We start from the raw sequence: 57,671 nt of genomic DNA on the forward strand, positions 1-57,671 counted from the left end.
GCTATATTAATAATCATATTATACTATATTAACGCGGTAATTTATAAAAGTAATCCGAACTAAAAAAAGGTTGCCGATACTTTCTCGACAACCTGAAGAGCCTCATAAAAGAGGCTCTTATTGTATTTTAAGCGAAATCTTCGACAAGCCCCTACTCTATCGAGCTTTACTCCTTGTGCAAAAGCTTGCCGATCTTGAGCGCCAGCTGGATTTGAAGCAGCTCCTCCGAGTTTTTCAAATCCATGTTCAAAATCTCTTTGATCTTCTCGATCCGGTAAATAAACGTATTGCGGTGAATGAACATCGCTTTCGCCGCTTCACTGACGTTTTGATTGTACAGAAAGTAATTGTCCAAGGTCACCATGAGGCTCGTTCCGAACTCTTGATCATGCTCGTACAGCTTCCCCAGACGCTTCAAAAAGAAGTCTTCCAGTTCAATGTCCTTAATGTTGGAATCCAGGAAATGATAGACGGAGTAATCATCGAAATGGGAGACGTCGCCCTTGCTGTTGAACTTCTGCATCAGGCGGATCGCTTCATGGGCTTCGGAAAAACTCTTATGCAGCGAAGCGATGTTTTTATACTGACGACCGACCCCAATAAAGAACAAGGTTTTCTTGATTTTATCCACGAGAGCGCTGTACAGCTCATTGGCGAATTGCTTCGCTTCACTTACAGACACCACAGGGCGATGTTCATTTTGTCCAATGAGAATGATGATTCGATTGTTCCGATAAAAGCAGGTGATTTCTCCAGGGGCTTTGCTCGAATGGTCATAGACGAGATCGACGCATTTTTTTGCGATCCGATCCAGCTCATACTTGCGATCGATTATATCCTCCAAATTTTCCAGCTCAACCGGCTCGATATTAATAACCATACAAAAATACATGTAGCTCGATTGCAGTCCGTGCAGATCACATAAGGTTTGCAGCGAGTCAGCCGAAGTGATTTTACCTGTGAGTAAGTCATCGAAAAAGTCTTGTCTGATCTTCAGCTTCACTTCCTCGATTTCCCTCGCCTTGATCCGCTCCAGCGCCACGATGGTGGACGCCTGTTCCAACACAATGTAGTCAAATTCAGTAAGCTCCCAAATGGTTTGCCAGACGACGATGTATCCGTAGATGTGATTGGCCACAGCAACGGGTAGAATCCTGCATTTAACCTCATAATCTTTCGCATGGTAGATACGCTTGATCGATTTTTTGATCTGGCTAATATTTTTCGGGACGGACTCGGTGAAGTCCCGGGTAAAAACAGGTCTGTTTTTGCTTAAGGTCAGGCAGGAGTCAAGCGGAATCGGATTGTGCCAGATTTCCGTGTAATGAAGCAGATGCCAGTCCTGATCCAGAATAAGGATCGGATTGTTGATCGTCTCAGACAGCTCGGAGGCAATGCGATCCAGTCCGCCACCTTCCAGCGCAATGCGAAACAGTGCGTTATGCATGTCCAAGGTTTTGCGGTTCAACAAATCATAGCGCCCGGAGGCTTTCTCGTTAATAATGGCAATCACTTTAGACAGCGTGTATTCAAAAGGCAGGGCCAAGAGCGGGAGTCCATACTTGTTGGCATGATCAATCATGTTTTGCGGGATTTGATCAAAATAGCGGTGCATCTTGATGCAGAGCCCAGAGCAGTTGATCTCCGCCAATTCCTTGATGATTGTATTTTGCAGCTCGGGGTTATCCTTGAAAATATATCCGGTGGAGAGCAGTAATTCATTGGAAGACAGCCAGTCAAAAGCATCCGGGTTCTCCATGATATTGACGATGGAGATGACGTTATTGATGCCTTGCTCTCCGGCGATGATTTTGATGCCGTCTATGGATTGAATGGTAAGCAAATCTTTGATGGTCAGCACCCTGTTCACTCCTTTGCCACAAAGGGATTCCTCTAATTGTGCAATGTGCACAAGTGAACCTCAATTTTTTTAGTTTCCATACACAATGACGATTCCATTCATCCTGTCTAAAATAATGATGTAAGTACGGGGTGCTTGTCTAATTGTTTTTTAAAAGAGCAAGCGCTCAGCCAATCTTGGCGGGTTGTTCAATCACGAGATCATGGAGGGCTTACTATGACAGACAAAAGCGTAGTACAAGCATTTCTCGAGGCAGCGGCTGAGGGGAATATCGAAGCACTGAAAAAGCATCTGGAGCAGGGCGTAGATATTAACGCAAGAAACAGACAAAAGCGTACAGCGATTCTGACTGCTGCGATGAACGACAAATTGGAAGCGGTATCGTTTTTGGTAGAAGCGGGTGTAGATGTAGATTTGCAGGATGAGACATGCTTCAACCCGTTCTTGTTCGGTTGCATCAACGGCAAGCTGGAGCTTGTCAAAATGATGATCAAGGCAGGAACAAACCTGGAGTTGTTGACTCGTTTTGGTGGCGTAGGGATTACACCAGCTTGCGAAAAAGGTCATGTGGACATCGTACGTGAGCTCGTAACGACGACTGACATCAACGTAAACCATACTAACTTTGTGGGTTGGACACCACTCATCGAAGCGATTATCCTCAATGATGGCGGCGAGAAGCAACAAACGATCATCAAACTGTTGATTGAGCATGGCTGCAATGTGCAGATGGTAGATAAATACGGCGTAACACCGCTTGAGCTTGCGAGAAGAAAAGGCTACACCGAGATTGAAAAAATCTTGCTGGAAGCTGGAGCAAAGTAAAGCGTCCCATGTACATCCAGGCGTTGTCTGGCGATGCTGGTTTCCTTGAGCGTTTGGCACGAGCAAACTTTAGCGGGACCGTACACAGTGTTTTTGAGCGAACGATCAATCTGACATGCAGCGAAAACGGGGAATTGTACACCATTGGCAACCATCAGCTAGACAATGCACCGAACACGCTCATTATTGATGGGAAAGGTTTTTCAGAGCTGGGGCTGTCCGTTAACGCTCCGGTCATTACGGAAGATAGCACGCTCGTTATTGGAGCGGATTTGCGAATATGGACTCAGCAAGCAACAAAGTGGGAAGTCGAGCTTCCTTCCTATCCTTGTGACATAGAAGGTGTAGATGTATTGCGCAGGAATGTGGCGTTCACGAAAAACTACGTGGACGTATACGGCAAGACGGGGGGCATGAAAATGTCCTCCCAACCTGCCAGTCCGTTTGAGAAAGAGATGTCCCGTATGCTGATCCAGCGTGCAGGCATGCTTTCCGACGATCTGGCGAACAACCGCATAGAGTCAGCTACTCAGCATGCGATAAGTCTTATCGGACTGGGGCCGGGGTTAACACCCTCAGGTGACGATTTTTTAGTGGGATTGTGCAGTGTATACAAAATGCAAAACATTTCCTCTTGTTTGTCATGCCCATTTTTCGATGAAATCGTCCGTTCGTCCCAAGCATTAACGAACGAAATCAGTGCGATCACGCTGAAAAAAGCAGCCCATGGACAAGTAAGAGAGTCGCTAAATGACTTACTTTCATGCATGGTGTCCGGCTCCATGGAAGAGCTTGTCCCTGCTTTAGACAAAATCATCGGGATTGGCTCGTCGTCGGGGACGGATATCCTGCTTGGCATCCTATGTGGTTTGGAACGAAATCTAGAAGCTGGAGGTTATGTATGTCTACCAAAGTCGTAATTAAGCAAAGCACGTATTTTGACTCGGTATCCCTGATGTCTCTATCTACAAAAGCGAATCAAATTGAAGGTGTCGAACAAGCGGTTATCGCGATGGGCACCGACATGAACAAAGAGGTATTGAAAAACGTTGGTTTGCTCACACCTGAGCTGGAAGCAGCGAAAACGAGCGACTTGATGATCGTGGTGAAGGCGGCGACAGACGAGCTGTGCGAGAGCGCTCTCATCGCCATCGAAGAACTGTTCAAGAAAAAAGGCGGCAGCAAATCTGCAACAGAGATCAAATACTCCACGATTGATTCAGCGGCAGCCAGCATTCCAGAGGCAAACCTTGCTGTCATCTCGGTAAACGGTGCATTCGCAGCGAGAGAAGCGAGAAAAGCATTGGAAAACGATCTACATGTCATGCTGTTCAGCGACAACGTGAGCATCGAGGAAGAGATCGCCCTCAAGCAATTCGCACATGAAAAAGGTCTGTTGATGATGGGACCTGACTGCGGTACAGCGATTATCGGCAATGTGGCACTGTGCTTCGGAAACGCTGTGAGAAAAGGCAACATCGGGATCGTAGGTGCATCTGGTACAGGTAGCCAAGAGGTGAGCGTACGTATTCACGACTTCGGCGGCGGTATCACGCAGCTGATCGGTACAGGCGGTCGTGACCTCTCCGAGCAAGTCGGCGGCATCATGATGCTCGACGGAATCAAAGCATTGGAAGAGGATGATGCGACAAAGGTCATCGTGCTCATTTCCAAGCCACCAGCACCAAGTGTACAGAAAAAAGTGTTGGCGCAAGTGAAAAGCTGCAAAAAACCTGTGGTTGTGTACTTCATTGGTGGAGAAGAAACGCCAGTTCTGGAAGCAGGCGGACATTTTGCCAAGACGAGCAAGGAAGCAGCCATCAAAGCAGTTGTGCTGGCCGGTGCCAACGAAGACGAGCTTAACAAGCGCGCACTCAACTGGCCGCTGATTGAAGAAGTGCGGGCAAAGCTGACACCTGAACAAAAATACGTTCGCGGGCTGTTCTGCGGCGGTACGCTGTGCGACGAAGCAATGTACCTCGCGATGGACAAGTATGAAGACGTATACAGCAACATTCAAAAGAAAGCGGACTACAAGCTGAAAAACATCCATGAGAGCAAGGCTCACACTTTCCTCGATATGGGTGATGACGACTTTACAAATGGCAAGCCGCACCCGATGATCGATCCTTCCACGCGCATCGCGAGATTTTTGGAAGAAGCAAAAGATCCTTCTGTCGGCGTCATTCTCATGGACTTCATCTTGGGCTTTGGTTCCCACGAAGATCCAGTAGGCGTGATGCTGCCAGCAATCATCGAAGCAAAAGCACGGGCTGCCAAAGAAGGCAGACATTTGGAAATCCTGGGTTACGTGCTGGGTACCGACCTCGATACACCGAACTTCGATGAGCAAGTGAAGAAGCTGATGGATGCAGGCGTAACGATTGCGAGCAGCAGTACGAACGCAGGTCTTCTGGCTAGAGAATTTGTCGCGAAAGGGGAATAATCATGAGCAAAATCAACGAGCTGTTTAACGGAAAAATTCATGCGATCAATGTAGGGATCGAGTTTTTCAAAGACGATATCATCAAGCAAAATGCCAATGCTTCTCATCTGGATTGGAAGCCACCAGGCGGCGGAAAGCCTGAGCTGATCAACGCTCTCGACAGACTGGAAAACGCTGCTGTCGCAGAGAAAATTGCTGCGGCAAACAAGCTAGCGGTAGAGCGCATCATCAATTCCCAGCCGATGCTCGTCGGCTTCGACCAAGCGATCAATGTGGTACCAGGCATGACGAAAACGACGATTCTGCACGCTGGTCCGCCGATCACTTGGGACAAAATGTGCGGCTCAATGAAAGGTGCTGTAACTGGAGCAATCGTATTCGAGGGCTTGGCAAAAGACATCGAGGAAGCTGAGCAAGTAGCTGCTTCCGGCGCAATCACATTCTCTCCATGCCACGAACACAACTGCGTAGGCTCCATGGCAGGTGTGACATCCGCTTCGATGTTCATGCATGTGGTGAAAAACAAGACGTACGGAAACGTCGCTTACACCAACCTCAGTGAGCAAATGGCTAAAATTTTGCGCATGGGTGCCAACGATGAAAGTGTCATCGCCCGCCTGAACTGGATGCGCGATGTATTGGGACCAATGCTGCGTGATGCGATGAAAATTGCTGGCGAAATCGATCTGCGTCTCATGCTGGCGCAAGCGCTGCACATGGGTGATGAATGCCACAACCGCAATAACGCAGGAACGAGCCTGTTGATTCAAGCGCTGACTCCGTACATTTTGGAGACAGATTTCACAAAAGAACAGAAGCGCGAAGTATTCGACTTCGTAGCGAGCAGCGACTACTTCTCCGGCCCGACATGGATGGCTCTGTGCAAATGCGCACTTGACGCAGCGCACGGAATCGAGAACAGCACAATTGTCACCACGATGGCGCGTAATGGCGTTGAGTTCGGTATCCGTGTAAGCGGTATGGCTGGCAACACATGGTTTACTGGACCAGCACAAAAGGTAATCGGTCCGATGTTTGCAGGCTACAAGCCAGAGGATTCCGGTTTGGATATCGGAGACAGTGCGATCACCGAAACATATGGGATCGGTGGCTTCGCGATGGCGGCAGCTCCAGCGATTGTTGCACTCGTAGGTGGAACAGTTGAAGAAGCGATCGGATTCTCCACCACGATGAAGGAAATTACGACAGCAGAAAATCCAAACGTCACGATTCCTCTCCTGGACTTCCAAGGTGTCGCAACAGGAATCGATATTCGTCAGGTGATCCAAACAGGTATTCTGCCGATTATCAACACAGCCATTGCGCATAAAGACGCAGGTATCGGCATGATCGGTGCGGGTATTACGTATCCGCCAATGGAAGCTTTTGAAAAGGCATTGCTCGCAGTGACAGAAACGATTAGCTAATAGCTTTTCATCCTAGGTGACTCAGCTTTCGCAGCAAATGAAGGTTGCGAAAGCTGGGTTGAATGAGGAAGGTGAATGAACATGGGACAGGCAAACGTAAAGGAATCATATGAAGAATTCAAGTCCTATGGATACGCGGACGATATTTTGCCAAAGACTTCCGAAAATCGAGATTGGGGCACCTTTAACTACGTAACTGTGTGGATGGGCGCTGTGCATAATCTCATGTCATACATGACGGTAGCCGGATTCTTTGTCCTTGGATTATCCGTTCCGCAAGTCTTGTGGGCAGTCATGATTGCTGCCTTAATTGTCTCGGCGGGCTATGTGTTGAATGGCTATGCGGGACAGAAGTATGGGATTGGCTATTCGATGCTGTTGCGCAGCTCCTTTGGTGTAAAAGGCTCGATCATTCCTGCTATATGTCGTGGGCTTATCGCTGGGGTTGTGTTTTTTGGGACAAAAACAATTATTGGCGCACAATCCTTCAATGTCATTTTTGAGAAAATCTTCCCTGGCTATATGAATATGGTTCCAGGCTTTGATTTTCTCGGATTAGATTTCCCGACGATGCTTTCTTATGTGATCCTTTGGGTCATTACGGTTGGATTGTTTTTAGGTGGAATGAAAATTCTCAGTCTGTTTAGTAAATGGTCTTCACCGATCATCTATATTTTCATCGTGGGTGCAGCGATTTGGGCGATCAGTGTTGCTGGCGGATTTGGTCCGATTTTTGCCTATACTCCTGCCAAACCGATGGAAAATTGGCTTGTGTTTATCGCATGTGTAAGTGCATTGGTATCGAACTGGGGTGGCCCGATTGTAAATATTGCAGACCTTACGCAACGGGCAAAACACCCGAAGGCTCCGATGATTGGTCTGCCGCTTGGAATGATTGCATCCTACATCCTGTTTGGAATTACGTGTGTAGGATTGTTGGTTGGAACGCAAATCGCGTTTGGCATCACAGACTTTAATGTAGTCGTTGCCATTAATCAAATTGGGAATCCTGTTGCCGTCATTATCTTGTTGCTGGCACTGAATATAGGTTCGACGAGCTATGTTGTGTTTGGGAATTTGCTTCCATCTGGACTGCAAATGACAGCGCTTCTTCCGAAAATGTTTACAGTGAAATCAGCGGCTATCTTAACAGCTGTATTGGGGACTGTCATTTTACCTTGGAAGCTGGTGAATGGCACAGCAGCACTGTATATGTTCTATAGCTTTATCGGCTCCATGTACGGTCCTATCACAGGGATCATGCTGGTTAGCTTCTTCATTGAAAGAAAAAGAAAGCTGGATTTATCTGGCATCTACGTAAAACCAGGTGAAAACGGTGAATACAAAAACGGCTTTAATATGGTGGCATGCGGCGTATTGATCGTCAGCTTCTTGATTACGCTATCCGGCTCTTTCTTGCCAAATGTGCCACTATTGGCAAACATCAGCAAGTCTGCTTTCCTTAGCGGGATGATTATCTCCAGTGTTCTCTATGCATTGAGTTATAAATGGAACAAACCAAGCACGATCACGCAGAGTGAAACAGCTGCAAAAGTATCTTAACAAAGGGAGAAGTGCCCAGTGGAAAAACTCGTTATTGTTGCTATCGGCGGCAACTCATTAGTGAAGGATAATGGTCGTAACACGATTCAAGACCAGTATGAAGCGGTATGTGAAACCGCGGCAAATATAGCAGATATGGTGCAAGAAGGTTACAACGTTGTCGTTACTCATGGCAATGGACCGCAGGTTGGATTTGCTTTGCAAAGATGCGAAATCGCCAATGAAGTGTCCGGGATGCCTACGATCCCGCTGGTCAATTGCGTGGCGGATACGCAGGGCGGAATCGGCTACCAAATCCAGCAGGCACTCACTAACGAATTCGCCAAAAGAGGAATCAACAAAAAGGTTGCGAGTGTCATCACACAGGTAGAAGTCAGCAAGGATGATCCGAACTTCGAAAATCCAACGAAGCCAGTCGGCTCCTTCTTCACGCTGGAGCAGGCGGAAGAGATGCGCAAAGAGCATCCGGACTGGGTATTTATCGAGGATTCTGGTCGCGGCTACAGAAGAGTGGTTCCTTCCCCTAAGCCAATCGACATCGTGGAAAAAGACGCAATCAAATCGTTGATCGAAGCGGGATATGTGGTAGTCGCTGTTGGCGGCGGTGGTATTCCGGTTGTGAAAACGGGCGAAAATACGTACGATGGGATTGATGCTGTCATCGACAAAGATTTTGCCACCAGCTTGCTGGCAGAGCAAATCGATGCACAGACACTGATCATTACGACAGGTGTTCCGCAGGTATGCATTAACTTCGGCAAGCCGAATCAAAAGGCGCTGGAGCGCATCACGGTAGAGGAAACGAAGCAATACGTTCGTGAAGAGCACTTCGCAAAAGGCAGCATGCTGCCAAAAATCGAGGCAAGCCTGAGCTTTTTGGAGAAAAATGGGTCAAGCGTGATCATTACGAACCCGGAGAGCTTAAAGGATGCGATTACGAACAAAGCAGGGACACACATCGTAAAATAAAGGCCTCTTGAGGGAGGATGCAAGTCGATGGATTACATGAAGCTGGCAGTGGAAAAAACAATGGAAGGCATGAACAACAAGCTCGGGGGACCTTTTGGAGCAGCTGTCGTGAAAGGGGACGAAATCATCGCCGTATGCAGCAATCGCATGATGGCAGATATGGACCCGTCCCAGCACGCAGAGATGGTAGCCATTCGCGAAGCGTGCAAGACGCTAGGCACGATGGACCTGACAGGCTGCGAAATTTACGCGACATGCGAGCCTTGCCCGATGTGCGTGGGCGCTATCATCTGGTCCGGCATCAAGGTCGTTCATTACTGCTCGACTGCGGAGGATGCGCATGAGAACGGTTTTTCGGATAAGCATCTTCGCGACTATTTTTCCGGTAAGGATCAGAGTGTTTTGAACATGATCAAGGTCGAGAAGCGTGAGGACTGCGATCAGTTGTTTACGCACTATCACAGGCTGAACAAAGAGTAGTAGGTAACTAAATAGCAGACAAGAAACACGGAAGTTCAGAGCATGAAAAAAGGGCCTTATATGGGCCCTTTTTCTCTTTGTTATTTTCCCTAAATTCAACAGTAGTTGAACAAAGCTACTACCCCGAATCATTTATCTCACAAATGTAATAAAGTCAACATTAACTGGATCAATACCAACTGCTCGAAGTCGTGAGTTAATCTGCCCTCGATGATACTGACCATGCAATGCTACATGAGTTAAAATATCCCGTACAGAATACGTAAACTCTCTTCCTTTACTATTCGTGTAGGATATTATTTTATCTAGGTCAGTATTTGTCAAATTCGTAAAAAAAGCTGAGAAGCTCTCTTCATTTTGTTTAACAAGTTCTGCACAGATCTCTAAATCGGCCTCCGACCATATGGGAAGTTGTGAACTGTCCATTCCACGTAATCTAGATATCCATATTTTCTCAGCATGAAGGATATGGGAAAATAAACGCCATATCTCCTGATTTTCATCTTCCATACTTTGCAGTGTTTTAAAAATACGTTGGTTAGCCCAATCTAAATGTTCATACATTTTTTGGATGGTTTTCAAAGTGAATCACCCTCTACCAATTCTTCTGCCCGTTCGTTGAGCAATGCCGTCAGCCTACCTCTTTATTATTTCAGTCTACAACATTATTATCTAGTCTAAAATTTTTATATTTTCGGACAGATAAAGTCATTTTTCTTGTGAAACAGTCGGCAGTGTGACAATCATTTCCAGATATCGTCTTATTGTGTGAGCTTCAACGTCAAGAAAAGATGGAGGATACACGTATGACCTCTCAAAGGCGTTATCCTGTACTAGCAAGCAGCGTTCTACTAACAGCTACACTGCTCCTGTCACCAGCCTCGGGCACAGTCTTGGCAAATCAAGCAGGCAACCAACACGCAGCAGCTCATCTTCAGGAAAATCAGTTAAGCGAAAAGGCAAAACTGACGGAGCAAAAGCTGCAAATGCTCGTCCCTGCGCTGGATGACACATCAAGACAGATTACCTTGGAAACGAAAGACCAGCCTGTGTACGAAATCCGTTATGAAAAAAATAACGAATTCTTTGCCAGAGCCTATATCCATGCAGAAACCGGGAAACTGCTTACGTATTTATTGAATGACAAGGATCTTGAAAATCCTGATGACAAGCTGGCCTATAAGAGCGCTGATACCTTCATGGAGGGGTGGATCGGTGAAATGCGCAGCTTGTACAAGGTAACGCGGCTTCCTGTAGGCGATGTCATCTATAGCCGCTATGTAAATGGCATTGAGGTAGTTGGTGATGAGTTTCAGCTGGCAGTAAACAGTGCGGGACAGGTAACCAGCGTTTCGGAAGGAGAAAACACGCTGACAAACGTCAATCCCGCTGACTTCCTCCCTCCAGCCCAGGTGATGAAGAAAGATCAACTCAGTCGTTTTATCCCACCTCAACTGCAACTCATGTACATTCTTGATGAAAATAAGACCGATCTCGTCTACTCCACTGTAGACTCCCATTATTTGGACGCAGTAACAGGTGCTGAGTTGATCCGTGATCGGCAATACATAACCTGGAGGTGGAAACCAATCTCCCTCACGCCTGGTGGAAAAGCAGTAAAGGTGAGGAATGAGCAGGAGGCAACGCGGATTTACGAAAGCGAGTTTGGTATCAGCTTGAACGGAAGTACCTTCAACGGCGTCAGAAACGAGAAGGAAAGAGTCTATGTTTCCCCTGATGAAAATGAGGTTTTGTTTACGAAGGATGGCGTTGTGATCGGTTTTATAAGCTATTCGAACGCCAAACCCCAAAAAGGGAAGGCAACATTGTCCGAAGAGCAGGTTCTTGAGAAAGCTGTTCAGTTCATGCAAACCTATCTCAAACAGGAAGAAAAGGAGTTCTACTACAGGGTGAATCCTGATAGGGAGAATCCACATAAGTATGTAGTAGAGTTTGTGCCATCTGTTGAGGGACTTCCGCTGGTATACGGACGAAGCATTGATGTTAGTGTGAAAGGAGTCACAGGGAAAATCACCGAGTACCATCAAAAACTCGACCAAAATCCTGCCAAGCTCCCGGATAAGAGGAAGGCTGTCTCCATAGATGCAGCAGCCAAAGCCTTACTGGCGAAACCCACTAAACTGTTATACATCTACCCATTCATTAATGGAGAAAGGTTGGCCAAACCGGTTCTTGCCTATACCATCGTTGGTAACGATATCAATGCCCTGACAGGTAAGGTCAACGAATAGGTAGAATGAAATTGAGTAGGCAATTAGGGAGCTGATGTTTAATATGAACCGGTGCTTTGTTTGTAATTATAATGAACTTTTGGAGCCTCCATACAATGGAAAGGGAATACCTTCAGACGAAATATGCCCGTGTTGTGGATTTCACTATGGTTATGATGACGATGATGTACCTGGCAAAGAGTTAGTTTACAAAAATTGGAGAGATAATTGGGTTAGGAATGGATGCATCTGGTTTTCAAAAGGGCGACTCCCTCCTGTTGGCTGGAATTCAATCGAACAATTAAACAGAAGGAAATAAATGATACCTAGGGCTGCCCTATTTGTAGAATTATCTACTTTCAGGCAGCCTTCTTGATAGGCCAAAATATTAGAAGCTCACACCAAATATGAGCCTCTTTATCTGAGGGCAGTGACGGTTTCAGCTTACAACGTAACATTATTGGAAAGTTTGGTTGTGTCACGAAATGGTCGAAGGAAACGAATCATCCGATTTATCCTGAGTCATTCAAATTTGTGATAATATAAGAAAAATATGAGACAGAACACGAATGAAGAGACAGCGAGTGAAAAGAAATCTAATTTCTGCTAGCTTCTTTTAAACTAGAGGTGGCAACATGTTAAAACGTTTATTTGTTTCAGGATACAAGGCTCACGAGCTTGGCATTTTCAATGAAAAAAATCCGGGGTTAGCCAACAAGGAGTATCCACACCTAAAACTGGCGGTAATTACTCCGTTTTTGAATCAAGAGGAAAAGTGGAAAGAAGAAACCCAGGATTACTACCGAAATATTGTGATGCAAGCCGACTATATCAATAGTGTCTATCAAACACCTTACCAGGGTGTTTGGCAGCTTGGAGAGAAAGACAAATTCTTGCTATCCAATTCAGACGGTATCTTGTTAGTTTACGATGAAGAAAACGAAGGCTCGCCGAAATTTCTAAGTAAGCTCGCCGCAAAAAAAACGGATATGGGCGATTATCAGTTATTTCGAATTAACGCATATGACTTACAGACCATTGCAGAGGAACAGCAGCAAGAATTATACAATGACAATTTCTAAACAAAGAAACCAGCTATGAAAAGCTGGTTTTTTTCTTGGACAGTCGCTCCCGTTTGTCCAATATCGGTTTATTGCTTTAATCGTCCATTGTCTGGGGCAAACAATCATATTTATGCCACAACCTATCAACAAAAGGGGAGCTGTCGGGTTCCCTTTTGTTATTCCAGACTCGTTTAATCTTTTTCTGCTCGCTTCAGGGGAGCGGTTTTTTCTAGATGCTGCCGCTTTCCCTAAGACTCCGGGAGTTGCCCTGCTGCTTCTTTCATATTAACAGTCACATCATCCAGCATTGAACTCCTTGCCTAAATCTTGCAACATACTACGCATTAAGTGAGCGACTGCGGAAGCATTCGACCTTCAGGAGCTGATCGACTTCACTTTGGCACAATGAATTGGAGATGGCGGAACTGCTTCTATACTAACAAAGGAGTTTTACGAGGGTTCTTCAACGCATCTACAAAAAGCACAGGACCGGGTAAAGCAGTTAAATGATCTAGCGAAATCCGGGAAACTTGGTCTAAATGACTTAGATATACTTGATGCTTTAAGAGATGATTTAGAGGATGCAATAAGACTGTTTAAATAGAGGAGTTGGTGGTTATGAATAAAAAATCGGAAGAATTCTTGAAAATAATGTTAGATTTCTTACCGTCAGCTGATGATGCGTATAGAAAATCAATCGCGGATTACGGTGAGGTGCTAGAAACTGTCTTAATTGAGGACATCTTCATGCCTGAAATAATTAAACTATTAAGTGAGGAAAGGAACATCAATTTGTTAGAAAGTATTTTTAAATATTTTGAAGAAGTATCTAATGACGAAGATGCTCACTTAAAAAACATTTTTTCAATTACGGTGTTGGAAATACTCGGAAATGACAGATCGATTCTAGGGACTGCACAGAAATACATGGGAACTAAAACGATACAACTTCAAATAGAAGCTGATAGAGCATTAGGTAGAATCTAGTCAGCACAGACTCATAAGATATTGACGGTTATCCATAATGGATAACCGTTTTGCTTTATTCCGAGGCAGAGGGGGCCAGTGCCGAATGTACTCATCTTTCAACCAATAACACATATAACCCATGTAATACCCATATAAAGATTTCGTCATTTCGTTAGTACGTATGGTCAGATGCTACCATGATTGACCTGTTTTTTGTTACCTTCGTTTTCTTATGTTTTTTTCAAATTCATTCGCAACTGTAGTTTATTATGCAACGATAGGGACGGTGAGTAGGACATGAATCGCAACTTTTAAGATGGATAGTGCGACAACTATAGTAAGGGCGGTTATACAAAGAATTGCACTTTATCCGCACCATAACTGACTATTGCAACGATGATTACTGTGTCAATAACAAACTGGTAACGTGCCAGTTGACATATACAGGTAAGGCAACGTGAAGGCTAGCCAACTTGCCTTCTAATTATAGTCGGAAATTCGTTCTAAAATTTCAGGTGGGGGCTGAACATGGAAGGTGTGAAGGTATCAATTGACCGTATAGTAGTGGACTTTACGAATGTGTATTGGACGTTCTTCAATCCGCTTCGCCAGTGGCTTTGTGATTACTACAACGCCGCATTTTACGTGAAGGACAAGGGATTCAAGGATAAGAGAGGGTGAGCATTGGGCGTATCTCTCGTATCAACTGGTTTATGCTCGTCTAGCAAGGAAGCATACGCTTCGGCTAGGGTTCCCACCCGAATCCTTACTACATTTCAAATCTTGGATTGCGGAGATTGGGAACAACGCTACAGAAATTCTGCATGTTCGTTCCGAAGTGGCATTTGACATTCCTTTACCATTGTCTGAACTGTTCGTCCTATCGTTGACTGGGCGGAACAGAATACCTTTCTCATGAGAAGGCGAGAAAATTGATATTGGACTTTTTAAAAAATGAGGTATCGATCCCGTTATGTCGCACGTCATGCGAGGACAAATCATCTGTTTGTGCTTGAGCCGCAAGCTTCCGTAGCTACCCGCGTATTTGTTTGTACAGCGAGGCAGCCCCTTTGAATTTTCCGTGCATCCTGACGGCCGTGTTTGGATCCTTCCTCAATTTTAAAACAGAGGCTGACACATGGGTATACACCACCGTTGTCTTCACGTCCTTGTGTCCTAGCAACTCTTGAACTGCCTCGATGTCGTAGCCAGCTTCCAAACAATGGCGAACAACCGACGGAACATTGTGGCAGCTCGTTGGCCCGAAGGCGCATAGAGCCGCAACCTTTTGGAAATAGTAATGCCATGTCCTGAACCACGGTTCTAAGGACGTCATCACATACAGATTTCCTTCAACGATAAAGGATATTTATGCCCAAAGCGTGGAAAATAGCATCGAAATCAGTGCAAATGCTGATCGTTCCGGTAACAAAGATAACTTGACCCTCTTTTTGGAGAACAAGAACGAAGGAGTCAATCTGTTAAAGAGTAAACTAGCAATGGTCCCGATTCCGTCATCCACAGAATTCAACGCTAAACATTTATCAGGGTAACAACTCTGTGGAAGATGTGTTTATCGCTGTGACTTGCGGGAAATGACAGAGGAGGTTTCTGCAAAGCCTGACCCGCAAGCTGCACTGACTTGCGGGTCAGGTTGTTTTCGATACGGAGTGATTAACATAAGTGAAAAGGTGGTAATAGGAGTATGGGAACATCGAGTGGGAACAACAGACGCTGGCAAAAGCCGGCGCTGGCATTTTTGGTGCTTGTCGCTTCCGTCGCTCTGGTTGTGCTTCTGCGCCAGGGGGGCTTGGCGCCGCAAAATCGACTAAGCCTGCCCGAACCAGACCGGAACACTCCCGGAGACGTGACGCTGATGGCGGACACGGTCCGTATTCATGACATCCAGGGTGCGGCTCACCGATCGCCGCTTGAAGGGGCCGCGGTGAGCAACGTGGAAGGTATCGTGACAGCAGTGGTGAAGAACGGCAACAGCGTAACAGGCTTTTACATGCAGGACACCCAGCCGGACAGCGATCCCCGCACGTCGGAAGGGATCTTTGTCTATGAACCAAATGTCCAGGTGAACGAGGGAGACAGGGTAAAGGTATCGGGCACCGTGAAGGAATACGTGAGCAGTAACAGGCAAGCGACGGATCTCACACTGACCGAGATTGTTGCGTCGGCAATCAGCGTCACGGTGAATGGCCAGCCTCTTCCAACACCTCTCGTTCTGGGTGAAGGAGCGTACCGCTACCCCTCGACCGTGATTGATAATGACAGATTTGCCCGTTTTGATCCCGAAGAAGACGGAATCGATTTCTGGGAAAGCGTGGAAGGGATGCTGGTGCAGGTAAAAAACCCGCGAGTGGTGGGGGAATCGAAGAGGTTTGCCAACCCACCCAGTGTGGAGTTTGTCATCATTGACGACCAGGCGAATCCGGGAAAGGTACGTACCCCATCAGGAGGCATCATCATTGCGGAAGACAACTACAATCCAGAGCGCATAACCGTTGCCAACAAACTGACGGGAGAGGCGCCTATCGCAAAAGTTGGCGACAGGCTGGCAGAACCAGTTGTGGGTGTGATCGATTACAGCATTGCCAACTACAAGCTTTACAACACCAAGCCGCTGCAGCTGATCGACGGAGGATACCAACCGTTTGAGACAACGATTGAACCCGCGGCAGATCAATTGACGATCGCGTCCTATAACATCGAGAATTTTTCAAGGGTCTCCGATTTGGAAAAGATAAAGCGAATCGCCGCCTCTTTGGTGCACAACCTGAAGAAGCCCGACATCGTCGGAGTGATTGAGATGCAGGACAATGACGGTCCGGCGGACACAGGCGTGACGGATGCCAGACTGTCCGCGCAAGTGTTGATCGATGAAGTGTCCCGGCAAGGAGGCCCCGCCTACCGCTATGTGGACATCGCTCCCGTGAACAACAACGACGGAGGACAGCTGGGGGGCAACATCCGCGTCGGATTCCTTTACAATCCAGAGCGTGTCCGTCTGGCGGACCGTCCTGCCGGGAATGCAAATACCGCCGTCCATGTAGTAACTGAGCAAGGCGTAGCCCATCTATCCCACAATCCAGGACGAATTGACCCGGGCAACGCGGCGTTCGAAAAAAGCCGCAAGCCGCTCGCCGCTGAGTTTTTGTTCCGCGGCAAACAGGTGATCGTGATTGCCAACCACTTCAATTCCAAAGGAGGAGATAGCGGCCTTTTCGGTTCCCAACAGCCCCCTGTGCTGACCAGCGAGGCGCAACGTGTGAAAATCGCCCAGGAGGTAAATGAATTCGTCAGGGAAATCCACGCTGCCGACCCGGACGCCAACGTGGTGGTACTTGGGGACCTGAACGACTTCTCCTTCTCCAAGCCGATCCTTACACTAAAGGAAGAAGTACTGGTCAACATGGTGGAACAACTGCCTGCAAGGGAGCAATACACCTACGTGTACGATGGCAACTCGCAGGCCCTGGACCACATTCTCGTCAGTCGTCATCTGGTCGACAACACGAAGGTCGATATCGTGAACATCAACTCCGAATTTACGGAAGAGCACGGACGGGCAAGCGACCACGACCCTGTCCTAGTTAAGATCGACCTGCTCCACTGATCGACGAGGAGGGTATTAGATATATTGCCTTTCGTAATGTAAGCAATCTAATATATTCCAGATAAAGGCCGTCTTTGTTCATTGAATGTAAGAATAGAGTAGGCGCATGCACATACATGCGCCTACTACTTGACTTCACTAGCGTAGGGATAATAGTCCGGCAAAGGTTTAAGTAACACGAAGCGCCTTTCCAAGGATGACTGGGAGTCGTTGCTGGACGTTTGGAATTACTTAGAAGTAGTTAGGAGTTAATAAGCATGAGCTGGGAAAACGTAAGGCAGCAAATGATTAGTATTGCAAAGCAGGAATTCGAAGTGACGTGGAATAAAGGGACTAAAAAGGAAAATGATATGCAAGCTCGGATACGTGAATATTGGCAACAAGGCGTTTATAAAAGTGTATCGGTGCCAGAATATATAACAATCCCAGGAAGCGCTTGGAGTGCTGCCTTTATCTCGTGGGTTGTCACTCAGGCAGGTGGAGGCGATCGTTTTGGCAAGGTGCATGACGAACCAAATTATCGGAATGAATTCGACAAGCCGGCCGCTCATTGGCGCTATACTGCGCCCGCCAAGATTAACCGACAAACGAGTAGTGCAATTAATCCCTTCTGGGCTTTCGCTATTGATGAGGTGAGACCGCAAGAAGGTGATATTGTAGTAAAGAGTAGAAATGGCAGCGGTGCGACGTGGAACGACTTTATTTCTAAAGAGACGCATGGTGACATTGTCATTGATGTGAGTCCTACTGATATAACAGTCATCGGCGGAAACGTATCAGATACTGTTAAGCAAAAAACTTTCCCTCCCTAATTCTACATAATGATAATTATGGATAATAAACAATGATTATTTTCTACAGAATATTTACGGTTAACACTATATGGCGTAGTGTTAGTTAGTTTTTACTCTAAATCGTATATTTTATTCAAGATTTTCCTTTATTTCGGTCTAATACTTTAATTTATAGTCTTCAACTTTATTTTCACGGAACAATACGCGCTTGAATTTCGATCAACAACACTTTATCCTTTTCAACAACAAGACGGTGAACGGCGGTGCATAGCATGATTGGCGGAAAGAAAATAGGGATCGGGCTGATGCTCGGAGTGATTCTGCTCATGACTATCGGCATGACGCTCCCCAGCGAGGTACATCAGGAAAAAGTCATTCGCATCGCAGGGGACAATAATTTTCCGCCCTTCGAGTACTTTGCCCAGACTGGCGTTTACAGCGGATTTAATGTAGACATCATGAACGCTATTTCGATTGAGACGGGTATGCGAATTGAATTCGTGCCCTTGCCCTGGAATGTAGCTCTCGATGCCTTGCGAAACGGACATGTCGATGCCGTGCAAGGAATGAAATACAGTCCTGCGCGTGACAAGCTGTACGATTTCTCAGCTCCATACTTTTTAAGCTCCCAGGGGATATTCGTGCGAACAGACAATGTGCACATCTTCGGGATCGGAGAACTGACTGGTCGGAGGGTCGCCATCCAAAAAGCAGACATCGCGGCTGATCTTTTCCTTGAGCTTCAAAATACCAGCTTCATCGAGACAGACAGTCAGGAAGAAGCTGTGCAATTGCTCCTCGATGGAAAGGTAGACGCGTTTGTCGGGAATCGCATCACGGGGCAGTACTTCCTGCAAAAAAACAACCAGCAATCCCAAATCAAAATCGTAGGCGACCCGATCGATCCAACTGATTACGGAGTCGCGGTTCTTCCTAAAAACGTGCAGCTACTGACTGAGATCAACAAGGCTATCACCAAGATCAAACAAAACGGAACATATGACAAAATCGAACGAAAATGGTTCGGACAGTACATCAGACCAAACACGCCTAACTTGGAGCGCCTTCGCCTCTATCTAGAGTGGGGCTCCGGCATTGGCCTACTGATCGTCCTCGGGATTTTATGGTGGAATCGCATGTTGAAAAAGGAAGTGCAGAGAAGAACCTCCCAGATCCACGAAATCAATCGGGAGCTGAAAGAAAAAATGGCGCTGCTCGAGGAGAATCTGCAATTTCAACAGCAGCTGCTCAACAGCACCTACAGCTTTTATGTCACACTCACCCAGCACGGCCGCATTTTTTTGATGAATCGAAAAGCAGTCGACTTTCTCGACGTCGATCACCATTTAACTGGCCTTCCCCTGAGCGAAACGATTCTTGCAGAGTTTATTCCCAATAATCAGGTCGAGGATGTCCTAATGCAGGGCAGTACGTATCTGGAGCAGGAGATCGTTTGGGAAAGGGAACGAGACGGGCAAGGCCAGCGGCTGATTATCCGCTACAATATTTTTCCGATTATTTCTCCTGCAAAGGAAATCACAGGAGCCATCATCAACTTTCATGACGTGACCAAGCAAAAGGACATGGAAAAGAAGCTGGAGAGCGAAAACAGATTGCGTTCGTTAGGGCAATTGATTTTGGGGATTGCACACGAAATCCGCAACCCCCTGACCTCTATTCTCACCTATACCCAGCTTTTGCCGACCAAATTTGACAACCCGAAATTTCGGAATTTCTTCGCGCAGCAGGTGCCTGGCGAAATACTGCGCCTGAATGATCTCGTGAATGATCTGTTGGAGTACGCCCGGCCAAAACCGCCGCATCCAGCCCGTTTCCGTGTCGCTGACCTGATGGAAGCGGTCCTGCAGCTGTGCAGCCAGAAGATCAAAGAGAAAAAGGTTCAGGTGTCACTCAGCCTTCCCCCTCACTTGTGTATCGAGGCTGACGTCAACCAAACCAAGCAGATTTGGATCAATGTCGTGCTCAACGCCATAGAATCGATGGACGCGCAAGGCAAATTGAATATTCGCGGATTTACAGAGGGGCAGATGGTCGTCGTCGAAGTAGAAGACAATGGGCATGGCATGTCACCCGAAGACAAGTACCGTATTTTCGAGCCCTTCTTCAGTACCAAAGCAAATGGGGTCGGTCTCGGACTCTCGATCACCTATCAATTAGTCAAAGAAAATGGAGGGGCCATCGACCTGCACAGTCAGCCTGGTCACGGCACCACCATGATTATTCGTTTGCCGATGCCACAGCAAGAAACAGAAGGGAAGGACTCTTATGCACCATCTGTTAGTCATTGATGATGAACCTGCCATCTGTCAGTCACTTGAATTTGCCTTGGAGGAAAAGTATCTCGTCAATACCTTCACCGACCCAGAAGCGGCGCTGCCTTTCCTACAGCAGGTAGAGATCGCTCTCGTCCTACTCGATTTGAAAATCGGGGCTCATGACGGAACAGAAGTGCTCAAGGAAATCAAACGACTGTCACCGGATACCGTAGTGATCATGATGACTGCCTTCGGAAGCATCTCTTCGTCCGTGGAAGCCATGCGGCACGGTGCCTTCTACTATTTGACCAAACCCTTGATGATGGACGAGCTGGACATTTTGCTATCCAAAGCAGAAGAATTGTACCAGCTGCAAACCCGCGTCAAATGGCTAAGCGAAGAGCTGGATAAGCTGTCCGACAGCTACGGTCTAATCGGAAACAGCAAAGCCATGCAACAAATCCTTGATCTGATCGACAAGGTCAAAGACATTGACTCCAGTGTGTTAATCAACGGCGAAAGCGGAACAGGCAAGGAGCTGGTCGCCCGCGCGATCCACTACCAAGGACAACGCAGAAACAAGCGGTTTCAGGCAGTCAACTGCGCAGCTATTCCCGATAATTTGTTGGAATCCGAGCTGTTTGGCTATGAAAAAGGGGCTTTTACCGGAGCCATGCAGAGCAAGCCTGGGCAGTTCGTGCTAGCTGATGGCGGCACGATCTTTCTCGATGAAATCGGGGAAATGGATATGTCCCTGCAAAGCAAGCTACTGCGGGTCATCCAGGAACGAACCGTGACCCCGCTGGGAGGCCTGGAAGAGAAATCAATCGACGTTCGGATCATCGCGGCGACCAATCGAGACCTTTGGAAGGAAGTCAAAGCAAACCGTTTTCGCGAGGACTTGTACTATCGGCTCAACGTCATCCCGATCCAGCTCGCTCCTCTGCGCGAACGAGAAGGGGACGTGCCGCTGCTCGTGCATTCCTTTATCAAAAAAATTAGTGAACGAATGGGCAAGCCGATCGACGGTATCTCGCAGGAAGCGCTGCAAGTGATGGAAAGCTACGATTTTCCCGGCAACATCAGAGAGCTACAAAACATCGTAGAACGGGCGATTGCCTTGACGAGCTCATCCCTGATCGAAAAGCGAGATTTACCAAAGGAACTACAAGGGACGCAGCCTAAGCAGGTCACGAGCAAGCAAAAGCTGATCCCTGTCTACGTGGGGGATACGCTGGAGCAGATCGAAAAAAGGGTCATCCTGCACACCCTCGCCCATCAGGAAGGAAATCGCCGTAAAACAGCGCAAATGCTGGATATGGGCGAGCGAACCTTGCGGGATAAGCTGAAAAAATACCAAGATGAACAAGTAGAGGAATAGACGAGGCGGCAGAAATGGCCGGCGGCAATTTTCGCAGGGCGGCGGATTTTGCCGCCTTTTTTGTATTTACAAAAGACTCTCGTAACTCATGGCAAACGACCTGAGAATGGCTTTAGACAGCCCCTCGTTTGCTATTGCTTCTACTTTTCCTCTTCGATTTCTCGCTTGGCACGATATTTGAATATAGATAATATTCGAAATTACTAAAAATATATTTGGTAGGGGGTCTACAACATGAAGGGATTTCGTAAGGGACTGTTCTCTCTGTGTGCACTGCTGGTCACCGGGGCTTTGATCGCTGGATGTGGTGCCAAGCCTGCAGAGCAGACAGCTGCGTCGGGCAATGGTAGTCAAGCTGCAGCACCAACAGATGAAGTGCTGCAAAAGATCAAAGACACCAAAACCTTGTTGGTAGGAACGGACGCTACTTTCCAGCCGTTCGAATACAAGAATGCACAGAACGAATATGAAGGCTTTGACATCGAACTTGTGAAAGCGATCGCATCTGAGCTGGGCGCGGAGAAAGTCGAATTCGTAGACACCGACTTCAAAGGCCTGATTCCAGGACTGCAAGGCAAGAAGTTCGATATGATCGTATCCGCGATGTACATCACGGATGAGCGCAAACAAACCATCGACTTCTCCCAGCCGTATTATCCAGGCGGTTTGACTATCATGGTGCAAAACGGAAATGACACGATCAAAGGTGCTGATGATTTGAAAGGCAAAAAAGTAGCCGTCCAAATCGGTACCAAGTCTGCCAAATTCCTGAAAGAGAAATATCCGGAAGTAAAACTCGTGGAAGTCGAGAAAAACGTAGAAATGTTCCTCGAGCTGGAAAGCAATCGCGTAGACGCTGTTGTTACTGGAATGCCTGCTGCCAAGGTGTACGCAAAGCAGAGCCAAAAGGTAAAAGTTCTCGATGTTGAGCTGACGCAAGAATACTACGGTTACGGTGTACGCAAGGAAAACAAAGAATTTGTAGCTGCTCTCGACAAGGCACTGAAAACCTTGAAAGAAAACGGCAAGCAGGAAGAAATCGTTAAAAAATGGTTTGGTGAATAACAACATCAGGAGGTGCACCAATGGCGCTTGATTTTATGGTAATTTTTGAAGACAACAATTTATATGCGCTTCTGGAAGGGCTATGGGTTACGGTTTCGATGACTTTCATGGCACTGATTCTAAGTGCGGTTCTGGGTCTGATCATTGGTCTCGGAAGGATGTCCAAGCAAAAATGGATATCTATACTCTGCTCCTTTTATCTGGCATGGTTTCGCGGAACTCCGCTGTTGGTGCAGCTCATGATTCTCTACTATGGCTTGGCGATCGGCTTGCAAGTGGATTTGAGTGCATCTGTAGCTGGGGTGCTGGGACTCGGGATGTACAGCGCCGCTTACGTATCGGAAATCGTGCGCGGAGCGATTCAATCGATTGATAAAGGACAAATGGAAGCAGGACGCTCTCTCGGGATGAGTCATTTCCACACCATGGTGAAGGTTATTTTGCCGCAAGCTGTACGCCGCATGCTGCCGCCGCTGTGCAATGAATTCATCGCGTTGACCAAGAACTCTTCGCTTCTGTCCGTCATTACGGTGTCTGAATTGATGCGCGCAGGCAATCTGATCGTATCGAACAATTTCCGTTACTTTGAGATCTACATCGGCATCGCTCTTCTGTACTTCCTCGTCAACTACTCCATCTCGGTCGGCATCGGCCGTCTGGAACGCAAATTGAGTGTAGAGGGGGCGCGTGCCTGATGATATCCGTCAAACGAATCCACAAATCGTATGGAAGCCTGCATGTCCTAAAAGATGTGAGCCTCAATGTCAGTCAAGGCGAAGTGGTGGTAATGATCGGGCCAAGCGGTTCCGGAAAAAGCACGTTGCTGCGCTGCATGAATTACCTGGAGCAGATTCAAGAAGGCTCGATTGAGATCGAAGGAAAGCCGATCGGATTGATTCAAAAGGACGGAAAGCTCGTGGAAATGCCCCAGAAAGAGCTGGACAAGGTTCGCGCTGAGGTAGGTATGGTGTTTCAAAACTTCAATTTGTTCCCTCATGTGAACGTGCTTGAGAACGTCATGATGGCCCCGATGACTGTGAAAAAAACAAAGCGGGAGGAAATCGAGAAACAGGCACGCGAGCTGCTGCGCAAGGTCGGACTTGCTGAAAAGGCAGATATGTATCCGGACCAATTGTCAGGCGGACAAAAACAGCGTGTGGCCATCGCTCGCGCCTTGGCAATGAAGCCGAAAGTAATGCTGTTTGACGAGCCTACCTCAGCCCTCGATCCTGAATTGGTAGGGGAAGTGCTGGCCGTCATGAAACAGCTGGCTGCAGAAGGGATGACCATGGTGGTCGTCACTCACGAGATGAGCTTTGCCCGAGAGGTAGCTGATCGCGTAGTCGTGATGGACGGCGGTACGTTGATTGAAGACGGGCCACCGGAGAAGATCTTCTCCTCACCTGACCAACCTCGAACACAGGCATTCCTGAGCAAGGTCTTATCGCACTAGACAAAAGGAGGACTCTACATGCTTTCGTAATTGACCCAACCTCCATTCCGGTTTACCCAGGGAAAAGGAGACCCCTATGTCACCCGTTTGTTTGAATTGGTCGAGCAGACCTTTCAACCGGGCGAAGCCTATGATTTTGCGGTCATTGGAGTACCTCTCTCGAAAAGCTCCATCAGCTTTTCCGGAGCGCATGCCCACCCGCTCCGCTGCAATTCCGGAAGCTGCACAGCTCAATTACCACCTGCATTTTTGATGAGGATATCGATCTATCCAACTCGTGTGCTGTCGAGCTTGGCGATGTCACCATACATGTTACTGACATTGCCTGCTGCCAGAAAAACATCGAATCCGCTCTCGAGGAAATCACCAACGCCTGGTAACACGGGCGTTTTTTATTTGTGCGAGGGGGAAGTGTTGTGTGATAACATGGAAAATATTACTGAGTCATTCTGTAGAGAGAAAATTACATTGGCGTATTTGGAAGGGGGAGAAGGAAATGTCCACGATCGAACAGATTACCGAGCATATCTTGATTATGCATGCAAGTCATGACACGGATCGCCCCATCCTAGCAGCCATTACGGGGGCAAGAAAAACCCTCTTGATTGATGCTGGAAATTCACCGGCGCATGCCGCGTTGTTTCGTCAGGAGTTGCAAAGGCTAGGCGTTCGTCTTCCAGATCTGCTCATACTGACTCATTGGCACTGGGATCATACATTCGGAATGTCAGCATGGGATCTACCTACTATCGCGCAGGCAAAAACCGCACATTCATTGAGCAAACTGATGGAGCTGGAATGGTCGGATGAAGTCATGGAACAGCTCTGTAAGGAGAAGATCATCAATGCCAGCACGATGGCGAACATCAAAAAAGAGTACGGAATGAACCGGGACTTGATCCGAATAGTCGAGCCGGATATCCTATTCGATGAATCGATCACGATCGACCTTGGTGGCGTGACATGTCAGGTGAACCTTGTCGGAGGAGATCATTCGGAAGATTCGTGCTATGTGTACGTAAAAGAGGATCAAACGCTGTTCCTGGGAGATGCCTTGGGTCCTTCTGTCTATGGCGGACCGCGCAGTTATACAGCCTCCCGTTTTCTGCGCGTGTTGAAGCAAGCGTACCAGTCTGAAGCAATCCTTTTCGTGGAATCGCACGGCCGGCCATTGGATCGAGCTGCCTTTCAAAAAGAGCTCAGTGATTGGGAGAAGCTAGCTCTGCTCACAGAGCAATACGGGCAAAACAAAGAACGGATCGTAAGCGAGATGTGTACCTTCCTCCAGGTGTCAGAGCTTCCTCGTGAATTTTCAGAAGCTCTCGAATGGTTCATAGTAGGGGCTGCCTACCAAGGATCCGATACCTACTAAAACCCCTACAACCGCAACTTCACGGCGAAGATCGACACCGAGAAGCTGCGGTTTTTTGCATAGCCGAATACGTGCAATGTCCTGACGGTATTCGAAACTAAGGGGGTAAAGCTAATCCAAAATAAAAATTCCATTTATGCTAGCGTAGGGGTAAATTGATAGTAAGGTATATTATTTGCAATATTGTACAAACTGATAATAGATACGGAATTGCAGATGTGTTTCCTATAACCAACGGCTGGTTAAGCCATACACAAGTAGTTAGGCCATTTGATTTCGTTCGTGACCCGTAAATCTTATTGAATTATGGGTTTTTTCATGCTCAAATTTGTAGCTGGTTTCCATACTCCAAGCTGCTGCAAAGTCGTTTGTAAAGAAGGAGCAAACACAGAGTCTCATTTTCATTTCGCGACATATCAAAATAGTTGATGTAACAAACCAGGACAAGATATCTTTCTTGAGAGCATTGTGGGGCACCGTGGGTAGTGGAAAGAGAAACGAATCATCCGATTTATCCTGAGTCATTCAAATTTGTGATAATATAAGAAAAATATGAGACGGAACACGAATGAAGAGACAGCGAGTGAAAAGAAATCTAATTTCTGCTAGCTTCTTTTAAACTAGAGGTGGCAACATGTTAAAACGTTTATTTGTTTCAGGATACAAGGCTCACGAGCTTGGCATTTTCAATGAAAAAAATCCGGGGTTAGCCATTATTAAGAAAGCACTGAAGCGGGAACTCGTAAGATTCCTTGAGGAAGAATTGGAATGGGTCATCATATCAGGTCAACTCGGGGTAGAAATGTGGGCAGCCGAAATTGTTCTGGAATTGAAAAAGGAGTATCCACATCTAAAGCTGGCGGTAATTACTCCGTTTTTGAATCAAGAGGAAAAGTGGAAAGAAGAAACCCAGGATTACTACCGAAATATTGTGATGCAAGCCGACTATATCAATAGTGTCTATCAAACACCTTACCAGGGAGTTTGGCAGCTTGGAGAGAAAGACAAATTCTTGTTATCCAATTCAGACGGTATCTTGTTAGTTTACGATGAAGAAAACGAAGGCTCACCGAAATTTCTAAGTAAGCTCGCCGCAAAAAAAACGGATATGGGCGATTATCAGTTATTTCGAATTAACGCATATGACTTACAGACCATTGCAGAGGAACAGCAGCAAGAATTATACAATGACTAGTTTTAAACAAAGAAGCTAGCGATGAAAAGTGGGTTTTTATTCTTGGACAGTTGCTCCCGTTTGTCCAATAGCGGTGTATTGCTTTAATCGTCCATTGTCTGGGGCAAACAATCATATTCATGTCACAACCTATCAATAAAAGGGGACCTGTCGGGGTCCCTTTTGTTATTCCAGATAGATGCCAGAAAGTCAAATTATCCGCTGTCAACCACTTGGAATTCCTACTTATTTTTCCTCGATCAATTACATAAGACAAGTCACTTCTACTCAAATTTCTTTGCTCAAATGCTGACCAATGTGTTCATATTACACGTTCAAAGATTAATTGCAATTAAGTTATGAAGAGTATTGTTTTTATTAAGCTATAGACTAATTTCCTAATTGTTCAATATGGAAAATATGCCATTATTCCCATTCGTGATATTAGCAAGTAATGATATCATGTTTACTCATAATAAAATATGGAAAGTGAGGTAGTAATTGTGAAGAGAATCGCATTTGGTTAACAACAATAGTGAATCCTGTGTTTTTAGGCATTAGTCAGTGCTGCTCAATTCGGGTAGACAGTAGATTCAGTTGTAACAAAAGGCCTAACAAATTGATTTGGTAAGAGGGTACATTACAGCGAAGTTACATATTCGAGTAGGTGAATTTGAATATTGATCGTGGAGCTATCATTGTTTCAGTTTGGGTTTATAAAATTTCGAAGTATTTTACTGAAATAGTGACTCTTTCTACTAAGCGCTGTTCTCGAATGTCAAACTAGTAGAAACCTAACCAATGAGGAGAGCAAAGTGAACATTAACATGAAAAGATATTTGTTCGTGCTTTTAGTGCTGAGTGTGCTATTGAATATGGTAGTACCCCTTTCATCTGCATCTACGAATCTAGATAATCAAATGAACACGGCGGAAACAAATGAAAATACATCTTCAGAAGGTGTAACGAGTACAACAGAAATAGAAGGCGAAGGATCTATAGATAGTAAGTTACCCTTAGGCGAGGGAAAGCAAGAAAACGAGGAAGAATTAGAAGCAGAAAACGAAATAGTAGAGTTATCGATCCTTCCAGATGGAATTCAAATGGGAGTAGATGAGTCTGTTGCTTTACTTGTTAAGGCAATGCGGGCAGATAAGGTTGTTGAAGATGTAACCCAATCTGTGACGTGGGAAATCGAGAACGAAGAATTGATTCGTATCGAAGAAGGCAAGGTCATTGCTCAAGCTCTGGGCAAAACCACGCTCACTGCTACTTACAAAGACAAAGTAACGAAAGTGAATGTTGAAGTGGTAGCTGCTTCTTCAGAAGAGCCTGCTGTAGATGAATTAACCGATGAATCACAAACCGACGAAATAGAAGAGGAAATCCCCAAGCTGATGAGCCGAGTTGCGGGGGAAACATTCGAGCTAACCATTTCCGAAGGTGAGACTTATGTTTTTGAAAATAGTAATCCTAAATCAAGTTCTTCGTTGAAGGCCGATACTTCGAGAAGTGATGGTAGGACGTATGACTTTGCTGCGTACAATGCAGAGGGACAGGGCGTTGCTCATGACCTAGACTCCATCGCTACTTCGAGGTCGATCCCGCTAAATGGAAGGCTTGTTGTTACGGTTACTGGATTTCCTGTAACGTTTACGGGAGATGTAGAAAAGACAACCTATTATTCTGCATCAGAACCCGCTTTATTTAAAAAAACGTTGAGCAAAGATGAAACGTTTATTGCAGTAAATACAAGCTCACAAAGTGAGTCCATTCAATACACTGGTGCTACGAAAAAGAAATTCAGTTACCATATATTCAACAGTGATGGTTCGGTCTACAAACAGGCTGTCGATACGTCGACAGTTTCCTATTCCGTTCCAGCAGGCGGTAAGTTTGTAGCCACTTCGACATCTGAAGATCCTGTAACATTTGGTGGTTATTATGACATCTTCAAAGAAGAGGACACCTCCGATGGAACTGTCATCAGTCATAAGCTGAATCAAGGCGAGTCCTATCGTTTTGTCAATAATAGTGAAAAGACATTAAGGTTAGATACCGATGCTGCGTATTCGACAGATACGAGATTTGATTTTGCTATTTACAAAAGCGATGGTACAGTACATTCCCAGGCTGCTAATTCATATGCAAGATCGAACGCTGTCTCCGCGGGTGGAGAGATAGTCGTAACGGTTAAGTCTAGTACGCCGATCACGTTTCAAGTATATGATCCTATCTTTGTCGGAACCCCAAGTGTTGATCCTGCTCTTTGGGAAAGAATGGTTACTAAAAATGAAACAGTCAGTGTGAGAAATACAAGCTCATTCGACCTTAAAGCTCTAACAGATGCTGGCCCAAGTAAAGTATTTACTTACCAAGTTACAAGTCGTGATGGGTCTATCGTGAGCCAACAGGACAATTCCTCCTTGAGAAGCATACCTGTTCCAGCTGGTGCGACGTTGACTGCAACAGTAACCAAAGATAATCCGGTAACATTTCACGGATATTTTGATCATTTTAAAGAAGAACAGGTAGAAGATCTTCTATTCAAACAAGTAGTCAAACAAGGCGAATCTTATATCTTTACAAATGTTAGTGGAAAGATTCAAGAGATTGAAACAGATGCTTCTTCTTCAAAAGGAAATCGATTTGAATACACCGTTTATAATAGCGACGGCACTGGCAATTCGTATGCCCTGGATACAACTTTGAGATCGAAGTATATTCCAGTCGGTGGAAAAATGGTCGTTACGGTCACGTCTTCCATACCTGTAACCTTCCAAGGATTTGAGAAAGGTGTAAAAAGAAGCCCCAGCGCAAATCCCGCACTTTTTAAGCGCCAAGTGTTTAATAGTGAGACGGTAAGCTTTTTAAACACAAGCACGAAAGAATTGAAGATTGAAACGAATGCGTCAAGTAGGAATAAATACAGTTATCAGATTGCCTCTAATACTGGTTCTGTTGTCAAACAACAAAACGATGCAACTGCGACAAGCTTGGAGATACCAGCAGGTGGAAAGCTAACGGTTACCATTTCCTCCGATCAGAGCGTTACCTTTTATGGATACTATGACCTCTTTAAAGAGGATGGTTCTAGTTCGATACGCTTTAAACTACAGCTGAACCAAGGCGAGTCTTATGTATTCACAAACACGAGTACGAACAAATACCAGTATATAGATACAGATGCTTATTCCTCTCAGGATAAGAAATACGATTATACCTTGTACTATCAAGGACTTCCAACACGTCAGTCTGCAAGTGATAATGGAAGACAAATTTCAATGCCTCCGGGCAGTAGAGTAGTGGTCACCGTCATATCTTTAAAACCTGTGACATTCGAAGGTTTTAAAGAGGGATTAGAAGCAAGAGTGAGTCCTACCCCTGCTCTTTTCAAACGAACAGCGGTTAAAAACGAAACAATTGGGATTCGGAATACAAGTCAAGATACCGTACAAGTTCTAACAGATGCAACCTACAACAAAAATCAATTTACTTATCAAGTGATGAAGAGTGACGGTTCTATTGCTATGGAGGCCAACGACACTTCCCAGCTCCAAGTATCCATACCTCCAGGGGGGAAGCTGACAGCAACAGTGACCACTGACCTGCCGGTTACGTTCGCAGGTTACTATGACATCTTAAAAGAAGAGTCAGCGGTTTCTTTAACATTTAACCAACAAGTACAACAAGGTCAATCTTATGTTTTTGTAAACAAAAGTGATGTAACACGAGAAATAAAGACGAATGTTACATATGAGTCTGGGAATAAATTTGATTATGCCATGTACGAAGTAGATGGAACCAGTCATAGTCTAGAACGTGATTTCTCTAAAGATATACTTGAAATTCCAGCGGGTGGAAAGGTAGTTGTAACTGTTACTTCGGCTTCTCCAGTGACGTTCAGCGGATTTGAAAGCACTATAGCAAGAAGTGAAAGTTTGCAACCCGCCTTGTTAAAACGAACTCTTTTAAAGAATGAAAGTGTAAGCATTCTAAATCAGAGTAAAAAAAGTTCGAAAATCAAAACAACTGCTACACGTTATGATCCCTATCGTTATGAAGTGAAGAGTCCAGACGGTAAGATCACGGATGATGATGATAAAAGCACGTCAAAGAGTGAAACAATTAGGGCTGGTCATACCTTTACCGCGACAGTCATCAATGATAATCCCATTACTTTTTATGGGGCCTATGAGCATTTTGTCGTAACTTCAGATCCAGTCCCGATCATTGAGAATGTAGCGGTGAACACTTTTGTAGATGTGACGAAGAATACAAAAGAGGTCATCTATCAGTTCACCACAGAAAAAGAGGGATTGCATCGCTTGTTTACATCTCCGTATCAAGAGAACGGTGGAGAGGTAGACACGGTTCTTACCTTGTACAGCGATTCTGCCATGCAGAATGTGATTGTGCAAAATGATGATCATGATGGCCCTTTCGGTTCGCTATTCTCCATGGTGGAAGCAAAGCTTGCGCCGAATACGACGTATTATGTAAAGCTTACCGCAAAGGCAAATGCAAATTTATTGACCAGAATGACAGTAGAGTCAGATTTCGACAATTCTCGTGAAACAGCTACGGCAGCGGAATGGGATGGGATTTATTCCGACCGTTTGTCTTCACCATACGATGTTGATTATTTCAAGCTTACGCTAGATGAGATTGCCGATATGAATTTATATGTCGACAACAACATTCTAACGTTAGAAGATAAAGACGGAAATGAGCTCCAAACGTTTTATGCGAATCAGGAAGACGTGTTATTTATTCCAGGCGACATAGGCGTATTTTATGCGAAAGTATGGAAGCAAAATCCAAGGAAAGAGAAAAGAGCCGCTCTACGCTCGTTACAGACTGCTCCAACTCCCATCTACCATACAAAGTTTCATAAAGTAGTACGGAATACGGAGTATATGGCTATAGATCCAACATTAAAGATTACCGGAACGATTTCATGGAAATACTACGAAGATCATCAGGAAACGGTTATTACCGTAGCACCTAAAGATAATCCAACTCATGTAGTTTACCTAGAAACGAGAGGGTTTTTGGCGAAGAATGTGAATCATACCTTTACATGGGATGGTTCCATCAATATGCCGACTACCCAGCCGATTTTAAAAAATGGAATTTACGTTGTAAAAATTCGAGCAAAAGACGTTGCAGAAAGATATACAATTGATTCATGGTTTAGAGTGCATAATCCCAAAGATACAGAACCTCTTAATATTGATGCTTTAATAGATACATACAATCGCGAAGTATCTGCTGAAGACATTAGCAAGATGCAAACCAATCTTAAAAAAATGAAAATGTATGATGGCGAAGTTACAGGCTCTTACGATAGCGATTTACTGATGTCGGTAATTATGTATGAGGTAGTTACCAACAAATATAGCGGATTAGTTGCTCAACAAGAGATTGATGCAATAAAAAATGGAACCTATTATGAACCCATTGAAGAAAAAGGGAAAATAACGAAGAGATTGGTTAGCAATTCTTATAAAGACGCACACCGAGACTACTCGGGGGAAAGAATTGAGTTTATGTTGCAAGGCGATGCGATCATCTATTCAATTGCAACGCGCGGGGCAATACGTATCTTGCGTGTCGGGCCTGTCATCACTGTAAAAATAAGTAAAACCGCAAAGGAACTAATTGATGAAGTCAATGAGATGTTTGAATGCAATTGTTTTACTGCTGGAACAAAGGTTCTAATAGACGAAGGGGAGAAAAATATCGAAGACATTGAAGTCGGAGATATGGTTCTTTCCAAGAACGAAGAGACTGGCGAGGTAGCTTATAAAGAGGTAACGGATACGTTCAACCATGAGTTGGATGAGATATACAGCATCCAAGTTGGCGGTCAGATGATAGAATCGACTTATAACCATCCATTTTATGTGCAAGACAAAGGATGGACGTTCGTCAAAGACCTCAAGGTTGGAGACTTGCTTGTTCAGAGTGATGGGAATACACTCAGGATAGAGAGTATCGAACTGGAACATAAACAGGCTACCGTCTACAATATGACGGTGGATGAGTTCCATACGTACTTTGTTAGTGACCTTGGGATTTGGGTGCATAATACAAATTGTTATGGTGGTTTTAGAAATTTTGATAACCATTATGACAAACATGTTCTTGGTAAAAATGGAGGTGCAAGAGAATATGGGAATAACTTTACGAAGCAAGAATATTATAATTTAGCTTTCGATTTAGCAAGATCAAAAGTTGATGGAGTAAATATTTTTCAAAGATATCAGGGAAATACAAAAGTGATTTATAATAGAGGGACTAACGATTTGGTATTTGTCCATAGTGATGGTACGATAGGGAGTCTTTATAAACCTAAATTTGGAAGTAGTGACCCAAATGCTGGTTACAATTATTTCATGAGGATTACAACAGCAAATCCATAAAGAGTATGAGGATGTCATTATGAGTAGATATATTTGTGTAGTCTGTGGTTATAATGAGTTGAGTTATCCTCAATGGGATAAAAATGGTTTTCCAACTCACGAAATATGTAATTGTTGTGGATTTGAGTCTGGATTTGATGATGATGCAAAGGACAATCCAGAGTCAATCGAAGAATATAGGATTAGGTGGCTAAGTGAGGGGGCTAAATGGTTTAGCTCATCAACGACCAAACCTTTGAATTGGAACTTGGCAGTACAGCTAAAAAGAATCAATGTGGATATTTCAAAATAGTATTTTATGGCCTTGAGTGGAGTAAATCCCCTCAAGGTCTTTCTTTTACCCCACCGAGTGCCGAGTGAATCGAGCGGCATACTCTGTTAGAGCATAACCCTTATCATCCCCGTATGATATTCCTCTAATATGCCTGTACGCTCATGCAATGCTTGAAAAATATAACCTTTTAGCACAATCCTCTAACTTCGCAAAAGCCCAATATCATCAGATACCATCATGTCTTGCTCCGAAAACCTTATTGTTCATTGAAAATAATGTTCTAGGCTGGAGTTGTTGATCCTAACGGAACACGCAACGGTTTATAATTTCATGGTAAAGGACTTCCATACCTACTTCGTTTCAAATCTTGGAATATGGACGCATAATTCATGTGTAGATTTAAAGGCAGTCGCTACGTATATTAAAAAGCATGGGAAGTTACCGGATAACTATATTACTAAAGATGAGGCAACTGCACTTGGGTGGGACCCAAGGCGAGGTAATTTGAGCCAAGTTGCTCCTGGAAAAAGTATCGGAGGCGATATATACAATAATTATGATGGTGTAGTACCACCCGCTAAAGGGAGATTATGGTACGAGGCAGATGTAGAGTATCAAGGTGGTTATAGAAAGCAAGCTCGATTGCTCTATTCTAATGACGGTCTATTTTACTTATGGAATCACGGGACTAAGGCAATACCGATAACCATCAAATAGTGGAGGTAGAATGCCAAAATGAAGATCATAAAAATTAACGGTGAGGAATTTACTTCTAGGGATAATTTACACAGCATCCTGAGAAGCAAACTAGTAGAACCTGAACATTATGACCATACGTATTGGGGAAATAATCTCGATTCGTTATGGGAATGTTTAACTGCATGGATTGAATTACCTCTAACGATTGAATGGTTGAATTATGAGAAAAGTGTTGAATATCTAGGCGATTATGCAGAAAAATTACTCCAAGTCTTTACTAATGCAGAGAAAAATGGCAGAGGATTTAAAGTGGTAGTAAAATGACAACTGGTTTGAGTTCGAATTAATATGAATGACCTTGAGGTGCTTGTTATCTCAGGGTTTTTTCAATTGCAGGTGGGGCCGTCGTTCGATTGATTCGAGTTATAGTAAAATAGGCTAAAGCTGGTCAAACAGGAGAGATGGCTTAGATTAGGAGATTACTATATGCAAATTAATCTGAAAGTACCATATGGAATATTAAAGCATAGTGCGTCAACTGAGGATGTTGCTCACTTGCTTAGTCTATTCATTAAAAAAGACTCCTTATTGCTTTTTTCTTTCTATGAAAGAAATTTGCCATTAGTTGGTACTGACATTCAAGAATTCATCAATGAAAGACGTCTATTTACTAATTCCAAATGGGTATTGCCGTGGGAAGAAACAATTCCTCACTGGGACCAACCAAATAATACACCACCAAATATTATTTGGTTCTCAGTAAAGACAAAGGACGAGATTATAAAAGCGATAGATATAGACAGTTTATTTCGATGTGTTGTAGTGAAGGAGGGCGACGACTTTTATAAATACTCGAATGTGATATTCCAACAAGAATATTATGCAACTTTTGACGAAGAAAATTTTGAGCATTATATTGGGTTTACGAACAAGGGTGAATTTCTTAACGCCACATGGTCAGGATTAAAGAACCGATTTCATGTAAACTTAGTTGAATAGAGAAGAGGACCTTGATTGTGGACTCGCCTAGTACATTTTCGTAGGACATCCATCGTTACGAGATATAACATTTTAAGTTCTGCCAGTGCAGCCTGTGTCGCTCCAGATGGGGGATAGTGGTATATTAGATCATAATGAAAATGGTAAGCGCTGGAGGGGGACATGCCATGGAGAAACGCCGCGTATTGTTGCTCGGGGCTAGCGGCTACTTGGGAAGTCAAGTCTATCAGGAGCTTTTGCGGGATAATGCCATTGATCTGATGGGTACATGCTTTTCTGCACAAGCTGTCCATCAATTGCTTCGGGTCGATGTAACTGATACCCCTTCTTTTTCAGCGATCCTGCAAGAGTTTTCGCCGCATGTTGTCATTTGGGCGTTGATGAGTGCAACAGATGAGCGAGAGCTAATAGAAAAAGGCTTCGATGTTCTGCTTTCTCAGCTGCCAGAAAAGAGCAAATTGATCTTCATCTCCACAGACGGTATTTTCGGAAGAGGAACAGGCTCTTATCGGGAAGAAGATTCGCCTGAGCCATTAGAGGAGAGAAACCCGTTAGCTGCTTATTCGAATGCCAAAATACGAGGAGAAGCACGCATTCGCGAGCGGCATCCCAACCATGTCATCGTGCGAGTGGGCCCAATCTATGGTCGCAATGTGGTTGGACAATGGGATAAACGCGTCGCTTCGATGTGTGCAGACTTGAAAGCTAGCAGAGAAGTAAGCCGGTCAGGTAATTTGTACAAGACGTTTGTCCATGTGGAAGACGTGGGAAAGGCCATTCACGAATTGCTGCACGGCTCTTACCTCGGAACCCTTCATCTCGGTCCAGCAAAGAAAGAGAGTTATTATTCTTTTTTCAAAAAGATGGCTCTGGCATTAGGGCTGAAGGCTGATGGTGTAAAAGAAACCTTGTTAAAAGAAGCGGAGGCGCTAGAACGAGGGATTCCGTTGGATACTTCGTTACGTACGAAAAAGGCGCATGAATTGCTACAGACCCGTTTTCGTCAGGCGGGATGGAAAAACGCGTATGGGAACGATAACGACAAAGGAGAGTAGAGAACAATGAAAACAATCGGATTAATTGGCGGCATGAGCTGGGAGTCCTCCTTGGTCTACTATCGTTTGATCAATGAAACCGTCAAGGAGCGGCTGGGCGGTTTGCATTCGGCAAAAAGCATCCTGTATTCCGTTGATTTTGCCGAGATCGAAGAAATGCAACGAGAAGGACGATGGGAAGAAGCCGGCGAGCGGATGGCGCTTGCGGCGAAAAGTCTGGAAGCGGCAGGAGCCGACCTGATCGTTCTCTGTACAAATACGATGCACAAGCTAGCGTATGCTATCGAAGAAGCGACCAGCCTGCCATTTCTGCATATCGCGGATGCGACTGCTCAAGCGATCGCAAACCACGGGCATAAACGAGTGGCACTGCTTGCGACGAGATTTACGATGGAGCAGGATTTTTATACAGGGCGTCTGCGTGATGTACATGGATTGGAGGTACTGCTGCCGGATGAACAAGAGCGAAAACTCGTCCATGACATCATTTATCATGAGCTCTGCGTCGGAACCATTCGCGAGGAATCCAAACGTACATATCAGGCGATTATTGAGAGACTGGTCAAGGAAGGTGCAGAGGCAGTTATCCTTGGCTGTACGGAAATCGGTCTGCTGATCTCGGCCGAAGATTGCACCGTTCCGGTATTTGATACGACTGCGATTCATGCAGAGGCGGCTGTGGAGTCTGCTTTACAGTAGATGATAGGAAAAAAAAAAGACTGAGCTCATCCCATTTGCTACTAGAATGGATGACTGAGTCTTTTTTTTTTTATGCAAACGTACATGTCCTTTATTTGTCCTTGATTAAATCCGAAATCAAGATACCGTTTATTTTCAATCCAGTAATGTCTCAATCCGTTATCTCCACATTGGATAAATCACAATTTCTGAATTGCCCACGAGTAAGGTTACAGCTGTGAAAGCTTACCGGTTTATACTGCCCATCGGGATTATAATTCCCATCTCCCTCATGCGGAAGAACCACGTTATGAAACTCTGTTCCAAACAAATGTGCCTGATCAATAACAGCGTGGCTAAGATTAGCATGCTGAATGCCTAAGCCTGACAAATTTGCGTTGGAGATTTTGATTCCACTCATATTCACATCATTCAAAGTCATTTGACTCATATTTACGTTGTTGATTTTGGTCTTTGCCAAGCTGACATTATCAATATCAAGTTCCTCAGCTCTAACCTCCTGCCATTTAGACTTTGATATATCCGCCATTTGCAAGTCCAACGGTTCCGCCTTCAAGTTCATACTCATATCCCCCTTTGCCTTATAAAAATGAGGCATTTGTAACTTCTACACATACCTCGTTTTCCCTTTATTACCCAGTTGTGTTTTCTGCTCTACCAAGGGATTTTGTAAAACCAACTAAACACAACCAAACACACATAAAAACAATCAATTTACGTTGCGTTCATATCCGCTTAATATTTTCCCCGTAAGATTGGTGTCGTAGGAACCAAGAAATGAACATTCCGAAAAGAGGAGAGGTTCTCATGAAGAAATGGCATTATCCTTTACTTGCTTCCGTTCTATCAATCGCGTTTTTAGCAGGATGTGGACAAGCACCAGGGTCACAACCAAACACACAAACTTCCACAAAGGAAAGTACAACCGCCTCAGGAGAGATTACGGTTTATACGGCGCTGGAGGATGACCAGATCAAAACGTATTTGGAATCCTTCAAAGCGAAATATTCAGATGTAAAGGTCAATATCGTCCGCGATTCTACAGGAATCATCACAGCAAAGCTACTGGCGGAAAAAGACAATCCACAAGCAGACGTCGTATGGGGAACAGCAGCGACAAGCCTGCTTGTACTCGAACAGCAAGGCATGCTCGAAAGGTATTCGCCGAAAGGAATCGAGAAGGTATCCCCGGAGTTTAAGGATTCCAAAGAACCTGCGAGCTGGGTAGGAATCGATGCGTGGGAGACAGCGATCGCGGTCAATACAAAAGAGCTGGAAAAACGCAATTTGCCGATCCCGCGCTCATATGAAGACCTGATCAAGCCGGAGTACAAGGGATTGATCGTGATGCCAAATCCGGCTTCTTCTGGAACTGGGCTTCTCACCATCAACGGAATCATGCAACTGAAAGGGGAGCAAGAAGGCTGGGCGTACCTCGACAAGCTGCATGAAAATATGGCGATCTACACGCATTCCGGCTCGAAGCCAGCGAAAATGGCCGCATCGGGCGAATATCCAATCGGCATTTCCTTTGGCTACCGTTCGATTACCGAGAAGAAAAAAGGCGCGCCCGTGGAAGTCGTCTTTCCAACAGAAGGCTCAGGCTGGGATGTAGAGGCGAATGCCTTGATCAAAAAGAGTCAAATCAAGCCAGAATCCAAGCTGTTCTTGGACTGGGCTATCTCGGATGAAGTCATGAAAGCCTATAACCAAAACTTCGCCATCGTCAGTATCAAGCAAGAAGGCGCGACACTCCCGGAAGGCTACGCAGTAGATCCGATCAAGCAATTAATCAAGCTCGACCTGAATCAAGCCGCACAAAATCGTGACAACGTCTTGGCGGAGTGGGAAAAACGATACGGGACCAAGAGTGAACCCAAGTAAGCAGCGAGGAGAACAGCATGACACAATCCTATCTATCCATTCAAGGGGTCAGTAAACGCTTTGGTTTGTTTGCCGCATTGGAGCACATTTCCATCGAAATTGACAAGAATGAATTTGTTTGTCTACTCGGTCCCAGTGGCTGCGGTAAAACGACATTACTGAGAATGCTGGCTGGATTGGAACAGCCGACGACAGGCAAGATGATCCTGGGAGGCAGGGAGATTACTTCCCTGCCACCAGCAAAACGAAACATTGCGATGATGTTCCAATCGTACGCATTGTTTCCCAATTTGACGGCTGCCGAAAATATTGCCTTTGGCCTGCAAGAAAAGAAGCTAGGGAAAAAAGAGATCGCAGCCAAAGTAGAAGAGGCACTAGACATGGTTGATTTGTCTCATGCCGCCGCCAAATATCCCAGCCAGCTCTCAGGCGGTCAACAGCAGCGAATTGCCTTGGCGAGAGCGATTTCTCTATCGCCGGATGTCTTGCTTTTAGATGAACCACTATCCGCATTGGATGCAAAAGTAAGACAAAAGCTGCGCCGGGAGATTCGGCGTTTGCATGAGCAGTACGGCATGACAACAGTGATGGTCACGCATGACCAAGATGAGGCATTGACCATGGCAGACAAGATCGTCGTCATGGATCACGGCGAAGTCGTTCAGGTAGGCACACCCGAGGAGATCTATAACACCCCAGCCACTCCGTTTGTTGCTGATTTTATCGGAGCGATCAACTTTTTTGAGTACAGTCGCTTTGAGAATGAGCAATCTGATCCGAATCGCTTACTTGCGATCAGACCGGAGCATGTGCGGATTTTGCAGCAAGAATCCGAATGCGCCATACCTGCGACCATTTCCGAGATAGAATTTCGCGGTGCTTTTTACCGAATCTTTCTAGCGTGGCAAGAGGAAGGCCAGATAAAAAAAGAGCTTCTGACAATCGATTTGATAGCGGCCGAGGCACAAAGACTTGGGATTGCCCGAGGCAAAAAGGTGTGGCTGGAGTTTCCGCTGGAGAATTTGCTGACCTTTGAGCATGCGCCAGCCATAGAGGAACAGGGGTGAGCAGCATGAAGGAAATGACATCGCTCTTCGATGGAAAAGCCATGCAAAAGTGGCTCATCGCTCTCGTCGTACTTGGATTGTCAGCGAGTGTTCTGTTGCCACTTGGCCAGTTGTTTTCCAAAGCATTCTATAACAAGAACGGTCAGTTCATCGGCCTGGACAATTTCGTTACGTACTTTTCCACCCCAGCACTGGCAGGGTCACTGAATAATACCTTGTACATTTCTGCGATGACGACGCTGATGGCAGTCACACTCGCTTTTCTGTTCGCGTATGCCTTGACGCGCAGCGGGATTCGCGGAAAACGAGTCTTTCGGGCGATCGCGCTGCTGCCGCTGTTTGCGCCCACGATGATGCACGGAATCGCCCTGACCTACCTCTTTGGGAATCAAGGGCTGGTGACGACGGGGATCTTCGGGTTGCTCCCGTTTCAATGGGACATCGATTTGTACGGCCCAGTAGGGATTATTTTGGCGGAGATCGTCTATGTTTTCCCGCAAGCGTATTTAATTCTCGCTGTTTCCCTTGCTTTTGCCGACTATCAGCTGTACGAAGCGGCGGATACGCTCGGGGCGAACCATTGGCGCAAGTTTTTTGTAGTGACGATTTCCAGCGTGAAGTACGGTATCGTCAGCGCCTGCTTTGTCTGTTTTACTCTCTCGTTTACTGACTTCGGGGCACCAAAGGTTGTCGGCGGCCAGTTTTCCGTACTGGCGACAGACGTCTACAAGCAGGTCATCGGTCAGCAAAATATGACGATGGGAGCAACAGTTGGGCTGCTTTTGATCATTCCTGCTCTCGTGGCATTTGTCGTGGACCGGATTGTTGAGCGGAAGCAACACGCGGCTGTAACAGCCAAGTCTAAACCGTATCGAATCAAGGAAAATCGTTTGCGCGACTTGTTTTATTTCATTCTCTGTGTGAGCGTCAGCGGATTTTTGTTGCTTCTCATGGCTGCGGTGGTACTAGCTTCTTTCATCAAAGTATGGCCGTACAATCTGACTTTCGGCTTGGATCATTACGACTTTTCCAACGTAGCCGGAGAAGGGATCGAGCCACTGTGGAACAGCATTCTGGTCGCTTTGCTGACGGCAGTGATCGGGACGGCGGTCACGTTTATTACCGCCTACACCATTGAAAAATCCCAAGTGTGGAAGGGGCTTCGCCAAGCTGGATACTTCCTGTCGATTCTCCCCTTGGCATTGCCGGGGATGGTCATTGGACTAGCGTACATTTTCTTCTTCAATAATCCGTCAAATCCATTTCACGGCATGTACGGAACGATCTGGATTTTGATTTTGGCGAACGTGATTCATTTTTTCGCAGTTGGCTTTATTACAGCAACGAGCGCGTTGAAAAAGCTCGATCCCGAATTCGAGCAAGCGGCAGAGTCCATGGGGATCTCGCAGACAAAGCTATTGTGGCGCGTCACGATTCCCGTCTGTATGCCGGCGATTGTCGAGATGGTCGTGTACTTTTTCATCAACTCGATGGTGACGATCTCGGCGGTTGTTTTTCTGTACGCAGCGGATTTCAAGTTGGCATCTGTCTCCATCGTCAACATGGATGACGCAGGGGATGTGGCTCCGGCAGCAGCGATGTCGGTATTGATCGTTTTCCTCAACATCATCGCACGTGCTGGCGCAGAATGGATCGCATCCCAACTTCGTAAGCGGACAACAGGGTCCTACCAAGAGAAAGGTCAGGTGGCATAAATCATGAAAGCAGTAGTATTTGATTGGGCAGGAACGATGGTAGATTACGGATGTTTCGCTCCTTTAGCTGTCTTTTTACAGGTGTTCAAAAACCGGGGGATTGAGCTGACAGCAGCAGAAGCGCGCGAACCGATGGGGATGCTCAAGCGCGATCATATCCAGGCACTTTGCAAAATGGAGCGGGTAGCAGCGCTTTGGCAAGAGCGTTACGGTCGACTTCCGAATGAAGCGGATGTGGACGAATTGTACGCTGACTTTGAACCGATGCTGATGGCGACCCTGCACGAGTACGCCACTCCTGTTCCGGGAGCAATTGAATTGGTAGGACGACTGCGCGAGCAAGGAATCAAAATCGGCTCGACCACAGGCTACACGAGAGAAATGATGAACGTCGTAGCGGCCTCAGCTAAACAACAGGGCTACGAGCCAGACGCACTGGTCACCCCGAGTGAAGTGCCTGCTGGACGTCCATATCCATGGATGTGCTATCAAAATGCGATCCTGCTGGATGTATATCCCATGAACGAGATGGTCAAAGTCGGTGATACGACGAGCGATATGAAAGAAGGAAGAAACGCCGGGATGTGGACCGTTGGTGTCCTGAAGGGTGGAAGCGAGCTCGGCTTGTCCTTGGAGGAAGTGACGAGTATGCCACAGGAAGAGCTGGATAAAAGGTTGGCTATCGCAACAGAACGACTGATGGCGGCAGGTGCGCACTACGTGATCGAGGAGATCGGATGCTTGGATGAGGTGCTAAAAAACATCGAGATGCGTCATGCAGGAGGAGAGAGACCATGAATCAGACACGACCAACCGACAATTCGTACTTGTTGCTCACCCCCGGACCATTAACCACTTCATCAACCGTACGCGAGGCAATGCTGCGGGACTGGTGCACCTGGGATCGGGATTACAATGAACTGGTACAGGCAATCCGCCAAAAGCTCGTCCGATTGGCAACCTCGCAGGTAGAGGAGTATACGAGCGTTTTGGTGCAAGGCAGCGGGACCTTTTGTGTGGAAGCGGTGGTGAGCAGTGCGATTCCCACAGACGGCAAGCTGCTCGTTCTGACGAATGGCGCATACGGGGAGCGGATCGTGGAAATGGCACAAGTCCATGGAATCGCGACGGAGGTAATTGATTTTGGCGAAGTGACAAAAGCCGATGCAGAGGTATTGGAGCAGAAACTAGCAGCGGATGCAACGATCACGCATGTGGCTGTCGTGCATTCAGAAACGACTACCGGCATGCTCAATCCCATCAAAGAAATCGGTGAAGTCGCCAAGAAGTACGGAAAAGTCTATATCGTAGATGCGATGAGCAGCTTCGGTGGCATTCCGATGGATGCAGCAGAGCTCTCGATCGACTTCCTGATCTCAAGCGCAAACAAATGCATCCAAGGTGTGCCTGGCTTCGGTTTTGTCATTGCCAAAACTTCTGCGCTCATCAAATGCAAAGGGATTGCCCGTACGTTGTCCCTCGATTTGCACAGCCAGTGGAAGACGATGGAGGAGCAAAACGGAAAGTGGCGCTATACTTCTCCGACTCATGTCGTGCGAGCTTTTTATCAAGCACTGATAGAGCTTGAGGCAGAAGGGGGAGTTGAAAAACGCTACGAGCGTTACCAGCGAAATCAGCAGCTACTCGCAGAAGGCATGGAGCGCATTGGTTTTCGCATCCTGTTGCCAAAAGAATCGCAATCGCCCTTCATCACTTCCTTTTATTATCCCGAAAGCGAAGCATTCACCTTTGCACAGCTGTATGAGCGGTTAAAGCAGGCAGGCTTCGTCATTTATCCGGGCAAAATCTCGCAAGCGGACACGTTTCGGATTGGCAATATCGGAGAGGTTTACCCAGAGGATATCGAGAGATTAATCGCTGCTATGGAAAACAATCGTTTCTGGCTGGAGTAAATAAAGGGAGGCTATCGTGATGAAAGTGTTTTGCTTGGGTGGAGCGGGAAATATTTGTCGAGAAGCTGTGCTCGATCTCGTGATGCATTCGGATTTTGAGCAGATCACGATCGGCGATTTTAATGAAGAAGAAGGTCGCAAGGTAGTCGAGTGGCTGAACGATCCACGCGTAGATTTTGTTCCGGTAAATGTACGCGATCATGCGGATACGGTCCAAAAAATGCGCGGTTACGACATCGTCATGGACGGAACCACGATCACGCTGAACGGCCTGTCTACTGCTGCGATTGCGGAGGCTGGCTGCCATGGCATCAATTTGAACGGTTTTGGGGAAGAAAACGCATCGGATGCGATCTTTCGCGACCATGGGAAGACTTGTCTGCCAGGCTTTGGCATGACGCCTGGACTGACCCAAATGATGGCGATGCATGCAGCGAACCAGCTCGATGAAGTCGACGAAGTCCGCGTCAGCCACGGTTCCTTTCGCCCGATTGCTTTTTCCAAATCGATCACAGAGACGACGACCTATGAGTATGATCCAGATTTGCCAGGGCGCGTCGTCTATGAAAATGGCGCATTCATTCAAGTCCCGCCATTTGCTCGCCCACGCGAAATAAAGCTTCCCGAGCCGTATGGAAAAACAATTCAGTACATCATTCCTCATGCAGAGACAAAAACGCTCGCACAGGCTTTGTCTCCAAAAGGGGTAAAGTTGATCGAGGTGCGGGGAACATGGCCGAAGCAAAACATGGAGCTGGTCAAAGCCCTCTATGATTATGGCTTTTTACGGAACGATCCCATCACGGTAGGCGAAACAAAGGTAGGAATCCTTGATTGTATCTCCCAATACCTCTACAATTCTAGGGAGGGAAAAGAGACGGAATTATACGGGTATTCTCTTCATGTCGAGGTAACAGGTACCAAGGACGGTCGCAAAGTAGGACACATCCTGTACCATACACATCCGGCATCTGACGGCTCTGTAGCTGACTGGGCTGGGCTGCGCGCCTATACCCGCAACGTAGGAATCCCGCTGGCGATTGCGACTGAGCAGATCGCAAAAGGAAACGTAAAAGCTATTGGCGTCATAACTCCAGAAGAAGCATTTGATCCGGCTGTGATTTTTCACGAGCTGGCAAAACGTCAGATTTACATCCATGGAGAGAAGATCGAAATGACGTAAAGTACGATATAGGGGGACATTCGTCGTGTCGTTGTTCGGGGAAGAGCGTAAGCAAATCATTTTGCAGTTGATCAATTCCAATGGCAAGGTGCGGACCAATGAACTGGTCGAAAAGCTGCAAGTCTCATCTGAGTCGATCCGCAGGTATTTGGAAGAGCTGGAAGCGGAGAAAAAGCTGAAGCGGGTTTATGGCGGAGCAGTAAAGCTGACAGTGGAGCGCTCTGAGCCTTCTCATTTTGCCCGTGAAGTCTTGCGAGCGGAAGAAAAGAAACGGATTGGACGGTTGGCTGCAGACTTGGTGCAAGACAGCGATACCATTGTCATCGATGAAGGGACAACGCCTTTGAAAATGATCAGCTTTCTCGTGACGAAAAAAGATTTGACGATCCTCACTAGCTCGATCACAGCGCTGAATCGATTAATCGAGTACCAAAACAATGGAATGCTTGCGGCAGACATCTATTTCCTGGGTGGAAAGGTGAGCGCCAAGCATCATCGGGTAAGCGGGACCTATGCAGAGAAGATGATGAAACAATTTTATGTGGACAAGGCGTTTATCGCGGCAGACGGCATCTTGCTCCATAAAGGCTTGACCTGCTATGAGCCGGATCGAACGGAACTCGCCCGTTGTTTCATCGAAAATGCCAATGAAAGTATTGTGCTAGCGGACCACTCCAAGATCGGGGTAAGCACATTGTGCAAGATCGCAGACTTGGGAGAGGTAGACATCGTGATCAGCGATACGGCAGCACCAGCAGAATGGAATAAAGGACTCCAAGCAAAAAATGTAGCATGGATGGTAGCAGAGGAGTAGTAGTAAGCAGGCCAGCAATTCCCCACGACAGGGAAGCTGGCCTGTTGGCTTTAGGAAGAATGGTGCAGCAAAAGTGGCAGCATATGCAGCAATCCCTCTCTGGTAAGGGCAGCGCCATAATTCCATTTTTGCGCTTCTACAAAATAGACATAGCCGTTCTGAACGGCAGGCAGACTGTGCCACCTATCACTTTGTATGAATGCGGCGGTAGCCTGACGCGATTCGGGGTCTTCGGACAGCAGCATAAAGATCCGATCGCCTGCGTACAGGGGGATGTCCTCCTCTCGAATTTCAATAAAGCCGTAGCCAGCTTGCAATACTTCTTGAATTTTATCCACAGGAGAAAAACCGTTTGGATGGTAGAGGGCGGAGGAAAGTCCTGAAGTGCCCATTACAAACAGTCGCCCGCCATGCTCATGGATAAAGACGGATGCAGTCTCACCCGGCACAAGCTCGGAACAGAGCTGATTCCACATAGCGGTAGCATTCGTGTGGTATTTCCTGAGCCATTCTCGCGCCTCGTTCTTTTTCCCCAGCCAATCTCCCAGTGTATGCAACCGTTCCTCCAGCGAAGCAAATGAATTAAACGTGAGCGTCGGGGCAATCTGGCTCATCTGCTTGTATCTGTCTTCTTCTGCGTTTGCGAAAATGATCAGATCTGGCTTCAATGTCGTCAAATGATCATAGTCAACGGGAAAGGCGATATCCTGCATGTGTCTCACCCTGTCTCGATAGATCGTTCGTTCCATCCAGGTAAAATTCCCGCCGACGATATTTTCAACATGGAGCGCGAGCAAATCATTAAACGTCTCCCCTATATAAATGATGCGTTGTGGCTGAAGAGGGATCTCTACCTCATGCCCTGTCCAGTCCTGAACGAGCTCCATGCGGTGAGTCAGCCTGGAATATTGCCTTGGCGTGTAACCGGTCGTCTTTCGAAACCGACGATTGAAGTAATACTCATCCGTGAAGCCGACCTGCGAGGCGATGTCCCGCAATGAATCGTTCGAGCTTTTCAGGAGCTTTTTCGCATGATGAATACGCAGTACGGTCAAATACTCCAAAGGCTTTTTACCCGTCAACTGGCGAAAGAGCAGCGTGTACTGCCACGACGGCACATTGGCCAGTTGTGCCAACTGCTTGACCGTCATGTTCTCTTGATAATTTTGTTGGATATAAGCAATGCTGTTCTCGACCTCTTTGCTCTTGCTAGGGATATGGTCAGGAGAGAGATTTTGCTCCAGCAAAAATCCGAGCAGCTTCTGGAACCGCAATTGCTGCCAAAAGCTGTCCATTTCAGAAGAAGTTGAACGGCCCAAGAGCAAAGCCTCACATAAGCGCAAGAGCCGGGCAGAAGGGTGAGCCGACAGCTCGATACGGCCATCAAGCAGTGCGTGTGGGTACGGCAGGGGTCTATTGTCTGCATCGAACTGAATGACGGTAAACGAGATTTGGTAGCAATCAATCGCGCTGTCGTACAAGGATTCGATAGCAAAAGGAGTAGACGGTGAAAGTAAAAAACACTTTCCTGCCAAAGGTGAAATCGTTTGGTCGTCAATACGGAGGCTGCCGTAACCTTTTGTGAAGAAGAGCAGGGTATGGAAGGGAGTGGGTGAAGGACTAGCCGTACGCTCTACTTTACACAACTGAAAATGAAGGGAACCGAGCGGGGGATGAGGTGGTATAGAGTGAAGCATCGGTTGTGCCCTCCTTTTTTATGAGAATCATTATCATTCGTTCTATCCATCGTATACAAAAGAAAGAAGCTTTTCAATCATTGTTGAAAAGCTTCTCCTATTTCATTACTTCGCCAGGATTTCAGGAATCCTTTGCAGGAGCCATTCTCTTGTTGTCGCATCACTGCTAGATTTTTCGATGTCGATAAAGTAGACATATCCGTTTTTAACAGCAGGGAGGTCCTTCCAGATGCGTGATTTTAGCAGCTCCTGCGTTGATTTCTCCGCTTCCTCGCTCGCAGCATTCAGTATAAAGATACGATCTCCCGCTATTTCGGGCAAACGTTCCACAGAGATGAGTTCAAATCCTTTTTGTGCATCGAGTATTTCCTGAATGGGCGCAGTCGGCTTGAATCCATTTGTATCGTAGAGGACTTGGGAAAGCCCTGTTCTTGCCATGACAAACAGCCGATCACCCGGATAATAGGTAAAGACTGAGACGGTTTCTCCTTCTATCATGATGCCAGACTCCTTCAGCTTCTTCCACATCTCTTCCGATTTGCGCTTGTAATCGGCAAGCCATTTGGTGGCTGCTTCGGGTTTTCCAATCATATCTCCGAGCTGGGTCATCCGCTCTTCCAACGGCGCGAATGTATCAAAAATGACGGTAGGGGCGATTTTGGATAGCTGTTCATATTCTTTTTCTTCGGTATTTGCATGGATGATCAGATCGGGCTGTAATTCCAGGACCTTTTCGAGATTAATGGGAAAACCGACATTCTCGACATCATGCAGTTGGTCCTCAAAGATTTGGTTGGCGTACCCGAATCCCCCAATCGGCTTCACGCCCAACGCGAGCATATCGCCAAAGGTCTCACCGGAATAGATGATTCGTGTAGGGGAGACCGGAATGTTGCCTGCATGCCCGAGATAATCAGTATATGGACGCGTCTGGTTTTTCTGACTAGCCGCGCTGCTCGTTGTGCTCGTTGCTTCTTGTCCAAGCGTGGAAGCGGTAGTTGCTTGCGAAGCGGATGGACTGCATCCGATGAGCAAGCTGCCAGTCAGTATGAAGATTCCTAGTGTTCCGCTTATGTTGCGCATGTGTTTCATTTCTATTTTCCTCCAGTAGTCGTTTGAATCTGCTTGCTTTCAATGATAATCATTATCAGATATAGCTTAACAGCTCAATGGACAAACGTCAGATAGCCATCATTGATTTTGTACAAAGGGAAGGATTTCACACGGACAGTTGTGGAGTTTGGACAAAAAATAATGGAGAAAATGCATTGTCAGATGGCGAGGAAACACATATGATCAGGATGCAAATAGTGAGAATGAGTATCAATTCGATAATCATCAACAGATGCGAGAGAGGGTAGAAAGATGGTAAGAACGGTTCGAAATGCAGGATTGGCATGGATGGCATTATTATTGATCATGATGCTCGTGTTAACTGCGTGTGCAGAAAAAGCAGCGGAGCCAACATCCACTGAGCAGAAAGCATCGACAGAGAACACCGCTGAGAAAACCAAAGTGGTTAAAGACGCCTACGGCGATGTAGAGATTCCGGTAAAGCCAGAGCGGGTAGCGGCGATTTATCAGGAGGACTTCTTGACAGCACTGGGTGTAACCCCGGTTGTCCAGTGGTATCACCCGGCGTGGGGCAAACAGGACTACCTCGGGCTGGACGTGCCGCTTTTTGATATTACGGGAAGTATTGAAGCGTTACTTGCAGCCAATCCGGATATCATCATTGTGGATGGCTACGCTGATCCTAAGAAATACGAGGAATTCAGTAAGGTAGCTCCTACGTACAAGCTACCGGATGAACTCCGTAACGACACGATTGGAAGACTCAAAAAAATCGCCGAGGTGCTAGGCGTTCCAGAAAAAGCAGACGAAGCGATCCAAAAGTATAATGAGAAAATTGCGGATACCAAGGCCAAGCTTGAAAAGGCGATTGGCAACGAAACAGTGGCCGTCATTCGTTTGAACGTGGGAAATAAGCCGAATTTGGCCCTCTTCGGAGATGGCAATGTTTACACAGGCATGCTCTATAAGGAGTTGGGACTTACACCGTATTCAGCTGCCAAAAATCAAGAAACGCACGTGGTATTATCAGAAGAAGCCATCCCGGCTATCGATGCAGACCATATCATTGTGTTCCCGTCGAACGGCACGTGGACTTCCGAAGAAAACAAGGATGCGCTCAAGATTTTGGAGAGCCCGATCTGGAAATCTGTTCCTGCTGTGAAAAAAGGTCATGTCTACCCAATGGAGCGGACACATTGGCAATCCGGTGCCATGCTGGCCAATATGAAGAAGGTAGACGACTTGGTCAAAGCGTTTGTAAAGTAATCGAATTCAGTAGAGAAAGCGCGTCTTTTCGGTTGATGCGCTTTCTTTTTTATTTGTGGAGCTTGTCGGCGGGATGTTTACTCATTATAATATTAAATGATAATCATTCTCACGAAAAGGGTGAGGGAGATGAATAACGAAGCATCCGGGGCCAAGCTATCTCCACCATCATTTTTCGCAATGACAGCCATTCAAAAAGTAAATGTGGAAAGATGGCAGTCCTATCAAGAGCCGGAAGACTACACGATGATTGTAGCAACAGATGGAGAAGGGCTCATTGAAATCGAATCATCGACATATCGGTTCACGCGTGAGCATTGCTGGATTGCATCACCGCGTCAGAACGTTCGGATCAGTTGCACGAGTCACGTTCTCGACTATTATTACCTGACTTTTCGGGTCGTCCACACGGGAGCTCCGACGAAGGAACAAGCTTCTGAGGCTTTTTTCTGTTTGGGGGAGTTGACCTGCACGCCTTTTTCACGTGTCGTTGAATCGATTGCGGAGATTTACAAGCATCGCGACGTCACGGAGGCGTTGCAACGATTTTATAATCACGTGCGGTTTGAGGAATTGCTATGCGTTTTGGCCCAGCAAAATGTGCCAGGCAAAACTAGTTTGGACCCGAGGAGAGCTGTTGAGCGTTCAATTGCGTATGTAGAGGAGCATTACCAGGAGCCGCTAACTGTAGAGCAGTTGGCAGAGGAAGCGCATGTTGCACGTTGGCGATACACACAGCTTTTCAAAGAAATGACAGGACAACTACCGCTTGATTACATCCATCAGCTGCGGATGAATCAGGCGAAGCAGCTACTGCTCATGACGGGTGATCGGATCAACGAGATTGCCCAAAATGTCGGATTCAACAGCGAGTATTATTTCAATCGTCGTTTTAAGCAGAGTGTAGGGCTCGCGCCAGGAAAATATCGCAACATTCATCGGGATGATTTACGAGTCGTCTCTCTTTATATGGAGGATTATTTGCTGGCTCTTGGCATTCGACCCGTCGTTCAATGGGCGCATACATATTGGGGGCAGCAGGACTATTTGGGCCTGCATGATGTACCGGCGTACGATGTGCTGACAGATGACGTGCAGCTCTTGTCCAGTCGTGCACCAGATGTCATTATGCTTCGAGAATGTACAGGCTGGAAGGCGGATGTGTATGCCCAATGCGCCCGGATCGCCCTTACATGCGTGATTCGGCAGTTCGGATCTGAGTGGCGAAAAACATTGCGTACCCTCGGTGATCGGTTGGGCCGAAGTGAATTGGCAGAGCGGTCAATCGAGCAGTATGAACAGAAAGTAAGGTCTGCCAAAAATGTAATGGGACGTAGTCTCAAAGGGCAGAAGGTAGCCTTCTTGCGCATATCGGCCGATCAAATCCTCGTGGAGAAAAACTACACATCGCAGGTGTTGTTTCAAGATTTGGAAATGGAGCCGGCTCCGCTGGTAAAAAAACAATTTGCCAAGCAGGTGAGAGAAGGGGTATCGTGGGAAGAGTTGTCAACACTGGATGCCGATCACATTTTTTTCGCCTTTGACAAATGGCATCAGGGAAAAGCGGGTGCTGAACAGCTACAGCTCGACCATCCCGTGTGGCATGCGCTTCCTGCTGTCCAAAATAAGAGGGCTTATCAGGTGGATTTCATGACCTGGATGAATCACGGTGTGATCGCCAACGGCAAAAAGGTCGACGATGTCTTGCGGGTGTTAGCGTAAATATACAAAGATAAGTGCGCGTTTGTCCATTGACACTGTTTTCATACATCGCCTAAAATTCTATTATGATAATAAGAATCAATATCATCAAAAACAACTCAGCTCCATACTAACGAAAAAAAGGTGGCACGTATGAGTCAACACGCACATTCCCTAAAAGAGGGGAATAACGGAAAGCCGGTTGCGTTTCGCTCTCGCCCTTGGGCAGCGACGCTAATTTTGACCGGCGGAGTTTTCGCATTAATACTGGGGATGTTTTTATCTGTGTCATTTGGAGCAGCGGACATCCACTTTGCTGTCGTATGGGAAGCTATTTTTCAATTTAATCCTGATATTACGCAACACCAAATTATTCAGGAGATTCGTTTGCCGCGCCTACTCGGTGGTGCAATGGTCGGGGCCAGTCTAGCTGTTGCAGGTGCTATCATGCAAGGGATGACACGCAACCCGCTGGCAGATTCCGGATTGCTTGGTTTGAATGCAGGTGCCGGATTTGTTTTGGCTCTCTGCTTCGCTTTTTTCCCGGGTCTGCCGTTCATGTACCTGATTCTCTACAGCTTTTTAGGCGCTGGCATCGGGGCAGGTATGGTTTACGGGATTGGTTCCTTGGCAAAAGGTGGCTTGACTCCCGTGCGTCTCGTTTTGGCGGGTGCCGCATTGACCGCACTATTGTCTGCGTTAAGCGAAGGGATTGCCCTTTACTTTAAAATTGGACAAGATTTGGCCTTCTGGTATGCAGGCGGTGTGGCGGGAACCAAATGGTTTCAGCTCGAAGTCATGTTTCCGTGGATTCTCGCTGCCCTTATTGGTGCCATGATGCTGTCGCGTTCCATCACGATGCTCAGTCTTGGAGAAGATGTTGCAAAAGGATTGGGGCAGCGCACGGCGTTAGTGAAACTGGCAGGCATGATCATCGTTCTGATTTTGGCTGGATCAGCAGTTGCCGTTGTTGGAGCAGTAGGTTTTGTTGGATTGATCATTCCGCATATGACCCGCTTTTTGGTTGGGGTTGATTACCGATGGATCATTCCTTGCTCAGCCATTTTGGGCAGCTTGCTCGTCGTTTTCGCCGATTTGGCCGCAAGAATGGTAAATCCGCCGTATGAGACGCCGTTAGGGGCACTTATTGCGCTAATCGGTGTACCGTTCTTCCTTTACTTGGCCCGTAAAGAAAGAAGGGAGATGTAATCATGCAGCATATTGTTTCCCTTTACCAAACCCGTAAAAGAAATAAAGCCTTTGCGGTTATGACGATACTCGCTATCCTCATTTTCATTGCGTTTATCATCAGTATGAACACAGGCTACATACGATTGTCACCAAGCGACCTGCTGATGACGCTGATCGGTTCTGGAACAGATAAACAAAGCTTGATCTTGTTTGAATTCCGCTTGCCGCGGATTGTTATCTCCCTCCTGATTGGGGCAGGACTTGCGGTATCCGGGTGTATTATTCAAGGGATTTCCCGCAATGCATTGGCCGAACCCGGTATTTTAGGGATCAACGCTGGTGCTGGCTTGATGGTGATGCTGTTCATTTCGTTTTATCCATCCACGTCTGCCGCACCTGTTTTTTTGCTGCCGGTGTTGGCTTTGTTTGGAGCCAGCGTGACAGCAGCGCTGATCTTCGTATTGTCATATAAGAGACACAAGGGATTGTCTCCGACCCGTATTGTATTGACGGGGATTGCCGTGGCGGCTGGGATGAGTGCCGCGATGATCGTCTTGACGCTGAAGCTGAGTCCGGATAAGTACCAGTTTGTGGCGACTTGGCTCGCCGGTAGTATTTGGGGGACCAACTGGAAGTTCGTTCTTTCGTTGCTGCCTTGGATCGCCATTTTAATCCCCTATGTTTTTTACAAAGCACGTGTCATGAACGTGCTCAATTTGGGAGAAGAGTTGGCGAAAGGCTTGGGTGCACCCGTTGCCAAAGAGCAATTGAAGCTGCTGGCTGCCGCAGTCGGGCTTGCTGCTTCCTGCGTGGCAGTGAGTGGAGGCATCGGTTTTGTCGGGTTGATCGGTCCGCATTTGGCCCGCAGACTAGTGGGGCCAAAGCATGAGATGCTTTTGCCTACATCAGCGCTGGCGGGTGCGCTATTGGTCATCGTGGCTGATACTATCGGACGCTGGATCATGCAGCCGTCTGAGATTCCGACTGGTATCGTTGTAGCCGTTATCGGTGCTCCGTATTTCTTGTACTTGCTGGCACGTTCAAAAGCATAGTTTGGCAAATTGTGGATTTGGCGAGCGTTTTCCCGTCTAGTTACGAGGGAGACGCTCGTTTTTGTATAGGGCGAAGTGGAGAACTGGCAATTTGGGAATTGAAAAGAGGGAAATGTTGGAGGACAATGGGGAGAAGAAGCAACCGTCTTGTGTTTGTTATAATAACAGCATGAGCATGTATCGGGACGAGAAGGAGTAAAGGCATATGATCGATCGATTAGACCACTTGGTTTTGACGGTAAAAGACATCGAAGCAACCTGTCACTTTTACGAAAAAGTCCTGGGAATGAAGGCTGTAACCTTTGGCGACGGCAGGAAGGCCCTGCACTTCGGCCAGCAAAAAATCAATTTGCATCAAATCGGACAAGAATGGGAGCCAAAAGCGATGCATCCAGTCGCAGGCTCCGCTGATCTGTGTCTTGTCACATCGCTTCCACTGGAGCAAGTTATCCAGCATATTCATGCATGCGGCGTCCATTTGGTGGAAGGACCTGTTGAAAAAACAGGCGCCACCGGGCCGATTCGTTCGGTGTATTTGCGTGATCCGGACCATAATTTGATCGAGGTCTCCCAGTACTTGCCACAGGAATCAGGGGCGACTTCCCTTGCTCCTGCCATCAAGGAGATTTCCAAGAGATTGCAAGAACGTGAACAAGGGACGAGCGGCGCATACAGTGTCTTGCTCCCGCTCGTCAAAATGGCTGACAACCAGCTCGGCATTTTATTTGAAAAAAGAGCAAGTACCATGCGGCGACAGGCGAATGAGGTTTGTTTTCCGGGAGGGCGATCTGAGAAGAGCGACGAATCCCGTTGGGCGACGGCTGCTCGGGAAACAAGCGAGGAGTTGGGTATTCCACTTGATCAGATTCATTTTGTAGGCGAACTGGATCAGGTGATTGGGCCAGGCTCCTCTATCATTACGCCCTTTATTGGATACGTGGAAGGAATTCCAGATATGAAGCCGAATCCAGACGAGGTCGGAGAGGTCTTTATCCTTCCACTCGATCGGCTGTTGGCAACACAGCCAGCGAAGTATCTTTCCTCTGTCATGACCGAGCCGGAAGAGGATTTTCCTTATCATCTGATCCCAGGTGGCAAGCGATATCCGTGGCGAAAAGGGACAGTCGAGCATTTGTTTTACGAGGTGGACGGGCGTGTCATCTGGGGGTTAACCGCTCGGGTATTGGCTCAGTTTCTTGAATGGGTTCGCAATTAGTTGAGGAGTGAAAAAATCATGTGGACAAACAATCCTATCACTTCCCGTTTACATTTGAAATGGCCGATTATTCAGGCGCCAATGGCAGGGGGTGCGACCACACCTGCCCTGGTAGCCGCTGTCTCAGAAGCAGGGGGACTCGGAACGCTCGGTGCTGCGTATATGTCTCCTGAGCAGATTCGTGAGGCGATCAAGTCCATTCGGTCGCTAACGGACAAACCATTTGGCGTGAATCTGTTTATTCCGGAAGATTTCGATACCGACCAGCCGATCGCAGAAGGCGTTGCCCAGGCAATGAATGATGTGCGAGATCGATTGGGCATCCCGCACAATCCGCAGGTGACGCAATTTACAGAGCCGTTTGCTGAGCAGATGGCTGTCGTCTTGGAGGAACAGCCCGCCGTTTTTAGCTTTACCTTTGGAGTTCTCGATCATCGCTTGATGGCAGAGTTGAAGCAGCGGGGAATCACTGTCATCGGAACAGCGACAACCGTTCGCGAAGCGATTGCATTGGAAGTGAGCGGAGTCGATATGATTGCCGCTCAAGGCAGCGAAGCAGGCGGGCACCGTGGGTCCTTTTTGCCGGATTCGCCAAGCAATATGATTGGAACAATGGCGCTCGTCCCGCAAATGGTGGATCGGGTCAAGATTCCCGTAATCGCGGCTGGAGGGATCATGGATGGGCGGGGGATCGCAGCAGCACTCGCGCTCGGGGCACAGGCGGCACAGCTCGGAACGGTTTTTCTAACGTGCAAAGAGAGCGGAGCACATGCCCTGCACAAGAAAGCCATTCTGGAGACGCGTGAAGAGTCCATCGTGATGACACGTGCTTTCTCTGGAAAATGGGCAAGGGGCATTCAAAATGAGTTTATGACAACGCTCGCCCCACTTGATCCCGAGCTCCCGACCTATCCGGTACAAAATGCCCTGACCAAAGACATTCGAGCCGCAGCGGGCAAGCAGCAGCAAAGTGCGTACATGTCGATGTGGGCGGGACAGGCAGCTCCACTCAGCCAGGAAATTAGCGCGAGTGAGCTCGTTGAAAAGCTGGCAGCGGAGACGACGAGGATTTGCAGCAATCTGGGGCAGCCCCCGGTAGAATAAACGCGCAAAGAAAGCCACGCTAAAGACGGAGGAAATCAAATTGAACCAGGAATACGCTCTCAAAGGGAACCTTGTCGCAGATGGACAGGAATTGCATAATGGTCTCGTAGTCGTGGAACATGGAACGATCACCTATGCTGGCAAGGCAGATGAATATGGAAAAGCTTTGCCAGATCAGGTGGTGATAGTAGAGGATGGCTGGATTTGTCCTGGATTCGTCGATATGCACATGCATGGGATTGACGGATACGACACGATGGACGGGACACCGGAATCACTTCAGGCCATCTCAGCTGCACTTGCACGGCATGGGGTGACGTCTTTTTTGGCGACGACGATGACGGCTCCTTATGATCAATTGGAGCAGGTGCTGGTAAACATCGCGCAGAACTGCAGAGAAGGGCTTCCGGGGGCACAAGCGATCGGCATCCATCTGGAAGGTCCGTGGATCAATCCTCGTTACAAGGGAGCGCAAAAAGAAGAAAACATTGCGATACCCAAGCTCGATGCAGTGCAAAAGCTTTACGGGCTTTCAGAAGGTCTGATCAAGGTCGTGACGATTGCGCCTGAACAACCGGAAGCACTCGAAGCGATTGCTTGGTTAAAAGAACGCGATGTCATCGTGTCTGCTGGACATACAGGCGCTACGTTCGCCCAAGCGACGGAAGCGGTAGATGCGGGCGTACGCCATTTTACACACTGCTTCAATGCCATGACAGGGCTGCATCATCGAGAGCCGGGTGTAGTGGGCGCCGCGATGTATCATGAGCAGCTGAGCACAGAGCTGATCGCAGATGGCATCCATGTACATCCAGCAGTCATGAAGATTTTGTATCGGGTCAAAACGGCTGAAAGGCTCGCGCTCGTCAGCGATTCGATGCGGGCGGCTGCGATGGGCGAAGGGACGTACGACCTTGGGGGACAAGAGGTTCACGTCCACGACAATCAGGCAAAGCTCGCAGATGGAACACTTGCCGGAAGCATCCTGACGCTGAATCGGGCGGTCGGCAATATGGTGACGTTGAGCGGTGTTTCTTTGCCAGATGCAGTAGAAATGGCTTCCCTGACCCCAGCAAGCATCCTCGGCGTGGGTGAGAAAAAAGGGCGCCTGGCAGCAGGCTACGATGCAGATATCACGGTTTTGAATACACAATTTGCCGTGACGATGACTTTTGTAGCAGGTAAAGAAGTTTATCACCAGTCAAAGTAGTTTCTTATTAGAAAAAAGCAGTCCAAGGTCGCTCTTGGATTGCTTTTTTAGCATGAAAAAATAAAGATGTCCCCGGACGGTTGTGGTCGGGGAGAACCCCTGCCACATGTTTTCCAGTCGCCTATATCCTCTCTTCGTTCGGGCGGTCTCCTTCCAAACATGTGACAGGACTTCCGTACAGCTATTGTTTTCTGCTTAGTTTACAGCGTTTTTGAAGGTCAACCCAGGGGGAGCTTCATAACGTCTTCCAGGACGACACTTCAAACTGTTGTGAATAAAAGCCGCGTGGGAAGAAGTGCATTTCCAGTCCAAGCGCCTCTGGAGCCCTACCTAGCGTAGAAATGAATGGCGGGGAATTTCAGCTTCACTTATGAGATACTTCCTCGAAACTTTCTACGTTTGAAGCGCTCCCGCCATTCATTTCGGAGAGGACAGTCTTCCCCACCTTGCGGGGC

The 57,671-nt window shown here is 46.7% G+C and carries 47 protein-coding genes; 41 read left to right on the forward strand and 6 right to left on the reverse strand.

The genetic code is table 11. The annotated features are described in order from the left end of the window. Nucleotides 1-166 precede the first annotated feature (166 nt). A complete protein-coding gene (locus ACFVS2_RS16010) occupies nucleotides 167-1,861 on the reverse strand; it encodes a PucR family transcriptional regulator (protein ID WP_390235503.1) in 1,695 nt (564 codons plus the stop codon). A 216-nt stretch (nucleotides 1,862-2,077) separates the two neighbouring features. Here ACFVS2_RS16010 and ACFVS2_RS16015 point away from each other — a divergent pair, with 216 nt between their 5' ends. From ACFVS2_RS16015 to ACFVS2_RS16045, 7 genes are all read left to right on the forward strand, one after another. After that, complete coding sequence (locus ACFVS2_RS16015) at nucleotides 2,078-2,686, forward strand: ankyrin repeat domain-containing protein (RefSeq protein WP_390235506.1); 609 nt, start codon at nucleotides 2,078-2,080, stop codon at nucleotides 2,684-2,686. Nucleotides 2,687-2,694: 8 nt separating this feature from the next. Further along, nucleotides 2,695-3,606: an oxamate carbamoyltransferase subunit AllH family protein gene (locus ACFVS2_RS16020; RefSeq protein WP_390235508.1), complete on the forward strand. Its 912-nt coding sequence runs from the start codon at nucleotides 2,695-2,697 to the stop codon at nucleotides 3,604-3,606. Continuing rightward, complete coding sequence (gene fdrA / locus ACFVS2_RS16025; protein ID WP_390235510.1) at nucleotides 3,588-5,132, forward strand: acyl-CoA synthetase FdrA; 1,545 nt, start codon at nucleotides 3,588-3,590, stop codon at nucleotides 5,130-5,132. The genes ACFVS2_RS16020 and fdrA overlap by 19 nt, the downstream gene beginning before the upstream one ends. A 2-nt stretch (nucleotides 5,133-5,134) precedes the next feature. Next, nucleotides 5,135-6,559: a YlbE family protein gene (locus ACFVS2_RS16030; RefSeq protein ID WP_007726589.1), complete on the forward strand. Its 1,425-nt coding sequence runs from the start codon at nucleotides 5,135-5,137 to the stop codon at nucleotides 6,557-6,559. A gap of 81 nt (nucleotides 6,560-6,640) precedes the next feature. Next, nucleotides 6,641-8,122: a cytosine permease gene (locus ACFVS2_RS16035; RefSeq protein ID WP_390236212.1), complete on the forward strand. Its 1,482-nt coding sequence runs from the start codon at nucleotides 6,641-6,643 to the stop codon at nucleotides 8,120-8,122. A gap of 18 nt (nucleotides 8,123-8,140) precedes the next feature. Further along, nucleotides 8,141-9,091, forward strand: coding sequence for a carbamate kinase (arcC, locus tag ACFVS2_RS16040; RefSeq protein ID WP_106655556.1), 951 nt, complete (start codon nucleotides 8,141-8,143; stop codon nucleotides 9,089-9,091). A 27-nt stretch (nucleotides 9,092-9,118) separates the two neighbouring features. Then, a complete protein-coding gene (locus ACFVS2_RS16045) occupies nucleotides 9,119-9,571 on the forward strand; it encodes a nucleoside deaminase (protein ID WP_390235514.1) in 453 nt (150 codons plus the stop codon). Nucleotides 9,572-9,703: 132 nt separating this feature from the next. Here ACFVS2_RS16045 and ACFVS2_RS16050 read toward each other — a convergent pair whose 3' ends face one another. Next, on the reverse strand, nucleotides 9,704-10,153 hold the full coding sequence (locus tag ACFVS2_RS16050; protein ID WP_390235516.1) for a DinB family protein: 450 nt from the start codon (nucleotides 10,151-10,153) through the stop codon (nucleotides 9,704-9,706). Nucleotides 10,154-10,377: 224 nt separating this feature from the next. On the opposite strand from ACFVS2_RS16050, the gene ACFVS2_RS16055 reads away from it, so the two are divergent. From ACFVS2_RS16055 to ACFVS2_RS16070, 4 genes are all read left to right on the forward strand, one after another. Further along, nucleotides 10,378-11,823, forward strand: a complete 1,446-nt coding sequence (locus ACFVS2_RS16055) for a YcdB/YcdC domain-containing protein (protein ID WP_390235518.1) — start codon at nucleotides 10,378-10,380, stop codon at nucleotides 11,821-11,823. 614 nt (nucleotides 11,824-12,437) lie between these two features. Further along, nucleotides 12,438-12,884 (forward strand): SLOG family protein, encoded by a 447-nt coding sequence (locus tag ACFVS2_RS16060; protein ID WP_390235521.1) that lies wholly within the window; start codon nucleotides 12,438-12,440, stop codon nucleotides 12,882-12,884. A 600-nt stretch (nucleotides 12,885-13,484) separates the two neighbouring features. Further along, nucleotides 13,485-13,853 carry a DUF7674 family protein gene (locus ACFVS2_RS16065; RefSeq protein ID WP_390235523.1) on the forward strand — a complete coding sequence of 123 codons (369 nt, stop codon included), beginning with the start codon at nucleotides 13,485-13,487 and terminating at the stop codon, nucleotides 13,851-13,853. A gap of 510 nt (nucleotides 13,854-14,363) precedes the next feature. Then, nucleotides 14,364-14,516: a hypothetical protein gene (locus ACFVS2_RS16070; RefSeq protein WP_390235525.1), complete on the forward strand. Its 153-nt coding sequence runs from the start codon at nucleotides 14,364-14,366 to the stop codon at nucleotides 14,514-14,516. 352 nt (nucleotides 14,517-14,868) lie between these two features. Here ACFVS2_RS16070 and ACFVS2_RS16075 read toward each other — a convergent pair whose 3' ends face one another. Further along, complete coding sequence (locus ACFVS2_RS16075; protein WP_390235528.1) at nucleotides 14,869-15,171, reverse strand: tyrosine-type recombinase/integrase; 303 nt, start codon at nucleotides 15,169-15,171, stop codon at nucleotides 14,869-14,871. Between the two features lie 369 nt (nucleotides 15,172-15,540). On the opposite strand from ACFVS2_RS16075, the gene ACFVS2_RS16080 reads away from it, so the two are divergent. From ACFVS2_RS16080 to ACFVS2_RS16155, 16 genes are all read left to right on the forward strand, one after another. Then, nucleotides 15,541-17,460 (forward strand): endonuclease/exonuclease/phosphatase family protein, encoded by a 1,920-nt coding sequence (locus ACFVS2_RS16080; RefSeq protein WP_390235531.1) that lies wholly within the window; start codon nucleotides 15,541-15,543, stop codon nucleotides 17,458-17,460. Between the two features lie 257 nt (nucleotides 17,461-17,717). Then, nucleotides 17,718-18,272 carry a DUF2272 domain-containing protein gene (locus ACFVS2_RS16085; protein ID WP_390235533.1) on the forward strand — a complete coding sequence of 185 codons (555 nt, stop codon included), beginning with the start codon at nucleotides 17,718-17,720 and terminating at the stop codon, nucleotides 18,270-18,272. Nucleotides 18,273-18,526: 254 nt separating this feature from the next. Continuing rightward, nucleotides 18,527-20,563, forward strand: coding sequence for a transporter substrate-binding domain-containing protein (locus ACFVS2_RS16090; protein WP_390236215.1), 2,037 nt, complete (start codon nucleotides 18,527-18,529; stop codon nucleotides 20,561-20,563). Then, nucleotides 20,541-21,911, forward strand: a complete 1,371-nt coding sequence (locus ACFVS2_RS16095) for a sigma-54-dependent transcriptional regulator (RefSeq protein ID WP_390235534.1) — start codon at nucleotides 20,541-20,543, stop codon at nucleotides 21,909-21,911. Before ACFVS2_RS16090 ends, ACFVS2_RS16095 begins: the two co-directional genes overlap by 23 nt. A 234-nt stretch (nucleotides 21,912-22,145) precedes the next feature. Continuing rightward, complete coding sequence (locus tag ACFVS2_RS16100) at nucleotides 22,146-22,976, forward strand: transporter substrate-binding domain-containing protein (protein ID WP_327951711.1); 831 nt, start codon at nucleotides 22,146-22,148, stop codon at nucleotides 22,974-22,976. 20 nt (nucleotides 22,977-22,996) lie between these two features. Continuing rightward, nucleotides 22,997-23,671: an amino acid ABC transporter permease gene (locus tag ACFVS2_RS16105; protein ID WP_173618776.1), complete on the forward strand. Its 675-nt coding sequence runs from the start codon at nucleotides 22,997-22,999 to the stop codon at nucleotides 23,669-23,671. After that, entirely contained in the window at nucleotides 23,671-24,429 is a 759-nt protein-coding gene (locus tag ACFVS2_RS16110) for an amino acid ABC transporter ATP-binding protein (RefSeq protein WP_173618775.1), read from the forward strand. The genes ACFVS2_RS16105 and ACFVS2_RS16110 overlap by 1 nt, the downstream gene beginning before the upstream one ends. A gap of 496 nt (nucleotides 24,430-24,925) precedes the next feature. Then, nucleotides 24,926-25,801 carry an MBL fold metallo-hydrolase gene (locus ACFVS2_RS16115; RefSeq protein ID WP_390235538.1) on the forward strand — a complete coding sequence of 292 codons (876 nt, stop codon included), beginning with the start codon at nucleotides 24,926-24,928 and terminating at the stop codon, nucleotides 25,799-25,801. A 634-nt stretch (nucleotides 25,802-26,435) separates the two neighbouring features. Further along, nucleotides 26,436-26,996, forward strand: coding sequence for an SLOG family protein (locus tag ACFVS2_RS16120; protein WP_390235540.1), 561 nt, complete (start codon nucleotides 26,436-26,438; stop codon nucleotides 26,994-26,996). Between the two features lie 794 nt (nucleotides 26,997-27,790). Then, nucleotides 27,791-33,403, forward strand: a complete 5,613-nt coding sequence (locus ACFVS2_RS16125) for a polymorphic toxin-type HINT domain-containing protein (protein ID WP_390235542.1) — start codon at nucleotides 27,791-27,793, stop codon at nucleotides 33,401-33,403. Nucleotides 33,404-33,422: 19 nt separating this feature from the next. Beyond that, a complete protein-coding gene (locus ACFVS2_RS16130) occupies nucleotides 33,423-33,695 on the forward strand; it encodes a hypothetical protein (RefSeq protein ID WP_390235545.1) in 273 nt (90 codons plus the stop codon). A gap of 312 nt (nucleotides 33,696-34,007) precedes the next feature. Beyond that, a complete protein-coding gene (locus ACFVS2_RS16135; RefSeq protein WP_390236217.1) occupies nucleotides 34,008-34,394 on the forward strand; it encodes a ribonuclease domain-containing protein in 387 nt (128 codons plus the stop codon). A gap of 18 nt (nucleotides 34,395-34,412) precedes the next feature. Beyond that, nucleotides 34,413-34,700, forward strand: coding sequence for a barstar family protein (locus ACFVS2_RS16140; protein ID WP_390235546.1), 288 nt, complete (start codon nucleotides 34,413-34,415; stop codon nucleotides 34,698-34,700). A gap of 162 nt (nucleotides 34,701-34,862) precedes the next feature. Continuing rightward, complete coding sequence (locus tag ACFVS2_RS16145) at nucleotides 34,863-35,375, forward strand: hypothetical protein (protein WP_390235548.1); 513 nt, start codon at nucleotides 34,863-34,865, stop codon at nucleotides 35,373-35,375. A 167-nt stretch (nucleotides 35,376-35,542) separates the two neighbouring features. Beyond that, on the forward strand, nucleotides 35,543-36,430 hold the full coding sequence (locus tag ACFVS2_RS16150; RefSeq protein WP_390235550.1) for a sugar nucleotide-binding protein: 888 nt from the start codon (nucleotides 35,543-35,545) through the stop codon (nucleotides 36,428-36,430). A gap of 6 nt (nucleotides 36,431-36,436) precedes the next feature. Continuing rightward, a complete protein-coding gene (locus tag ACFVS2_RS16155) occupies nucleotides 36,437-37,129 on the forward strand; it encodes an aspartate/glutamate racemase family protein (RefSeq protein WP_390235552.1) in 693 nt (230 codons plus the stop codon). A 151-nt stretch (nucleotides 37,130-37,280) separates the two neighbouring features. On the opposite strand, the gene ACFVS2_RS16160 is transcribed toward ACFVS2_RS16155, so the two are convergent. After that, a complete protein-coding gene (locus ACFVS2_RS16160) occupies nucleotides 37,281-37,691 on the reverse strand; it encodes a pentapeptide repeat-containing protein (protein ID WP_390235554.1) in 411 nt (136 codons plus the stop codon). Nucleotides 37,692-37,936: 245 nt separating this feature from the next. Here ACFVS2_RS16160 and ACFVS2_RS16165 point away from each other — a divergent pair, with 245 nt between their 5' ends. Genes ACFVS2_RS16165 through ACFVS2_RS16195 form a run of 7 tightly spaced genes read left to right on the forward strand, consistent with a single transcriptional unit; the run spans nucleotide 37,937 to nucleotide 45,705 of the window. Continuing rightward, nucleotides 37,937-39,013 carry a putative 2-aminoethylphosphonate ABC transporter substrate-binding protein gene (locus tag ACFVS2_RS16165; RefSeq protein ID WP_390235556.1) on the forward strand — a complete coding sequence of 359 codons (1,077 nt, stop codon included), beginning with the start codon at nucleotides 37,937-37,939 and terminating at the stop codon, nucleotides 39,011-39,013. Nucleotides 39,014-39,030: 17 nt separating this feature from the next. Continuing rightward, nucleotides 39,031-40,080: a putative 2-aminoethylphosphonate ABC transporter ATP-binding protein gene (locus ACFVS2_RS16170; protein WP_390235559.1), complete on the forward strand. Its 1,050-nt coding sequence runs from the start codon at nucleotides 39,031-39,033 to the stop codon at nucleotides 40,078-40,080. 5 nt (nucleotides 40,081-40,085) lie between these two features. Further along, the gene (locus tag ACFVS2_RS16175; protein WP_390235562.1) at nucleotides 40,086-41,795 is read left to right on the forward strand and encodes a putative 2-aminoethylphosphonate ABC transporter permease subunit; all 1,710 of its coding nucleotides are present in this window, start codon (nucleotides 40,086-40,088) and stop codon (nucleotides 41,793-41,795) included. Nucleotides 41,796-41,798: 3 nt separating this feature from the next. Further along, nucleotides 41,799-42,593, forward strand: a complete 795-nt coding sequence (gene phnX / locus ACFVS2_RS16180; RefSeq protein ID WP_390235564.1) for a phosphonoacetaldehyde hydrolase — start codon at nucleotides 41,799-41,801, stop codon at nucleotides 42,591-42,593. Further along, nucleotides 42,590-43,708: a 2-aminoethylphosphonate--pyruvate transaminase gene (gene phnW / locus ACFVS2_RS16185; RefSeq protein ID WP_390235566.1), complete on the forward strand. Its 1,119-nt coding sequence runs from the start codon at nucleotides 42,590-42,592 to the stop codon at nucleotides 43,706-43,708. Before phnX ends, phnW begins: the two co-directional genes overlap by 4 nt. 19 nt (nucleotides 43,709-43,727) lie before the next feature. Continuing rightward, nucleotides 43,728-44,891 (forward strand): saccharopine dehydrogenase family protein, encoded by a 1,164-nt coding sequence (locus tag ACFVS2_RS16190; protein ID WP_390235568.1) that lies wholly within the window; start codon nucleotides 43,728-43,730, stop codon nucleotides 44,889-44,891. A gap of 25 nt (nucleotides 44,892-44,916) precedes the next feature. Further along, nucleotides 44,917-45,705, forward strand: coding sequence for a DeoR/GlpR family DNA-binding transcription regulator (locus ACFVS2_RS16195; protein WP_173618759.1), 789 nt, complete (start codon nucleotides 44,917-44,919; stop codon nucleotides 45,703-45,705). A gap of 50 nt (nucleotides 45,706-45,755) precedes the next feature. Here ACFVS2_RS16195 and ACFVS2_RS16200 read toward each other — a convergent pair whose 3' ends face one another. Further along, on the reverse strand, nucleotides 45,756-47,402 hold the full coding sequence (locus tag ACFVS2_RS16200; protein ID WP_390235571.1) for a helix-turn-helix domain-containing protein: 1,647 nt from the start codon (nucleotides 47,400-47,402) through the stop codon (nucleotides 45,756-45,758). Between the two features lie 105 nt (nucleotides 47,403-47,507). After that, entirely contained in the window at nucleotides 47,508-48,494 is a 987-nt protein-coding gene (locus ACFVS2_RS16205) for an ABC transporter substrate-binding protein (RefSeq protein WP_390235574.1), read from the reverse strand. A 273-nt stretch (nucleotides 48,495-48,767) separates the two neighbouring features. Between ACFVS2_RS16205 and ACFVS2_RS16210 the strand changes: the two genes are divergently transcribed. The 7 genes from ACFVS2_RS16210 to nagA all read left to right on the forward strand — a co-directional run bounded on the left by ACFVS2_RS16210 (nucleotide 48,768) and on the right by nagA (nucleotide 57,216). Continuing rightward, a complete protein-coding gene (locus ACFVS2_RS16210; RefSeq protein WP_390235577.1) occupies nucleotides 48,768-49,742 on the forward strand; it encodes an ABC transporter substrate-binding protein in 975 nt (324 codons plus the stop codon). Nucleotides 49,743-49,871: 129 nt separating this feature from the next. Next, nucleotides 49,872-51,464 carry a helix-turn-helix domain-containing protein gene (locus ACFVS2_RS16215; protein ID WP_390235578.1) on the forward strand — a complete coding sequence of 531 codons (1,593 nt, stop codon included), beginning with the start codon at nucleotides 49,872-49,874 and terminating at the stop codon, nucleotides 51,462-51,464. Between the two features lie 132 nt (nucleotides 51,465-51,596). After that, nucleotides 51,597-52,652, forward strand: coding sequence for a FecCD family ABC transporter permease (locus ACFVS2_RS16220; protein WP_173618754.1), 1,056 nt, complete (start codon nucleotides 51,597-51,599; stop codon nucleotides 52,650-52,652). A 2-nt stretch (nucleotides 52,653-52,654) separates the two neighbouring features. Then, nucleotides 52,655-53,686, forward strand: a complete 1,032-nt coding sequence (locus ACFVS2_RS16225) for a FecCD family ABC transporter permease (RefSeq protein ID WP_390235580.1) — start codon at nucleotides 52,655-52,657, stop codon at nucleotides 53,684-53,686. Nucleotides 53,687-53,891: 205 nt separating this feature from the next. Beyond that, nucleotides 53,892-54,902: a VOC family protein gene (locus tag ACFVS2_RS16230; RefSeq protein ID WP_390235582.1), complete on the forward strand. Its 1,011-nt coding sequence runs from the start codon at nucleotides 53,892-53,894 to the stop codon at nucleotides 54,900-54,902. 18 nt (nucleotides 54,903-54,920) lie between these two features. Beyond that, nucleotides 54,921-56,006 carry an NAD(P)H-dependent flavin oxidoreductase gene (locus ACFVS2_RS16235; protein WP_390235584.1) on the forward strand — a complete coding sequence of 362 codons (1,086 nt, stop codon included), beginning with the start codon at nucleotides 54,921-54,923 and terminating at the stop codon, nucleotides 56,004-56,006. A 40-nt stretch (nucleotides 56,007-56,046) separates the two neighbouring features. Further along, a complete protein-coding gene (nagA, locus tag ACFVS2_RS16240) occupies nucleotides 56,047-57,216 on the forward strand; it encodes an N-acetylglucosamine-6-phosphate deacetylase (protein ID WP_390235586.1) in 1,170 nt (389 codons plus the stop codon). The last annotated feature ends 455 nt before the right edge of the window (nucleotides 57,217-57,671 follow it).

It is taken from the genome of Brevibacillus sp. NPDC058079, from assembly GCF_042885155.1.
Classification (GTDB): Bacteria; Bacillota; Bacilli; order Brevibacillales; family Brevibacillaceae; genus Brevibacillus.

Excerpts from the sequence above, each read along its gene's own strand:
- ACFVS2_RS16055 (WP_390235518.1), top strand. The coding sequence starts at position 10,378 with ATGACCTCTCAAAGGCGTTATCCTGTACTAGCAAGCAGCGTTCTACTA.
- ACFVS2_RS16130 (WP_390235545.1), top strand. The coding sequence starts at position 33,423 with ATGAGTAGATATATTTGTGTAGTCTGTGGTTATAATGAGTTGAGTTAT.
- ACFVS2_RS16135 (WP_390236217.1), top strand. The coding sequence starts at position 34,008 with ATGGTAAAGGACTTCCATACCTACTTCGTTTCAAATCTTGGAATATGG.
- ACFVS2_RS16220 (WP_173618754.1), top strand. The coding sequence starts at position 51,597 with ATGAGTCAACACGCACATTCCCTAAAAGAGGGGAATAACGGAAAGCCG.
- ACFVS2_RS16225 (WP_390235580.1), top strand. The coding sequence starts at position 52,655 with ATGCAGCATATTGTTTCCCTTTACCAAACCCGTAAAAGAAATAAAGCC.
- ACFVS2_RS16110 (WP_173618775.1), top strand. The coding sequence starts at position 23,671 with ATGATATCCGTCAAACGAATCCACAAATCGTATGGAAGCCTGCATGTC.
- ACFVS2_RS16090 (WP_390236215.1), top strand. The coding sequence starts at position 18,527 with ATGATTGGCGGAAAGAAAATAGGGATCGGGCTGATGCTCGGAGTGATT.
- ACFVS2_RS16235 (WP_390235584.1), top strand. The coding sequence starts at position 54,921 with ATGTGGACAAACAATCCTATCACTTCCCGTTTACATTTGAAATGGCCG.
- ACFVS2_RS16070 (WP_390235525.1), top strand. The coding sequence starts at position 14,364 with ATGGAAGGTGTGAAGGTATCAATTGACCGTATAGTAGTGGACTTTACG.
- ACFVS2_RS16150 (WP_390235550.1), top strand. The coding sequence starts at position 35,543 with ATGGAGAAACGCCGCGTATTGTTGCTCGGGGCTAGCGGCTACTTGGGA.
- ACFVS2_RS16175 (WP_390235562.1), top strand. The coding sequence starts at position 40,086 with ATGAAGGAAATGACATCGCTCTTCGATGGAAAAGCCATGCAAAAGTGG.
- ACFVS2_RS16120 (WP_390235540.1), top strand. The coding sequence starts at position 26,436 with ATGTTAAAACGTTTATTTGTTTCAGGATACAAGGCTCACGAGCTTGGC.
- ACFVS2_RS16140 (WP_390235546.1), top strand. The coding sequence starts at position 34,413 with ATGAAGATCATAAAAATTAACGGTGAGGAATTTACTTCTAGGGATAAT.
- fdrA (WP_390235510.1), top strand. The coding sequence starts at position 3,588 with ATGTCTACCAAAGTCGTAATTAAGCAAAGCACGTATTTTGACTCGGTA.
- ACFVS2_RS16155 (WP_390235552.1), top strand. The coding sequence starts at position 36,437 with ATGAAAACAATCGGATTAATTGGCGGCATGAGCTGGGAGTCCTCCTTG.
- ACFVS2_RS16060 (WP_390235521.1), top strand. The coding sequence starts at position 12,438 with ATGTTAAAACGTTTATTTGTTTCAGGATACAAGGCTCACGAGCTTGGC.
- ACFVS2_RS16210 (WP_390235577.1), top strand. The coding sequence starts at position 48,768 with ATGGTAAGAACGGTTCGAAATGCAGGATTGGCATGGATGGCATTATTA.
- ACFVS2_RS16085 (WP_390235533.1), top strand. The coding sequence starts at position 17,718 with ATGAGCTGGGAAAACGTAAGGCAGCAAATGATTAGTATTGCAAAGCAG.
- ACFVS2_RS16045 (WP_390235514.1), top strand. The coding sequence starts at position 9,119 with ATGGATTACATGAAGCTGGCAGTGGAAAAAACAATGGAAGGCATGAAC.
- ACFVS2_RS16170 (WP_390235559.1), top strand. The coding sequence starts at position 39,031 with ATGACACAATCCTATCTATCCATTCAAGGGGTCAGTAAACGCTTTGGT.
- ACFVS2_RS16100 (WP_327951711.1), top strand. The coding sequence starts at position 22,146 with ATGAAGGGATTTCGTAAGGGACTGTTCTCTCTGTGTGCACTGCTGGTC.
- ACFVS2_RS16095 (WP_390235534.1), top strand. The coding sequence starts at position 20,541 with ATGCACCATCTGTTAGTCATTGATGATGAACCTGCCATCTGTCAGTCA.
- ACFVS2_RS16115 (WP_390235538.1), top strand. The coding sequence starts at position 24,926 with ATGTCCACGATCGAACAGATTACCGAGCATATCTTGATTATGCATGCA.
- ACFVS2_RS16015 (WP_390235506.1), top strand. The coding sequence starts at position 2,078 with ATGACAGACAAAAGCGTAGTACAAGCATTTCTCGAGGCAGCGGCTGAG.
- ACFVS2_RS16075 (WP_390235528.1), bottom strand. The coding sequence starts at position 15,171 with ATGACGTCCTTAGAACCGTGGTTCAGGACATGGCATTACTATTTCCAA.
- ACFVS2_RS16205 (WP_390235574.1), bottom strand. The coding sequence starts at position 48,494 with ATGAAACACATGCGCAACATAAGCGGAACACTAGGAATCTTCATACTG.
- ACFVS2_RS16165 (WP_390235556.1), top strand. The coding sequence starts at position 37,937 with ATGAAGAAATGGCATTATCCTTTACTTGCTTCCGTTCTATCAATCGCG.
- ACFVS2_RS16035 (WP_390236212.1), top strand. The coding sequence starts at position 6,641 with ATGGGACAGGCAAACGTAAAGGAATCATATGAAGAATTCAAGTCCTAT.
- ACFVS2_RS16200 (WP_390235571.1), bottom strand. The coding sequence starts at position 47,402 with ATGCTTCACTCTATACCACCTCATCCCCCGCTCGGTTCCCTTCATTTT.
- ACFVS2_RS16215 (WP_390235578.1), top strand. The coding sequence starts at position 49,872 with ATGAATAACGAAGCATCCGGGGCCAAGCTATCTCCACCATCATTTTTC.
- ACFVS2_RS16080 (WP_390235531.1), top strand. The coding sequence starts at position 15,541 with ATGGGAACATCGAGTGGGAACAACAGACGCTGGCAAAAGCCGGCGCTG.
- ACFVS2_RS16065 (WP_390235523.1), top strand. The coding sequence starts at position 13,485 with ATGAATAAAAAATCGGAAGAATTCTTGAAAATAATGTTAGATTTCTTA.
- ACFVS2_RS16230 (WP_390235582.1), top strand. The coding sequence starts at position 53,892 with ATGATCGATCGATTAGACCACTTGGTTTTGACGGTAAAAGACATCGAA.
- ACFVS2_RS16160 (WP_390235554.1), bottom strand. The coding sequence starts at position 37,691 with ATGAACTTGAAGGCGGAACCGTTGGACTTGCAAATGGCGGATATATCA.
- phnW (WP_390235566.1), top strand. The coding sequence starts at position 42,590 with ATGAATCAGACACGACCAACCGACAATTCGTACTTGTTGCTCACCCCC.
- ACFVS2_RS16020 (WP_390235508.1), top strand. The coding sequence starts at position 2,695 with ATGTACATCCAGGCGTTGTCTGGCGATGCTGGTTTCCTTGAGCGTTTG.
- ACFVS2_RS16030 (WP_007726589.1), top strand. The coding sequence starts at position 5,135 with ATGAGCAAAATCAACGAGCTGTTTAACGGAAAAATTCATGCGATCAAT.
- ACFVS2_RS16105 (WP_173618776.1), top strand. The coding sequence starts at position 22,997 with ATGGCGCTTGATTTTATGGTAATTTTTGAAGACAACAATTTATATGCG.
- ACFVS2_RS16190 (WP_390235568.1), top strand. The coding sequence starts at position 43,728 with ATGAAAGTGTTTTGCTTGGGTGGAGCGGGAAATATTTGTCGAGAAGCT.
- phnX (WP_390235564.1), top strand. The coding sequence starts at position 41,799 with ATGAAAGCAGTAGTATTTGATTGGGCAGGAACGATGGTAGATTACGGA.
- ACFVS2_RS16145 (WP_390235548.1), top strand. The coding sequence starts at position 34,863 with ATGCAAATTAATCTGAAAGTACCATATGGAATATTAAAGCATAGTGCG.